Consider the following 56,932-nt stretch of genomic DNA (forward strand, 5'->3'; position numbering starts at 1 on the left):
CAATTCACTCTAGCGGCACCATTCCTCATTCCAGACTGTCAGACCAGCAGAGCTGTCAGAGTTCGACGCGGGCCCATACCCGCCTTGAGCGCGTATGTGATTGCCCTACACTTGACCGGCGAGTCGCAACACAGTCGGCTGTCCTCGAACCAGCGGCTGGACGTCTGGGGGAAGCATGCACCGCAAGAAGGTCTTCGCGACCGCTCTGGTCGGACTTGTCGCGATCTCTGCGGCCGACATCTGGGTCAGCCATCAGGTCCGCCAGGAACGCAACACCCTGCTGGACACTGTCTCCTCGGCCCGACATGAAACAGCGAAGCTCTATGACGAGCTGGGCTTCGGCGGCCTGATCCACAGCTTCAAGAACTATGTCATACGCGGTGACGAAGCGTACCGGGACAGGGTACGCACGACCGCCCACTCCATCCATATCCGGCTTGAACGCCTGGACGCCCATGGTCGCGCGCTCGGTCTCGATCCGGACCTGAGCGCCGTTCGCGACACGGTCAGCGCCTATGAGGACCGCCTGGACACCGTCCGGCTCGGTTGGGCGGATTCGCTGCCGGTATCGGACATCGACGCCCTGGTGCGAGTGGATGATGCGCCAGCGCTCGAACAGCTGGCCGCAATCGAGGCGGGATTCGAATCCGTCACCCGCCAGCGGATGGCCCGTCTCAATCGGTTGAGCGGCTTTCAGAGCGTCCTCACCCCCACGTTACAGGCCCTGATGCTGGGCTTCATCATCTTCATCTGGATGCGCATGTACAAAACGCGCATCCAGGCGGGTCGGGAAGCGCGCGCCCAGATCCGCAACCTCAATGCCTCCCTCAGGGCCCAGACCCTCACCCTAGAGCGCATGCGCGAGAGCCACGCCGCGCTGGAAAACTTCACCTCCATGGTCGCTCATGATCTCAAGGCGCCGCTGCGGCAAGCCAGCATGTTGCTGCATCTGGCCAAGCGTGCAGAGACGGAGGCCGACAGGGATGCGCACTGCGACAAGGTCAGGGAGAGCATCGAACGCGCCAACACCATTGTGGAAGGCTTCCTCAACCTGGCCCAGCTTGATGATCAGCCGCCGGAAACCTCGCTAGAGGATATCGGCGAGATTTTCAGACAGGCCGTCGATGAGCTGGCCCTTCTGCACCGCAAGGCCCCACGGCACATCCGGATTGATCCGCTCGGCGAAGCCTATTGTGATCGCGACCTGATCCGGCAGGTGGCGATCAATCTGCTGACCAACGCCTTGAAATACGCCCGCCCCGAGAAGACGCTCGACATCAGGGTCCGCGCCGTCCGCGGCGACACCATGCTGACCGTCTATGTCGAGGATAATGGCGTGGGGATTCCGCAGGAGCTGGCCGAACGCATATTCAGCCCGCATGTGCGCGGGGAGAGCCCTGAGCCGTCGGGAGCGGACGGTCGCGGACTGGGGCTAGCGCTATGCCGCACGATAATTGCGGCCCATGGCGGAGACATCCGGATGGCGCCCGGACGCTCGACCGGCGCCAGCATTCGCTTCACCCTTCCGCTGGCCCAGCCTGCCGCAAACACCCTCTAGGCGCCGCTTTCAGCCACGCTGAACCAGAAGCGCGAGATCTCGGTCAGCACCATCTGATAGCCATCAGGCGAATCCGGCTTGCGAATATATGCATTGCCCGCCTTGCCGTAGAACCGGCGCACATCCGAGCGATTGTTGGATGTGGAGAGCATCAGCACAGGAATGCCGCAATAGGATTCATCTGATTTGAGGGTTTGCGTCAGCTCCACCCCATCCATGCCTGGCATGGACAGGTCCGTCACGATCAGGTCAGGGGGCTCATGGGACCTGAGATACTCGAGCGCCTGCACTCCGTCTTCACAATAGGAGGCCTCAACATCCAGATTGCTGTCATCAAGACTGAGCTTGAGAAACATCCGATCAGTCGCATCGTCTTCCACAAACAGGATGGATTGCGTCATCGTGGACCTTACACCTGTGCCCGAAACTCATTTATACATATTTTGTACGCACTTTTCAGACTAGTCGAGAGTCCCGCCCCAAGCGCCAGCAATTCAAAGCTGTGGTTAACGATAGGTCAGAACGAACGCACGCGTCTACGATAAGCGTGTTGTTTTTTCGTCGCTTGGCGCGCAACCAGAGAATCCTAGTTTCCAAGGAACGCATCCTGTTCCCGACTTTCAATACCCAAATCCGGTCTCGCCGAATGCCCTTGATGACGCCCCTGTTTCCCGCTCTTGAGCCTTATGCGAGCGCGACCTTTTTCTCGGCTGAGGGGTATCGGATCTTCTATGAATGCTCGGGCAACGCCCAGTCGCCGACGGTCCTGTTCATCCATGGCGGCCCCGGCTCCGGCGCCAGTGCGCGTCACCGCCGCTATTTCAATCCGGGCAAGTGGAACATTGTCCTCTTTGATCAACGCGGTTGCGGTCGCTCGACACCCCTGTTCGAGCTGGAAACCAATACGCTGACCGCCCAGATCGATGACATGGAGCGCCTGCGTGAGGAGCTGGGCCTAGAGCGCTGGACCCTGTTCGGTCCCTCCTGGGGGTCGACGCTGGCGCTGGCCTACGCCCAGGCCTATCCCGAACGCCTGGACACCCTTGTCGTTGAGGGCGTCCTGCTGGGCGAACGCGAAGAGATCGACTGGTTTCACGATTGCGCGGGCGCCGGCGGGATATGGCCAGACGCGCAGCACAGGCTGATGATGGACACGCCCGAGGCGTTCAGGCGCCCCCCGGCGTTTCGCCAATGGGCGCTGGAGCGCATGCGCGAAGAGTTGGCGGAGGGGCGCCCCCATCTGGAGGGGCTTGAGGACCCGGACACGCCGATTGAAAGCCTGCGCCAGTCGATGATCTATCGCTGGAGCGAGTATGAGGAAACCCTCGCCTGGCTGGACAAGTCCCCGGAAGATATCCGCGAGGATTTCGCCGAAAGGGGACGCGACTGGCTGACGGGACACTCCCTGCTCGAGGCCTGGTATTTCAGCCATGACTGTTTTCTCGAGCCTGGCCAGTTGTTGCGCGACGCCCACAGGCTGACCATGCCCATGCATGTGATCCAGAGCCGCTATGACCTGGTCTGCCCCGGCCGGGCCGCCTACAGGCTCGCCGAAGCGGCGCCCGATGCACGCCTGCACTGGGTGGAGCGCTCGGGCCATATCATGACCGCGCCGGTCCATCGTGAAGTGCGCACCTTGTTTGAAGCGCTGGCGGCCTCGCGCCGCTGACTTCGCCGCCCGGGCCATGAGGCGTGACTCACGACCTCACCAGTCGGCCAGTGCAGCGCGCCGCCATTGGTCGGGCGCAACGCAGACATAGACATGATCGGAATCCCAGCCCATCTGCCCGACCTGGCCCGGCGCGGACGCGCTCGCAGGCGTCAGGCTCCGGGTGAGCGTCAGGCGGTCGGAGCGCACGCTCAGTCCTTCAACCCGGATCTCGCCATCAAGCGGGACCACGCGCATGGCTTCGCGCCAGGTGTTACCGTCTTCAGACACTTTGACGGTCAGGGAATCCTCGCCGGCCAGTCCGATCTCGGCGCGACCGGACCAGTCGGACTGGAACAACAGGCTGGCGGTGGCCGCGCTCCCCGCCTTGTTCATCGCAAGCCGCAGATCACCCGTCCCGCTTTCTTCCGCCGTCATCAGAACGCCCGACGACTTGATCACGACGCGGTTATAGGCGTCAGAAGCCGCGCCCACACCCAGCCCCTGTTGATGGTCAAGCTGGCGAATCTGGTCGTGAAGCGGACCCCAGCCCGCCCCGTCATGGACAAGACTGACCCCTTCGTCACGAACATATACGCCCAGCCCCGCCCAGGGCGGGATCGCCGTCCAGACGCCTTCGTGAAACACCATGAGCGTTCCCAACGGACGCGTTGACCAGTCCGCCCCCGTCGCATTCGACGGCAGGATGTACCCGTCCCCTTCTGAAGGCGTATCCGGCTGGTCGCCCAGCGCCCGGCTCAGCACGGCGGCCTGGACCAGAATATCGAGCCGGGCCAGCGCTTCGTTGACGGTGACATGCTTCTGCGCCTGGGCGGGCATCAGAAACGGCAGATCCAGGCGGGGCGTGCGTTCAGACATGAGATATCCCTTGCGCGTTTTGTGACTGTCAGAGCCTAGGGGCCGCCCTGGCGCAGGCGGATAGCGCAACCGGACTTCCGCACTGGCGAAACCGAGCAAAGGGCGGGTTTTCTAATCCGCGCGGGCGGTGTACCCACTGCGCATGACAGACTCTATCCGCTCCCTGGCCGAGGGATTTGAGGCCATAAGCGACGCGCAATGGCGCGCCCTGGCTGAAACCGCCCTCAAAGGCGCCCCGCTGGACCGGCTGGTGCGCAAGACGCTCGACGGCGTTGCGCGCGGCCCCCTGTTCACCCGTTCGGACCTTGAGAAGGTCGGCCCTCTGCCCGCGCCGGGCGCTGCGCCCTATCTGCGCGGCCTTGCGGCGGAGCGCGACCCGTACCTGCCCTGGGGTATCCGTCAGATCATCGACGACCCCGACCCCAAGGTCGCGAATGAAGCGCTGCGCGCGGATCTGTCCGGCGGGGTCAGCGAAGTGGCGCTGGCGCTGGATCCGACCGGCGCCAATGGCGTCGCCGTGCGCACGCTGGATGAGCTGAAGACCGTGCTGGACGGGGTCATGCTCGATCTCGCGCCGGTCTATCTGCAACCCTCGCGCATGGCGCCCCAATACGCCGCCCTCGCCCTCACCTACATGCAGGACCAGGGCCTGGACCTCAAAGCGCTTAGAGGCGGACTGGGCCTGTCGCCCATCGGCCAGAAATCCATGGCGGGCGGCGGGGCTGTGAACCTGCCCGAGCGCCTGCAGCGCACGGCCGAGGCCGCCGCCTGGTGCGCCGAGCATGCGCCGGGGATCAAGGTCGTCTCCATCACCGCCAACGCGCCGCATGAAGCGGGGGGCTCGGCGGTGCATGAACTGGCGTTCGCTTGCGCCGGCGGGGCGAGCTATATGCGCGCCTTCATTGATCACGGGCTGACGCCCGATCAGGCCGCCAATGCGCTGGAATTCAGCTTCGCCGCCGATGCGGACGTGCATCTGACCATCGCCAAGCTGCGCGCAGCGCGGCGGGTCTGGGCGCGGGTGGCGGACGCCTTCGGCTGTTCGCCCGAAGCGCAGGGGATGCGCATCTGCGCCATCACTTCGTCGCGCATGCTGACGGCGCGAGACGCCTGGAACAACCTGATCCGCAATGCCTGCGCCGGTCTGGGCGCGGCGGCGGGCGGCGCGGATTCCATAACCGTGCGCGCCTTCAACGAACCGCTGGGCGCCGCAACGCCCTTCGCCCGGCGCCTCGGCCGCAATCTGCAGATCATGCTGATGGAAGAAAGCCATCTGGGCGTGACGGCCGATCCGGCAGGCGGCAGCTATCTTCACGAGACGCTCGGCCATCGCCTGGCCCAGGCGGGCTGGGAGCTGTTCCAGCAGATCGAACGTCGCGGCGGCCTGTTTGAAACCGTCAAGGCGGGCTGGCTGCAGAACGAGGTCGGCAAGACGCGGGACGCCTATGTGGCGCAATACGCCGAAGGCCGCGAGGCGCTGATCGGCGTCACCCAGTTCGCCAATCTCGAGGAACGTCCCGTCGAGGCCGGCAAGCGCGACTACACGCCGCCCAAGCTCGACGCCCCGACGCTGGAGCCCCAGCCCTTCACCGGCAAACTTGAAGCCGCCAGAGCCGGGCACGCCATCCGCCTGCTCGATCTGCCCGAACAGGACTGGACGCCCTTGCGCTATATGCGCCTCGCCCAGCCATTCGAAGCGCTGCGGGACGCGGCGGACGCCCATGCGAAGAAGACCGGCAAGGCGCCGATCGCCTTTCTCGCCACGCTGGGCGCGCTCGCGGACTTCAACGCCCGCGCCAGCTTCGCCTCCAACCGCCTTGCGGTTGCGGGCGTGGAGACTGATCAGGCCAGCGAATACGCCGATATCGACGCCTGCGCGGACGCCTTCGCCCGATCAGGCTCGAAACTCGCCGTGATCTGCGGCACCGACGACGCCTATTCGGACATGGCCGAAGAGCTGGCCGAAGCCCTCAAGCAGGCCGGCGCCAGCGAGGTCTGGATCGCGGGCAAGCCGGGCCTCATCACCGGCGTGGACCACTTCATCCATATGCGCAGCCATAGTCTCGAAGATGGCGAACGCGCCCATAAGATTCTGGGAGTGAGCGCATGAGCAAGCATCCTGATTTCACCCAGATCGGCCTCGGCCAGCCCGACATCCAGCCCGGCCCCAAGGCCGAGCGTCCGCCCTTCATGACAGCCGAAGAGCTGCCGATCCAACCCGCCTATACCGCCGAGGATGTGGCCGGGCTCGATTTCATCGACGGCTATCCCGGCGCCGCGCCCTATCATCGCGGCCCCTACCCCACCATGTTCGTCCAGCGTCCCTGGACGATCCGGCAATATGCGGGCTTCTCCACGGCGGCGGAATCCAACGCCTTCTATCGCCGCAATCTCAAGGCCGGCCAGAAAGGCCTGTCGGTGGCGTTCGATCTGGCCACCCACCGCGGCTATGACAGCGACAATCCGCGCGTGATTGGCGATGTGGGCATGGCGGGCGTCGCCATCGATTCCATCCTGGACATGCGTCAGCTCTTTGATGGCATTCCGCTTGATCAGATGAGCGTGTCCATGACCATGAACGGCGCCGTGCTGCCGGTTCTGGCGCTCTATATCGTCGCCGCCGAGGAACAGGGCGTTTCCCACCAACAGCTTTCAGGAACGATCCAGAACGACATCCTGAAAGAGTTCATGGTGCGCAACACCTATATCTACCCGCCGCGCCCCTCCATGCGGATCATCTCCGACATTTTCGCGTTTACCGCCAGCGAGATGCCGCGTTTCAACTCGATCTCGATCTCCGGCTATCACATGCAGGAGGCGGGCGCCCCCGCCGATCTCGAACTCGCCTACACCATCGCCGACGGCCTCGAATACATCCGCTCGGGCGTCGAGGCGGGGCTGGATGTGGACGCCTTTGCGCCGCGTCTGAGCTTCTTCTGGGGCGTGTCCATGAACTACTTCATGGAAGTGGCGAAGATGCGGGCCGCGCGCCTGATCTGGGCCAGCCTCGTCAAGGCGCGGTTCAATCCCAAGAATGCCAAATCCCTCGCCCTGCGCACGCACAGCCAGACCTCGGGCTGGTCCCTGACGGCTCAGGACGTGTTCAACAATGTGGGCCGCACGGCGGTCGAGGCGATGGCGGCGGTGGATGGCCACACCCAGTCGCTGCACACCAACTCGCTTGATGAAGCGCTGGCCTTGCCGACCGACTTCTCGGCCCGCATTGCGCGGAACACCCAGCTGGTGCTCGAGACCGAGGCGCATCTGACCGACACCATCGATCCGTGGGGCGGCAGCTATTATGTCGAGCGGCTGACCCATGATCTGGCGGCCCGCGCGCTCGATCACATCGCCGAGGTGGACGAGCTGGGCGGCATGGCGAAAGCCATCGAGGAAGGCCTGCCCAAGCTGCGCATCGAGGAAGCGGCCGCCAAGACCCAGGCCAAGATCGATTCCGGCCTGCAGACGATTGTCGGCGTGAACAAGTTCCGCCTCAACGAGCCCGAAGACATTCCGGTTCTGAAGGTGGACAACTCAAAAGTCCGCGCCGAACAGCTCGCCAAGCTCGAAACCCTGCGCAAAAATCGCGATCCCAAGGCGGTGGAAAGCGCGCTTGAAGCGCTGACCAACGCCGCCGAGCGCGGCGGCAACCTTCTGGAGCTGTCGGTGAAGGCCGCCCGTGCGCAGGCGACGGTCGGGGAAATCTCGGACGCCATGGAAAAGGTGTTCGGCCGTCACAAGGCGGAAATCAAATCGGTTCAGGGGGTGTTCTTGAAAGCCTCAGGAGATGACGCCAAGGTCAAGAAGGCGCTTCAAGCCTCTGACGCCTTTGCCGAAAACGAAGGGCGCCGCCCGCGCATCCTGATCGCGAAAATGGGCCAGGACGGTCATGATCGCGGTCAGAAGGTCGTCGCGTCCGCCTTCGCCGATCTGGGTTGGGACGTGGATATCGGCCCGCTCTTCCAGACGCCCGAGGAAGCCGCACGTCAGGCGGTGGAGAACGACGTCCATGTCGTCGCCGCGTCATCGCTCGCCGCCGGTCACCTCACCCTGGTGCCCGAGCTCAAGAAACAGCTCGCCGAAATGGGCCGCCCCGACATCACCATCATTGTTGGCGGCGTCATCCCGCCGGAGGACGTCCCTATCCTGAAGGATATGGGCGCGGCGGCCGTCTACCCGCCCGGCACGGTGATTGCGGACAGCGCGGTGGAGCTGATTAGGATTATTGAGAGGGAAAATGGAAATTGAAGCTGATTGGGGAGCAATCATTTCCATCCTTGACGGGAATTATTCTCTCAAACCACCAATAGAACAAAACGTATATTTCGAATTACTAAAAAATCAACGACCAGCGGTGGAGAAATTGATCTCTGCCGATGGATGGAAGAACTACTATTTTCAATTTGACTGCGGGATAGGAACGTCCCCATCGCCTAGCCTATTAGCTGATTACTTATTTAAAGCCTCTATACTAGGCGAAGATGCGTTATTAACCCTGATTGATCACCTTAAGAAAAAAGAGGGTGATTACGAGCTAAGCCTACAGGCAACTTTGGGATCAATAATAGATAAAACAAACCTAAACTCAGATTCAAGATTAATCCCCATCACCGGATTAAAAGATCACAACATTGATAAAAGCACAATTTACACCCCTTCGGAACTAATGGCGCATGCCCAATTAAACACTGTCATAGAGACAAAAGTTAAAAGACAATGGAAAATAATTGAAAAAGGTGAAAATCACGAATTTTATCGCGATGAAATCATCAAACCCTTACAAATAACCTTCACTTCTCTATTGCTTTCTTTCGAAAATCCACCAGCTCTACGTTTCGACATGCCTACAATAAAACCTTCTGGGTGGGCCGAGGGGATGAGCACCGCAACCAGCACATCAGCAAGGTCTCAAGTCTCAAGGACTTCAATTTCTGAAGATCAAATCAAAATTTTGAACGATATGGCAATGAAGCTGAACGATTTAAGCGATACTGATTTTCACAAAATCTGGACAGCAATAACACGAGTTTGCTCATCATGCGTTTCCGGCCACCCTGTTGATCAGCTCATAGAACTTAGGATTGCCTTAGAAGCAATATATACAAATACGAATACCAACATTCGCAACAGTTTATCATCGAGAATAGCTAAAATAAATGCTGAAAATATTGAAGATCGAGTCACTCTATCTAAAAAGGTGAAATTAGTATATGATATTTGCTCAACAGCAGTCCACTCTGGGACCCTTCACAAAAAATATGATTTTGAAACTATAAAAAATGTTCGCCAAATAGCTTTTGAGAACATAAAGCTCTTTATCTCAAACAGTATGCCTGACTGGGCAACTTTCGACCTTGAATAACCCTACTGACAGGACCGTAAGGTGACATCCATGGTGTGAGGCTTCACGCTTGTCGTCAAAGACAAGAGCAAAGGAGCCTCCCCATGATCGTCACCACCACCCCGTCTGTCGAAGGCCGCCATATCCACGACTACAAGGGCGTCGTCACCGGCGAGGCCATTCTGGGCGCACACCTGTTCCGCGATCTGTTCGCGGGTATTCGCGACATTGTCGGCGGCCGGTCGGGCTCCTACGAGAAATCCCTGCGCGAGGCGCGCCAGATCGCCCTGTCCGAACTGGAAGACGAAGCGCGCAAGCTCGGCGCAAACGCCGTGGTGGGCGTCGATCTCGATTATGAAGTGATCGGCGAGCAAGGCTCCATGCTGATGGTGTCAGCGTCCGGCACGGCGGTGGTTCTGGGCTGATCGCTTTCTGAAGCCCTGGAACAGCATCACCCGACCGGCATGGGTTCGCCGGACAAACCGTCGAATGACAATCTTGAACCCAAACACTTGTCATCCCCCGCTTTATGCGGGGGACCCATGCCGTGACATTGCCGAAAAACCCATCGGCGGCCATGCTGGCGACATGTACTTCGTCTATCTCATGGCCAGTCAGAGAAACGGTACGCTCTATAGCGGCGTCACCAACGATCTGCTGCGCCGGGCGTATGAGCACCGCGAAGGACTGGTTGAGGGCTTCACAGAGCGCCATGGCGTCAAACGGCTCGTCTGGTTCGAGCCTCATGACAGTATTGAACACGCCATTCAGCGCGAGAAACGCATCAAGAATTATCCACGTCAGTGGAAGGTCAATCTGATTGAGGCTTAAAATCCTGAATGGGCGGATCTCTGGAACTGTCTCTCCCTCTGAAAGCGACCGGCATGGATCCCCCGCATAAAGCGGGGGATGACAGGTTGAGAAGAACACACTTCGCCCAACCCCCTATGATTAACGTGAAATTTTCGCTGATTGCCGGAAATGCTCACCTTGCGTTCATGTTTGATGCCCCATGGTGCCCGGGCTGGGCGCATCCCCAATTCCAGGGATGTTCACGCAAACAGAACCGTTCTACTGAACCGTCTGCAACATCCTTTGGGGGACATCATGATCCGCACTCTTCTTGCCGCTTCCGCGATCGCTGCGATCGCCAGCACCGCTTCTTTCGCTCAGGACTATTCCCTGAACCCGACCTACGGCACTTATTCGCTGAACGCCGGCTTCCTGCCGGACCCGTCCGAGCTGCAGATCACCGCAGGCGGCTCGCTTGACGCCTCCAGCGTCGGCTGCGCCGGCGCCATCGCCAACGCACCGGACGCGCGTCTGATGTGGGGCGGCGGCCGGATGACCATTGGCGCCACCTCCAACTCCGACACCACCCTGGTGGTGAACGGTCCGGACGGCCAGTGGTACTGCTCTGACGACGTGAACGGTCTGAACCCGGCCCTCGTCTTCAACCAGGCCGGTCAATACGACATCTGGGTCGGCGTCTATGCGGGCAGCACCGCCCCGGCGACCCTGTACGTCACCGAATACTAGAGTCCGGCCTCAGGCCTGACGGTAGAGCGGCGTCTTCGGGCGCCGCTTTTTTGTTGGCGCGATGAGACCGCCCCTGTTTCGCCACGCGTTTCGGGTTACCTTGTGCTGAAGCAGCTATTGGAGGCCTCCCACATGCGACGCGCCCTTCTTCTCAGCCTGACCGCCCTGAGCCTCGCAGCCTGCGCCTCCGGTCCGGGACCCGTCTACGGTCCGGCGAGCAGCTATTCGAACGGGACGGGCTATTCCGACTACCGGATCGAGAATGACCGCTGGCGCGTGCGCTATACCGGCGCCAACGGTCAGGATGAGGACGATGTGGAGCGGTTCGCCCTGCGTCGGGCGGGCGAGATCGCCCTGACCCACGGCTTTGACTGGTTCACGGTGGTCCACCGCCAGGTCGACACCGAAGGCGATGCGAACGAACGCCCGGTGCGTGTTGGCGGCTCGCTGGGCCAGACCTTCGGCTCGGGCGGTTTCCGCGGCTCCAGCGTCGGGGTCGGCATTGCGATCAATCCGGGCGCCGGCAAGACCCGGACCGAGATCAGCCTCGAAGTCATCGCGGGACGCGGAGAGCCGCGCCCCGATGGCGCCTATGACGCCGCCCGCATGGCCAACCCCGCAGGGGCTTACGCCGGCGGCACGCTCTAGTCCGGCTTGCAGCGCAGCGCGAACGGGGCGAGTCTCAGGGCTGTGGTATTCAGCAACGAGGCGGGCATGCGCGCGCACCTACTCACCGGATCAATGGCGCTCACCCTGCTCGCGGGCTGCGGGATCTCGACAACGACCTCCTTTGTCAGCCCGCCCCTGAGCGCCTATGGCCCCGCCAGCGCCAGCATGAGCGGCATGGGGTATGACGCGCTGCAGGTCGGTCCGCAGCAATGGCGCGTCTAGTATACCGGTCATGCCGGCGCCAGCGAACTACTGGTGGAGCAATACGCCTTGCGCCATGCCGCCGAAGTGGCCGCGACTGCAGGCTATGACTGGTTCCGCGTCACCTATGATGACAACACCCGGCATGCCAACGGCTATCGCCCCGTCAGCCGGACGGGTGAAATCACCCCCGCCTATATGGAGGAGGTCGAGCGCACCGGTCCGATGGGGATCGTTCGCAACTGGGTGTTCCGGGAAGGCCCGCAGGGGCAAATCACCGCCATTCTCGATATTGAAGCCGGACGGGGATCCCGTCCGGGCGGCGCCTATGATCCCGTCGCCATCCTCAGCTCCTACCCCTGATCTGATGATCGGGAACAAATCCGCTTGCCCCGCGCGCCGGCTCGCGTTTGAACACTGCCATGACTGATGCGCTCGCAGACAAGCTGATCGACGGGGACCGCGCCGCGCTCGCCCGCGGAATCACCCTGGTGGAGTCCACCCGCGCCGACCATCAGGCCCGGGCGCGCGAGCTGTTGACCGCGGTGATGGACCGGACCGGAAAGGCCTGGCGCATCGGGCTGACGGGCGTGCCGGGCGTGGGCAAGTCCACCCTGATCGAGCGCTTGGGCGGGCATCTGACCGATGCAGGCCGCAAGGTCGCCGTGCTGGCGGTAGACCCCTCATCCTCGCGCACCAAGGGGTCGATCCTCGGAGACAAGACCCGCATGGGCGCCCTGGCGGTGGACCGCAACGCCTTCATCCGCCCCTCCCCCAGCGCCGGTTCGCTGGGCGGCGTCGCGCGCAAGACCCGCGAATCCATGCTGCTGTGTGAAGCGGCGGGCTATGACGTGGTGATCGTGGAGACCGTGGGCGTGGGCCAGTCCGAAACCGTGGTCGCGGACATGGTGGACGTGTTTGTCGCGCTGATGCTGCCCGGCGCCGGGGACGAGCTGCAGGGCATCAAGAAGGGCCTTCTGGAGCTGGCCGAGATCCTGTTCGTGAACAAGGCCGATGGCGAGAACGAGACCCGCGCACGCCGCGCCCAGCGCGATCTGGAAGCCGCGCTGCATCTGTTCGCGCCCGTCAGTCCGCACTGGAACCCGGCTGTCCTGCGCGGTTCCGGCCTCACTGGTGAGGGCATCGAAGCGTTGTGGGATACGGTGATGAAACACCGCAAGGCGCTGGAGAGCGCGGGCGCGCTCGAGCAGAAGCGCTCCGGCCAGCAGGTGCGCTGGTTGTGGTCCATGGTGGAAGAGCGCGTCCTGCAGAGCTTCCACGCCGATCCCGAGATCCGGAAACTGGCGCCAGAGCTCGAACGCGCCGTGTCAGACGGGCGGCTGCCCGCCAGTGAAGCCGCAGAGCGGCTCTGGCGGGCCAATCGCCCGGCCAAGACCGACTAGTTCGACAGGGCTTTCGCCTGCTTCACCCACTCATCGCGCTCGATGCGGCCGCGGCCATTGATGGCCGCGTCCATGCGCGCCACGTCTTCATCACTCCAGTTGGCGATCTGCGCCAGAGACGTCACGCCCAGCTCGGCCAGGCTGGCCGCAGCCTTCGGGCCCAGCCCCTTGATCTTGGTCAGATCATCACTGACCGGCGCCGTCTCAGTTTCAGGCTCGGCCAAAGGCTCCTTGGGAGCCGCACTCGCCTTGGGCTTTGGCGCGGCTTTCTTCTCGACCTTCTCGGCCTTTGCAGGCGCCTCTGCCGGAGTCACAAGTTCCGGCGCCGCTTCCTGCAACAGATCCGCCGCACGCTTTTTCGGCGCAGCCGATTCCGCCTTGGGCTCAGCCTCGGCATCGACATCCAGGGTCGTGGTGGCGTGCGAGTGCGGCCCCTTGGCCGGCTCCAACAGCCCCTTGGGCCCGGATTTGGGCGCCTCGTCGGACTTGCCGTGCAGAATCCAGCCCGTCACGACGCCGCCAATGAAGGCCAGCAGCAACAGGATCCACATATTCCAGATCAGCCACATCATCAGCCTTGTTCCTCTTCAGTATCGGTCGTCGCAAGGTCCGGGACAGAGACCGGCGTCAGGGTGAATTGGATCGCCTCGGGCGCGCCCAGCGGCGCCGCCTGGGCCAGAAAACGCGCGCGTTCAACGCCGGCTTCCGCCATGGCGCCGGCGGCGGCCTCGCCACGCATCAGGGCCAGGCTGGCGCCTTCATCGCCGGGCTCGTCCGCCCGCACCGCGATGATCAGGTCTCCCGCCTCGACACAGGCGGCGTAGACTTCGCCCGCACGGCGCAACGCCGCCCGACTCTCCCCGGTCAGAATGCTGCGCCCCGGAGCAAAGGCGATCGGACGGCGTCCCAACGCGCCCTTGATCAGAAGTTCGCACAGGCGCGGATCGGAGAGGCTCGCCTCATAGCTTTCGCCATCCGCCCGCACCAGCGCCGCCGCCGCGAAGCCGTCCGGCGCGGTTTCAAACATGCGGCGCACATCCCGCGCCGCCGCCGAGCTGGGCGCCAGTCCGGTCAGAGCCGCCCGGTCGCGGGTCACAAGGCCTGCGCCCGCATCCAGCTCGCCCAGCGCACGGATGGTTTCGGTCACCATGACCCCCCAGCCTGCGGGGGCGGCGCCAGGCGCCAGTCGGAAATCCGTATCCACGCGCCCCGAGCTGACATCCCCCGCCAGCCCGGCCAGGCGCTCACCGGTTTCCGCATCCGGAACAAGCCCACTCAGGCGCATCCGTCCGCCCGTCAGGTCCAGACGCAAGGCGAAGCTTTCCGCCTCGCCCGGCAAGCGGGTCTGATCGATCACCCGGGTCACCCCGCCGGCCACGACGCCGCCCGCCCAGCTGGCGGTGGACACGGCCTGAAGCGCGCTTTGTCGCGCTTGCCGCGACGGGGCGAGCCCGCTCAGCGTCGCGGTCTGACCATTCATCTCCACACGAGCCCACTCATCCGCCCGGAGCGCGTAAAGCGCATCATCCGCCGCGCCCTGCAGCCGATCCTCCAGAACGCTGGCGGACATGGGGCTGGCGTGAATCGCGACGCCCCCCAGCACCAGGAAGACGGCGCCCGCTATGAGAGCGGTTTTTCGGCGTGGAGACAGCATGATCTGATCCCGTGAATCGGCGAATTCATCCGCCTCATCATACGCAATCGCGCGAAGCGGTCGAACTGGAAACTGCGCAGTTGCACAATCAGTTCCATACAGGGAGAGGATCATGGCGCTTTTATGCGCCACGATGGCGCCCCGCCCTCAATCGCTGAACGGACGCCCTGTCCTCTGCATCAGCGCACTGCGCTCATCATAGGCCTGGCGCGCCGCATCCTGATCGTCAAAGGCGTACAGCTCGAACCGGTCATCCAGATCACAGCTCAGCCCCAGAACATAGAAGTCGGGCCATCGCTTGAGCGCCACCGCAGACTGGGTCGCGTCCCATTCGGCCTTGGCAAGCAGCGGCGGCTCTTCATCCCCCGCCGTAGTCCAGGCTTCGTCTTCACTGATCCTGCGCATCTGACGCCCCCGTCATTTCACTCATCCCCAAAGCTGAAGGGGGCCGCGCCCCGCAAGTGCGGATCGACCCGCAGGCTGCGCTGCATGGGCGGGAAAGCCCGCACGGGACAGTCATTGCGGTCACACAGGCGGCATGACAAGCCGATCGGCGTGAAACGCTCGCCCGGATCATAGACAATGCGCTCCTGCGCGCTCACCTCGCATCCGACGGCCACGGCGTTGAGCGCCGCCGAACCATCCGCCAGGGGCCGCGTGACGGCGCGAGAGATGGAAATGAAGCGGCTGCCATCGGTCAGCTCCAGCCCCTGCACATGCAGGGTTTCGGGCGCGCGGAACACGTCATAGAGCCGCCAGCGGGCGCAACCGCCGCCCGAACGGGCGAACGCCAGCACCCCGCCCCCGAAGCGCTTGGTCACATTGCCCGCCTGGTCCGTGCGGATCATGAAGAAGGGCACGCCGCGGGCGCCGGGGCGATGCAGCGTGGTCAGCCTGTGGCAGACCTGCTCAAAACTCACCTCGAACTTCCGGCGCAGGGCGTCGATATCGTATTTCGACCGCTCCGCCGCCTCGAAGAAGGGCTGATAGGGCATCATCAGCGCCGCAGCGGCGTAACTGGCGAGCGTGGAGCGCAGCATTGCCCGGGCGTCCTCACTCAATCCCGCCGCACGGTGGGCTTCCTGATCGAGCACATCGCCGAGTTCGAGATTGACCAGGGTCACCGCCAGATGAAAGACCCGGCCCGAGGGCTCGAGCAGATCGGACAGCAAGAGCTTGCGCGCGTGAAAGTCAAAGCGCCGCAAGGCCCCGCCCATCACGGCGTCATCATAGATCCGGACCGCCGCCCCGTGTGAGGATTTCAGGCGCGCGGTCAGCGCCGCGCCCAGATCGCCATGATCCTCAAGCCCGGCGCGGAACCGGTCGCAGGCGTCTTCGATCGACGGGAAATAGTTGGAGGCCGCATCCAGGGCGTCACGCACCTCTTCGAGCGGACTGAGGATCGCCCCGCCCTCTTCCCCCGTTGCCCGCAGGGCGAGGTCGGCGGCAGCGGCATTGCTCTCGCGATAGGCCTGGTGAAGCTTGGCCAGCGCCTCGGCGGCGCGGGGATGGGCGTCGGCCAGCTCCTGCACGTCGCGGGCATCGAGATCCGTGCTCTTGAGCACCGGGTCGGCGGCGGCCTCTTTGAGGTCGGCAAGCAATTGACGGTCGCTTTCCGCCGCAAAGGCGCGCACATCCACATCAAAGGCTTCCGCCAGCGACAGCAGCACCCGCGCCGTCACCGGGCGCTGATTGCGCTCAAGCAGATTCAGATAGCTTGGCGAGACATTGAGGCTCTCGGCGAACTGGGCCTGGGTCTGCCCGAGCTCCTTGCGCAGGCGACGCAGGCGCGCTCCCGCGAAGAGCTTTTCCTGATTGGCGCTCATTTGTAAATCTATTTACATCCATACAGGCTTACAAGTATGTATCGTATACCTCGTATCCTCTTTTTATGCAATGGGGCGCTAGCCTCGCTGCAGCTGCGTTGTAAGGTCATTGACAACCAAGTTTGCAATTAAAGGGGCAACCCCGATGACCACGTTCTATGATCTGGTTCCCGCCGCCGCCAAAGGCCGCTTTGACGGCATCGAGCGCAACTACACGCCCGAAGACGTCCTGAAGCTGCGCGGTTCCGTGCAGATCCAGCACACCCTCGCCGAGCGCGGCGCAGCCAAGCTGTGGGAGCTGATCACCACCGAGCCCTATATCAACGCGCTGGGCGCGCTGTCCGGCAACCAGGCCATGCAGATGGTCCGCGCGGGCCTGAAAGCCATCTACCTGTCCGGTTGGCAGGTCGCCGCCGACGCCAACACCGCCGGCGCCATGTATCCCGACCAGTCGCTCTACCCGGCGAACTCGGCTCCGGAACTGGCCAAGAAGATCAACCGCACCCTGCAGCGCGCCGACCAGATCGAAGTCGCTGAAAAGGGCAAGGCCGAGCGCGACTGGTTCGCTCCGATCGTGGCGGACGCCGAAGCCGGCTTTGGCGGCACGCTGAACTGCTATGAGATCATGCGCGCCTTCATCGAGGCCGGCGCTTCGGGCGTTCACTTCGAAGACCAGGTCGCAGCTGAGAAGAAATGCGGACACCTGGGCGGCAAGGTTCTGATCCCGACCAGCCAGCACGAGCGCAACCTGAACGCTGCGCGCCTCGCCGCCGACGTCATGGGCGTCCCGACCCTGACCGTGGCCCGCACCGACGCGGAATCGGCGACCCTGATCAACTCTGACGTTGATGAGCGCGACCACGAATTCATCGATTATGACGCGGGCCGCACCGCGGAAGGCTTCTACCGTCTCAAGCCGGGCATGGGCGTGGATCACTGCATCAAGCGCGGTCTCGCCTACGCCAAGGTCGCCGACCTGCTGTGGTGGGAAACCTCCAAGCCGAACCTTGAAGAAGCCAAACGCTTCGCCGAGGCGATCCAGAAAGCCTATCCGGGCAAGATGATGGCGTACAACTGCTCGCCGTCCTTCAACTGGGAAGCCAATCTGGACAAGGCCACCATCGAGACCTACCAGCGTGAGCTGGGCGCGATGGGCTACAAGTTCCAGTTCGTGACGCTGGCGGGCTTCCACCAGCTCAACCACGGCATGTTCCAGCTGGCCTCGGGCTACCGCGATCGCGGCATGGGCGCCTATTCCGAACTGCAACAGGCCGAGTTCGCTTCGGAGAAAGATGGCTACACCGCCACCCGTCACCAGCGCGAAGTGGGCACCGGCTATTTCGATCTCGTGAACATGACCCTGTCGGGCGGCCAGGCCTCCACGACCGCCATGGGCGCGTCCACCGAGACCGACCAGTTCAAGACCGACGCAGCGGAGTAATCCGCTCGACCGAGCTCAGGGCTTGCGTTGGTGGACACGCGAGCCCTGACTGAGGGCGCTGAGGCGGACCGCTGGATGTCCGCCCGGCGCTCTCAAGCGTTTCCAGACCCCACTCTCCCGCCTGATCCCGACTGACCGACCAGGAGGCCTTCATGACCCCCGTTTGCGATTTGTGCGACGCGTTCCCCGAGCAGGTTCAAGTGCTCGAGCCCGTGCTGAAATCGTATGGCGGCGAGGCTGCCTTCTACGGACAGGTGGAAACCATCCGCACTCATGAAGACAATTCGCGGGTGCGCGAAGCGGTGTCCGAACCCGGTTCGGGCCGCGTGCTGGTCGTTGACGGTGGCGGATCGCTCAAGCGATCACTCCTGGGAGGAGACCTCGCCGGCAAGGCCGCCGCAAATGGCTGGGCCGGCGTGATCGTCAACGGCGCCGTGCGCGATGTGGCCGAACTGGAAGCCGAAGCGCTGGGCGTGCTCGCCCTGGCGCTGATCCCGATGAAAACCGAAAAGCGCGACCTTGGCGTCCGCGGCGTTCCCGTCACCCTCGCAGGCGCTGTCGTGCGCCGCGGCGACTGGATCTATGCGGACCGGGACGGCGTCATCGTCTCCGCCGAGCCGCTGCACCTGCAAATCTGAACAAAGAAGGAGCGCCCCATGAGCGACGCCCCCAAAGGCCTAGTCATCCATGGCCCGATGAAGCCCGGTTTCGAGGAAATTCTCTCTTCCGAAGCCCTGAGCCTTCTGGCCGATGTGCACCGCCGCTTTGATGGCGAGCGCAAGCGCCTTCTGCAAGAGCGTCTCGACCGGCAAGCGCGCCTGGATGCGGGCGAGGAAATCCTGGACTTCCCCAGTGAGACCCAGGCCATCCGCAATGGCGAATGGACCGTACCGCCCGCCCCGGCCGACCTTCAGGACCGCCGCGTGGAGATCACCGGCCCGGTGGATCGCAAGATGGTCATCAATGCGCTCAATTCCGGCGCGAAATGCTTCATGGCCGACTTCGAGGACGCCTCCACCCCGTCCTGGGAGAACATGGTCGAGGGACAGATCAATCTGCGTGACGCCAATGCCCGCACGATCAACTTCACCGATGAGAAATCGGGCAAGTCCTACACACTCAGCGACACGCCCGCGACCCTGATCGCACGCGCCCGCGGCCTGCATCTGGATGAAGCCCATGTCACGGTCGATGGCGCGCCGGTGTCCGGCGGTTTCTTCGACTTCGTGCTCTACCTCTTCCACAATCACGCCAGCACGGCGAAGAACGGCTCCGGTCCGTATTTCTACATCCCGAAGCTCGAGACCCGGTTTGAAGCGCGGCTCTGGTCGCTGGTGATCCGTCATTGCGAAGAGGCGCTCGGCCTGAAACGGGGCACGGTGCGCATCACCGTGCTGATCGAGACCCTGCCCGCCACATTCGAGCTCGATGAAATGCTCTACGAGCTGCGTGAGAACATCACGGCGTTCAACGCGGGCCGCTGGGACTATATTTTCAGCTTCATCAAGCGGCAGAAGACCGACGGCTCCAAAGTCCTGCCCGACCGCGCCCAGGTGACCATGACCGCCCCGTTCATGGCGGCCTATGCCGAGCGCGTGATTGCGGTCTGCCATCGTCGCGGAGCGCACGCCATGGGCGGCATGTCCGCCTTCATCCCGGTCAAGGGCGATGACGCGGCGAACGAAGCGGCTGTCGAGAAGGTGAAAGCGGACAAGACCCGCGAAGCCAGCATCGGCCATGACGGCGCCTGGGTTGCGCACCCTGCCCTGGTCCCGGTGGCGATCGAGGCGTTTGACAAGGTCATGCCGGGCCCGAACCAGCTCGACAAGAAGCCCGCCGTCAAGGAAGACCGCGAGGTGCTCACCTCGGCCTGTGAGGGCACGATCACCGAGGGCGGTCTGTACGGCAACGCCGATGTGGCGATCCGCTATATCGCGAGCTGGCTGCAAGGCCGCGGCGCCGCGCCGATCCACAATCTGATGGAGGACGCGGCCACCGCCGAGATCTCCCGCGCCCAGCTCTGGCAATGGCGCACCCATGGCGCGAAGACCGATGATGGCCAGCTCATCGATGCGGATCGCGTGAAAGCGGTCATCGCCAAGGCGGCGGGCGCCATAAAGGCGGAAGTCGGCGACAATGCCTGGGCGGGCGGACGCTTCTCCGAAGCCGCCGACATCCTGACCGAGCTGGCGCTCAGCGAGAGCTTCGAGGAATTCCTGACCCTGCCCGCCTACGGCAAAATCCAGTCCCGATAGGGCAGATCGATTCTGATCAGGGGGCGGCCTTCGGGCCGCCCTTTTTATTGTCGGCTGAAGCAAGCAGTTGAAAAGACAAGGGCCGGAGCTTTCGCTCCGGCCCTCGCCATCCTCCCTGACTGGTCGTAGCGCCAATCAGTTTTTTGTAGTCTACCACTCCGTGCGCAAAGTGATACCCCAGGTCCTCGGAGCCGCCATGAAGGCGCCGAAGCCGCCCGACTGCGCGAACTGGTCAAAGGCGACCTGCGCATAGGCTTCATCGGTCAGGTTGCGGCCCCAGGCCTCGATCGACCACTGGCCATCAGCCTGGTTCAGGCCCACCCGGGCGTTGAGCAGGGTGAAGGCTTCCTGCAGCTTTTCCGGATCCAGGTCAGAGCCGGTGTTGTAATCGCTGACATAGCGGGCATCGAGGCTCGCCAGGCCCCAGATGTCACCCCAGAGCGGACGCTCATAGATGATCTGGGCCGTCAGGAAGTTCTCCGGCGAGAGCGAGATCTGCTTGCCGCGCAGATTCGGCGCTGTTGAGGCCTCATCACCATACTCGGCGTTCACATATGCATAGCCGCCGGTGATATCGAGACCATCGATCGGGGTGGCGTAGGCGAAGTCCACTTCAAGACCATAGCTCGTCACGCTCTCGATCGAGTTCACCACGAAGGAGATGCCGGTGAAGGTGTTGAGCTGGAAGTCCTCGACCTCCTGATAGAAGGCGTTGGCGTTCAGCTGCAGCACATTGCCGAAGAGCTGGGATTTGAAGCCCACTTCATAGGCGTCGATGATTTCCGGTGCGAAGCCGGAGTCCACATCGGTGTAGCCCAGCGCGCCATCGACCGGGCCGTTGAAGGAACGGTCAAGGTTGAAGCCGCCCGCCTTGAAGCCGCGCGAATAGCCGACATAACCCATCATGTCGTCGCTGAAGTCATAGGTCAGGCGGATGGTGCCCGAGACCTGCTCGTCCGTGCGCTCACGCTGGTAACCGGTCTGGTCCAGACCCGTCCGGGCATAGGGCAGACACATATTGCCGGCTGCCGTGGCCAGGCCGGAAATCGACGCCGCCGGCAGACCCGCAGCGGTCGCCGCTGCAATCAGGCCGGACACCGGATCGGGGCCGAACGCGGTTTCAAGCGCGCCGCAACCGGCCGGACTGTTGGTGTCGAACGTCGCGAAGACATTCTTGGTTTCGTGCGTATAGCGCAGACCCGCGGTCAGGCTGAGATTGTCGGTCAGGCGATAGGTGTTGTGCGTGAACAGAGCCCAGCTCTGCGCCGTCTGGTCATACACGTCCTGCGCCACGCCCGTCCCTTCGGGGAAAGCGGTGCCCGGAGCCGGAACCGGCAGGAAGCCCTGCGCGCCCGGAACGCCGATCAGCGCCGCGACCGGCGCCAGGGGCGCAATCTGCGACAGAACAGCGGAGACGCCGGCCGGCGTGCCCAGCGGCGGCACGGAGCCCGCCGTCAGAAGACGGCCCAGATAGGCTTCCCAGTCGTCGCCATAGCGGATGGCGTCGCCCAATTCGAGCTCCTCATGAGAGAGGAATCCGCCCACCAGCCAGTCCAGATCGCCCCAGATGCCCGTCAGGCGGACTTCCTGGGAGAAACGGTCAAGGCGGGTGTAGTTGCCGCTGCCGCGATAGGCGATGTCGGCGGTGGAATAGTCGATGTCCTGGGTGCGGTCATTGTCCCAGCGACGCAGGGCGGTGACCGAGGTCAGGGTGCCGATCGGCAGCTCGATGTCGAACTCTGCAGACACGCCCTGGTCTTCGACTTCCTGCATGTATTCGCGGTTGGCGAAGGCGATGCGCGCTTCCGGGTCCGCCGGTGCGATCACCTGGCCGCCCACGGCATTCACGAAGAATTCCGGCGTCGCGGCGTAATCCCACTGGACCGCCGAGCAGCACAGCTCGTCACGGCTGGAATAGTCATAGATCAGGCGCCCCTCGACGGAGTCGCTCGGCGTCCACAGCGCCTGGGCGCGGAAGGTGTAATAGTCCTGCGTTTCGGAATCACGCACTTCAGCCGGGCCATTGCCGTCATCAAGGACCAGCTGGGTGAAGCCGTCGCGTTCGCCCTTGGCAGCGAACAGACGGAAGGCCAGCACATCCTCAACGATGGGCCCCGTCAGCGAGCCGCTGTAACGATTGTAGCCATAATCGCCGAAGGTGGCTTCCAGAGAGCCGCCATACTCGTATTCGGGCGCAGCCGTCACCACGTTCAGAACGCCAGCGGAGGTGTTCTTGCCGAACAGCGTGCCTTGCGGGCCGCGCAGAACCTCGATGCGCTCGATCTCGCCAAGATCGCCGAAACCGACCCCGTTGCGCGAGCGGAAGACGCCGTCGATGTAAACGCCAACGGAGCTTTCAAGTCCATAGTTATCGCCGACGGTGCCGATGCCGCGAATACGCGCAGTGGTGATGGTCTCGGACTGGGTCGAGGTCACCATCAGGCCCGGCGCGATCGAGATCAGGTCCTTGATATCCTTGACGCCCGCATTCTGAAGCGCAGCGGCGTCATAGGCGCCGATGGAGATCGGCACATCCTGCGCGCTCTCCTCGCGCTGCTGCGCGGTGACGGTGATCACGTCAATGGTGCGACGCTCACCGCCGCCGACCTGTTCGAACACCTGGGCCTGGGCCGCAGCGCCCAGCACAAGGCTGGATGCAGCCGCATAAAGAGCCGTACGCGTGAATCTCGACATCATGAATTGGTCTCCTCCCTACTCAGCGTTTCCGGTTGTCCCGGTGACCGTTGCGGAGCCGCAGCCCCATGCATCGCTGACTAATGTCCATACAAAGGTGACTTATTTTGCGGTCGCGTAAAGCACCCAATAGCGCTTAAGCATTCCCGGAATGCCGGTTTCGGGGGATTTTCAGAATTTTCGTATACAACTGTTGCGAAGCGGTCACGATTACGTGCGTGTCAATCTATACTGCAGCAGCACAATAAAATATCGCCATTCCAAGTATTCACGCGCCGCAATCGCGGCATAATCTCGCAGCAATCCGGCCCCGGATCGACTGCAAGCCCATAAAAGAAAAGGCCCCTTCCTTTCGGAAGGGGCCTTTCGCAACTGCAGCTAAGCTGGATGGATCAGCCTTACCACTCCGTACGCAGGGTCACGCCCCAGGTGCGCGGGGCGCCCAGGAAGGCCGTATAGCTGGCCGTGCCGCGCGCGTCGAGCGAAGTGCCAGCACCGCCGCGACGTCCTTGAGCGAAGGCGTCGATGGCGACCTGGGCGTAAGTCTCGTCGGTGAGGTTGCGGCCCCACAGCTCGACCGTCCAGGAGCCATCCTCACGGCCGAGCCCGATACGGGCGTTCAGCGTGGTGAAGGCGTCTTGAACTTTCTCCGGATCGAGGTCGGAGCCGGTGTTGTATTCAGACACCCAGCGCGCATCCAGGCTGGCGGACGCCAGCAGGTTGGTGAAGACCGGGCGCGAATAGATCACCTGGGCGGTCAGAGTCTGATCCGGAACCAGCGAGAAGTCCTGGCCCTGCAGCGCATCCACGAGCGGGTCGCCCGTGTTCACTTCCGTGTACTCGGTATTGATGTAGGCATAGCCCGCCGACAGGTCGAGGCCATCGATCGGCGTGGCGTAGTAGAAGTCCAGCTCGGCGCCATAGCTTTCGGCTTCTTCAATGCTTTCCACCACAAAGGCGATGCCGTTGAAGGTGTTGAGCTGGAAGTCGCCAACCTGCTGGTAGAAGACAGAGCCGTTCAGCTGCATCACGTTGCCGAACAGCTGGGACTTGAAGCCCAGCTCATAGGAATCCACCGTTTCCGGCGCAAATGAGTTGTCCGAATTAGTGTAGCCGTCCGGGCCGATCGGGCCGTTCAGCTGGCGGTCGAGGTTGAAACCGCCCGCCTTGAAGCCGCGCGAATAGCCGCCATAGACCATAACGTCATCGCTGACATCATAGGTCAGACGGATCGTGCCGGACACTTCTTCATCGGTGCGCTCATTGTCGTAGCCGTTCGCATCCAGACCCGAGCGGTGATACGGCAGACAGATATTGCCGATCGCGGTCGCGCCGCCCTGGATCGTCGCCAGCGGCAGGTTCTGAGCCATTGCAGCCGCGATGAAGCCGTTGATCGGATCAAAGCCGAACGCCTGTTCGACAGCCGCGCAGGCCAGCGGCTGGTTGGTGTCGAAGGTCGCGTAGACGTCCTTGTTCTCACGGGTGTAGCGCAGACCCGCGGTCACCATCAGATTGTCGGTGATGCGGTAGGAGTTGTGCGTGAACACAGCCCAGCTGTCAGCCGTCTGGTTGTAGACGTCCTGATTGACGCCCTGGCCGTCGAGATAAGCGAAGCCCGGCGGAATGTTGATCAGACCACCAGTGAGCTGGGCCAGAACCGCGCTGACGCCAGCCGGAGTGCCCAGCGGCGGGACAGTGCCGGCGGTCAGAGAGCGACCCAGGAACGCTTCCCAGTCAGAGCCGACGCGAATACCGTCGCCAAGCACCAGATCCTCGTGGGAGTAGAAGGCGCCCACGAGCCAGTCCAGATCGCCCCACTGGCCGTTCAGACGGACTTCCTGGGACAGACGCTCGATGTCGGTGTAGTTGTTTTCCTTGTCGCGGAAAGCGAGGTCAGCGCTGGTATAGTCCACGTCCTGGCTGCGCGCGTTCTGCCAGTTGCGGAAGGACGTGACCGTGGTCAGCGTGCCGACCGGCAGCTCGATATCGAACTCGGCGGAGACGCCCCAATCCTCAACGATCTGATCGTATTCACGGTTTGCGAAAGCCACGCGCTCGGACGGATCAGCCGGAGTATAGGTCTGGCCGCCAACGGAATTCACAAGCGCAATGCCAGCCGGGGTGTAATCCCAAGCCGCCGCAGAGCAGCACACTTCGTCCCGCTCGGTGTAGTCGGCGATAATGCGGCCGCTCACGGACTCGCTCGGGGTCCATTCCAGCTGACCGCGGACGGACCAGAAGTCCTGGTTGTCAGAATCGGTCTGATACAGCTGGCCGTTATCGTCCTCGACGAAGAGGTCCATATAGCCATCGCGCTGACCGCGCACGGCGAACAGACGGCCCGCCAGCGTGTCCTCGATGATCGGCCCGGTGACATAGCCGCTCAGACGCGAATAGTTGTAATCGCCGATGGTGGCTTCCAGACCGGCGCCCGGTTCGAATTCCGGACCGGCGGTGATGATGTTGAGAACGCCCGCGGAGGTGTTCTTGCCGAACAGCGTGCCTTGCGGGCCGCGCAGCACCTCGATGCGCTCCAGCTCGCCCAGATCGTTGAAGCCGACGCCGTTACGGGCGCGGAACACGCCGTCGATGTAAACGCCGACCGAGCTTTCCAGACCAAAGTTATCGCCGACGGTGCCGATGCCGCGAATACGCGCGGTGGTGATGGTCTCGGACTGGGTCGAGGTGACGATCAGGCCCGGCGCGATCGCCTGCAGGTCCTTGATGTCGCGCACGCCAGCATTCTGAAGCGCGGTTGCGTCATAGGCGCCGATGGAGATCGGCACATCCTGCGAGCTTTCTTCGCGCTGCTGTGCGGTGACGGTGATCACGTCGATGGTGCGGCGTTCGCGGCCGCCAACCTGGTCAAACACCTGAGCCTGGGCTGCCGCGCCGATCGTCAGGCTGGACGCTGCAGCAAGCAAGGCGATCCGCTTGAAGGATGATGCCATGGAAACTCTCCCTGAAAAACGCAGCCTTGTGAGGCTGCTTGTCGTTTGGGTCCGCCCGGGGCGGGGTGCGCGGACCATGACCGATTTGCGATGCAATATAAAGATGATGCATGCGCGACATTCATCTGAGAATGCGTGAAAAGCATTCATCTGAGAATGCGCGAAAAGCTCATTTTATTTGAATATTTTATAACAGATGCGGCGCAGCAACACCGCGCAATACGCAATAGCGTTGGACCTTATCCGCTTCTTGCGTTCCGTCGCAGGTGCGGAATCGAGTTAGGGTTACGCTCTGACAACGCCTTCAGGTCTAGGCTGGGCCGGATGCTGCAACAGAAGAGACCCGCGTGAACGACGATGTGATGATCCAGCTCAAGCGCCATTTGGCGAGCGCCGAGCAGATTGACGTCAGCCGCTACCAGTTCGTGAACATGGAGCGGGTGCGCGAAGCCGCGGGCCATCTCTGGCCGGAGCTGCGCCAGCGCGCCTTCATCGCCTCGCGCTCCATCCTGGAGCGCCGGATCGCCGAGGATGATCTGATTATCCAGTGCGAGAGCGGTTATCTGGTGATCTTCAAGGCGCTCTCCGGACGGCAGGCGCAAGCCCTGACCAACAAGGTCCGGGCCGAGCTCGAGGAATTCTTCCTTGGCGAAGCCTTCATCAACCAGCTAGGCGTCGAGGCCAAGAGCGAGCAGCTCAGCGTGGAGGAGTTCGCCGCCACCCTTGCCTCCGCCGATGTGGACGAACCGCGCCAGGCCAGAAGCGTTCAGACCGAGCCAGATCAGAACAAGGCCTTTTCTTTGTTCTTCCAGCCGGTCTGGGATCAGAAGCGTGAAGCCGTCGCGAGCTATTTCGTGCGCGCTGTCAGCGCCGAGATAGACCGCCCCTTTCAGGCGCGCGCTACGGACCTGATGCTCAGCGATCTCAAGCCGGACGCACGCTGCGCAGTGGATATGGCCGTCCTTGAAGAGTCCGTCGAGGCGCTGGACGAGCTTCTCCGGTCAGGCAGCCGCTGCGCCCTGATCGTACCGGCGGGCTATACGTCGCTGAGCAATCCGCGCACGCGATCGCAATATGTGACGGCCCTCGCCGCCCTGCCCACACAGCTGCGACAGCTGATCTGGGTGCAGATCAAGGACGCGCCGGCGGACCCGCCCTCCAACATTCTCGACGAGACCCTGCGCATCCTTCGCGCGCAATCGCCCAAGCTCTTCGTGCATGTCCGCACCGACTGGCCCTATTGGAGCCGATTTGAGCATGCCTTCGTGGACGCCATCGGCGCGGACTTTCCTGAGCGCCTTTCAGAATCGGACCGGCTCGATATCGAGCGATTGATGGCCAGCGCGCGGCGCGGCGACAGCCTCGTCTACTTCAACAGGATTGAGAGCTGGGAAAGCTTCCGCGCGGCCACACAGACCAACGCCCATCTGTTCTCCGGGCGCGCCGTGGGGCAATTGCCCCATCCAGCGCCGCCCTACCGGCTCTCGCGAGCGCGGCTGCTGAACGCGGCGCTCTAGCCTCGCACTTGCTCTTAAGCGGTTCAGGGCCTTACGCTGACGGATCTGAGATCTGGAGCGTTATTGATGAAAACTGCCCTTCTGGCTTCGCTCGCCCTGACGCTGGCGACGCCTGGCGCCTTCGCTGTCTCCCAGGCGGAAGGCGGCCCCTTGCAAGCGATCGACATTTTCAGCCTGGAGATGGCGAACGATCCGCAGATCAGCCCCGACGGCCGCTGGGTGGCCTATCAGCGGCGGTCCAACGACATCATGACGGACCAGACCCGGTCCGCCATCTGGACCGCGCCCTATGAGGGCGGCGCCAATCGCCCGCTGGTGACAGGCACGGGCGATTACAGCGCCCCGCGCTGGTCGCCGGACTCCAGCCAGATTGTCTTCGTCGCGAACGAGGATGGCGAAACCCAGCTGCGCAAGGTGTGGGTGGATAGCGGACGCAGCGCTACCCTGACCCAGCTGCCCGGCGGCGCCGGCAATCTCAGCTGGTCGCCGGACGGGCGGTGGATCGCCTTCACCATGTTCATGCCCGCCGCCGAGCCGCAGGTGGACATCGGCATGCCCGACAAGCCGCGCGGCGCCGAGTGGGCGGCGCCCGCCCTGGTCGATGAGACCACGCGCTATGAATTCGATGGCGCGGGCGAACTGCCGTCGGGCTATTCTCAGATCTTCGTGGCGCCCGCTGATGGCGGCGCTCCGCGTCAACTGACCCATGTGACCGACGGCTCGATTTCAGGCGTCAGCTGGGGGCCGGACTCCCAGCGCCTCTATTACTCGCTCGGCGGGCGTGAGGCCGATGATTTCGATTTCCGCGAGGCGGATATCTACGCCATTGCGCTGGACGCCTCCGACCCGGTCCAGATCACGGACTTTCCGGGCGGAGAATCGAGCCCTCGCATTTCGCCTGATGGCGACATGCTCGCCTACCTCTCCACCCCGCGTCGCGAAGAATCCAATGTGGACACCGACCTGAAGGTCATGAGCCTGTCCGGCGGCGAGCCGCGCGAATTGCTGGCGGATCTGGATCGCGGCTTCAATCAGGCCGAATGGGACGAACGCGGACGCGGCCTGTGGGTCAGTTTTGATGATCGCGGCCACACCGTGCTGGGCTATGCCGGCCTCAATGGCGGACTCGACCGGATTCGCGACGATCTGGGCGGCATGACCTTTGGCCGTCCCTACACGTCCGGCGCCTTCTCCGTGTCCGGCAATGACCGCTGGGCCGCAACACTGGCCAGCGCCTATGATCTGGCCAATGTCGGCGTCGGCACGCGCCGGGGTCTGGCCAATCGCCTGACTGATGTGAATGCGGACGTTCTGGGCCTGCGTGATCTTGCGGAAGTTGAACGCTTTACCTGGGCCAGCTCGGCGGACGGTCAGGAGATCGAAGGCTGGATCGCCTATCCGCCCGGTTTTGATCCGAACCAGTCCTATCCGATGATCCTTGAAATCCATGGCGGCCCGCACACCGCCTATGGTCCGCAATTCTCCGCTGAGGTTCAGCTCTATGCCGCCGCCGGCTATGTGGTGCTCTACACCAATCCGCGCGGCTCGACCTCTTATGGCGAGGCCTTCTCCAACGAGATCGACAAGGATTACCCCGGTCAGGACGTGGACGACCTTCTGTCGGGCGTCGATGCCCTGATCGCGCGCGGCTTTGTGGACGAGGATCGACTGTTCGTCACTGGCGGCTCGGGCGGCGGCGTGCTGACCGCCCAGCTCATCGGGGTGACCGACCGCTTTGCGGCGGCCGCCGTGGGCAAGCCGGTCATCAACTGGGTCAGCTTCGCCCTCGCCGCCGATATCGGGCCGAGCATCTATCGCTACTGGTTCGGCGTGACGCCCTGGGATGACCCTGAGACCTACTGGCGCCGCAGCCCGCTCTCTCTGGTGGGCAATGTGGAAACGCCGGCCCTGGTCTTTGTCGGCGGCGAAGACCGCCGCACCCCTGTCTTCGAGGCCGAGCAATACTACAACGCCCTGCAGATCCGCGGCATTGAAAGCCGGCTGGTGCGCATTCCGGGCGCCTATCACGGCATCGCCGACAGCCGGCCCTCGCGCCTGCTGCAGAAAACCGGTCATGTGCTCGCCTGGTTCGAACAATACGATCCGGCGAACGCCGCCGACGCTGAATGACCGATCGGGATCCCGAGGCGGAGGCGCGCGGCGCCTCCGCCATCGCGGACATTTATGAGCGTCACGCCGGGCGATTTGACGCCCGAAGACGCTCGGCCAAGACCTTCATGGAAGCGGGCTGGATGGCCCGCTTTCTGGCATTGGCGCCCTCTCAGGGGCGCATTCTTGATCTTGGCTGCGGATCGGGATTTCCCATTGCCGCGCATCTGATCGATCAGGGGCGACAGGTCGAAGGCGTGGATGTGGCCGGGGCCATGATCGCGCTCGCCCGCAAGGCCTGGCCTGATCAGCGCTGGCGTGTGGGCGACATGCGGACAATCGATCTCTCAGGACCCTATGCCGGCGCCCTCGCCTGGCATTCGAGCTTTCACCTGCCGGGCCTGGATCAGGCGCAGCTGATCGCCCGAATAGGATCGGTGCTGGCGCCAGGCGCCCCGTTCATGTTCACCAGCGGGGATGGCGAGGGCGTCGCCTGGGGCGACATGTTCGGGGATCGCCTCTTTCATGCGAGCCTCGCCCCGACACAGTTTGAAACTGCGCTGGAAGACGCCGGCCTTGAGCTGGTCGATCAATGCTTCAATGATGAGACCTGCGGCGGCGCCGGCGTCTGGCTCGCGCGCAAGCGTCAGACCTGACCGCTGGGACGCGCCTTGCAGGCGTCCCGCCATTTGGCCAGCGCCTCAAGCTCATCCCCCGGGATCATCTTCACCCAGGCCGCAAACTCGACAAACACGAAGGCGGTGATGTCGGCGAAGCTGAACGCATCCCCCGCCAGCCAGGGCGTCTCGGACAGGCGCGTATCCAGCGTCTTGAAGAAGCGCTGCCCCCGCATCATGCCGCGCTCGGCCAGCTCGGGGATCTGCGGCACCGGGTCCGGCCCCGGCAGCGCCCGGTCCTTCATGGCCTTGGACGTATTGCGCAGCACTTCCATGACGCTGATCAGCCCGTCGAACTCGGCCCGCCACACCCATTCGGCGACGCGCGCCTGCTCGATCGGACTTGTGCCCAGAAGCGGCGGATCGGGATAGAGCGCCTCGAGATACCGCACGATGGACGCGTTCTCGCACAGGCTCTCCCCGTCATCGGTGAGCAGGGCCGGCACGGTGCAGCCGGGATTGACCGTCCTGAAGTCCTCGCTGAACTGCTGGCCCGATCGCAGATCGATCTCGATGGTCTCCACATCGATCCGCTTTTCCGCAATCACCATGCGAGCGCGGCGCGGGCTGGGCGCAGTGGCGCAATCATAGAACTTCATGGACGGTCCTCCCGGTTTGACTGGCGTTACTCGGCGAACGCTTGCGGGCGAGTATCGGCCACGCCCAGACGCGCTTCAATCTGGGCGCCCAGCGCCAGGATCACGCCTTCGTCAAAGAGCGGCGCCCAGAGCGAGGTCGCATACGGCACCGAGAAGGTGTCACCGCTCTCATCCGCCGGAGCGCCGAAGATCGTCCGCGTGGGCTGATCGACAAAGCCCGAGCGGAAGGCGAGCTGGGGATGACCGGTATAGTTAGTGATCAGCAGCATGCCGCCTGCGAAGTTCGGGCCGATCATCGCGTCGATGCCCTCGAAGGTCTCCGCCATCATGGTCATGGCCTTGCGACGCAGGCGATCGGCATTGACCATGTCCACCGCACTCGCAAAGCGCGCCCGGCGGAAGGTGTTCGGCCAGGCCGCATCCACCTGCCAGCGCAGCTGATCGTCGAGATCCTCGAGCGTCATGGTCTCGAACGCCGCCGCCGCTTCGCATTCCAGCTGGATGAGCATGGCGTCCCAGGGCTGCTCCTCGAACTCCACGGGGACGAGCTCGACTCCCAGCGCCCGGGCGGCCTCGAGCGCCGCGCGATCCGGATCGGCCGCCTCCTCGAACCAGGTCGGGTTATAGCCCAGTCGAAGCCCGGACAGATCGCGGGAGAAGTCCGCCTCGAAGCCATGATCGAAAGAGGAGGCGTCTCCCGCATCCCCGCCATTGATCACGCCGAGCACCAGCGCCGCATCAGGCGTTGAGCGCACGATGGGACCGATCTTGTCGAGCGACCAGCACAGCGCCATGGCGCCGGTCCTGGCCACGCGCCCGAAGGTCGGGCGAAGGCCCGTCGTACCGCACCGGTGGGAGGGCGAGACGATGGAGCCCAGCGTTTCGGTGCCGATGGCGAAGCTGCACAGCGCCGCAGCCGTCGCGGACGCGGGACCGGCCGAGCTGCCCGAGCTGCCCTCGTTGGGGTTGAACGGATTGCGGGTCACCCCGTCAAACCAGATATCGCCATACGCCAGAGCGCCGGACGTGGCCTTGCCCAGCAGCACGGCGCCCGCCTCTTCGAGACGCTTGGCGACCACGGCCGTCTCCTCGGCGACGCGGTCCTGATAGAGGGTCGCACCCCAGGTCGCCCGGATATCGGCCACATCGATGATGTCCTTGAGAGCGTAAGGCACGCCGTGAAGCGGCCCGCGCACCTGTCCGCGCGCGCGTTCGGCATCCATCTGCGCCGCCTGACGCCGGGCCAGGTCGGCCGTGACGGTCACAAAGCACTCCAGCGCCTCGCCATGGCGGGCGATGCGATCAAGATAGATGTCGGTCAGCTGGACGCTGGTCAGCTCGCCGGACGCCATCCAGGCGGCGTGCTTCCAGCTAGGAGCGAAGGCGATGTCGGCGGGATCGGACGGCGCCGGTCCGGCGTTGATGGGCAGGCCGGTGACAAAATTGTCCTGGGCGCGATAGGTCTTGCCCGGCAGGCGCGGATCAAAGGTCAGGGCCGGCGCCAGCTCGTTGGGCTTCTCCACCGCGCGCAGACGCTCCGCGCGGGACATCCAGGCCTCGATACCGTTCAGCATCTGCTCGCGCTCGGACGGCGTGTAGCTCACGCCCATGAGCCGTTCAGCCCCGGAAAGCATCTCCGAGTTGACCGGCGTTTGCTGACGGGCGCCGGCGGCGGAGGCGGCGATGCCGCCCACTCCCGCTCCGGCCAGAAGCCCCAGCACCGTACGACGCGTATTGTTTGATCCCGTCATGATATCCCCTCGAACGTTCAGCTCCGGTTCAGGCCCGGATTGTTCATGTATGTTAACGGCGCAGCAGGCGCCTGACTCGTCCAAGTGGGAAACTAGGCCGAAGACCGCGCCGAAAAAAGCCGAATTTCGCCACGTTTCCGCCTTGTTTTGTTTGATTTCGCCCAACTTAAGCTCGATTATCGGGACATGGTTAATGCTTGGGCGTTGTGAACAGTGAGCATAAGGGGCCGGACCATGCGTGATGCGATTGAGACCCAAGATCGGCCGATCTCGAACAATCTCCTGGGCTTGAACCGGGGCCGTTCAGAGGATTCGGACGACGCCATGGATACTGAAATCGACCGCAAGACCCACCAGATGTTTGATCGTCTGACCGATGCGTATTATCGCGCCTCGGCCTCTTTCGACGCCTATCTGCATTTCCGCCAGACGCGGGGCCGCATGTTCGAGGAGGCCCTGCCGCGCGACAAGTGGATCAACCGCTCGGCCACCTATCCGGACAGCCACATCATGCACTTCTCCATCCTCGCCGGGATGGTTCTGGTGGAAGGGCTGATCAACGCCTACTTCTTTTCCAAAAGCTCCGACCTGGGCCTTCTGGGCGGCTGGATCCAGGCCATCACCGTGGCCTTCACCAACGTCATCACCTCCTTCTTCCTGATCGGTTTTCTGGGGCTGCGCCTGCTGCAGAACCCGGACAGGCCCTTCTCCTTCGCCGCGGCCATTATCGGCACGCCCATGGCGGTCGGCTTCGTGGTGTTCCTGAACTATACCGCCGCTCTTTATCGCGACCTTCTTGAGCTGAACGCCGCCACACTGGCCCTGGGCGATCTGGCCGAACCCACAGGCGCCATCCTGGCCCCGGTCAGCTCGGCTTTCAGCCTGACCGGAATCCAGACGCTGGAAGGCCTTCTGCTGTTCGGGCTCGGCATCACGTTCGCCGCCATCGCCGCCTTCAAGGGCGCAACCTTTGACGACCGGCTGATCGGCTATGGCACCGCCCAGCGCCGCGCCATCAATGCAGCCGCCCATCTCTCCGCCGTGCTCAAGCAATTGCCGCACACCCATCGCGAACATGCCCAGGACCCCGATGACATCGAGGCGAGCCTGAGCGCGCCGACACGCCGTGAGGCGATTGCGCTCAAGCGCAAGATCGACAAGTTCTTCGCGGCGGACAATTCGCGCTCCATCCAGCTCTACGAGCAGGCGCCGGACACCGATCTGACCGATAGCCGGGATGAGGCCAGCGCGGACAAACCGCCCTTCCCGGGCCGATAACGTCTAGCCATATGGCGGAGGGCGCCCCATGATGCGCTCCGCGAGCGGCTGGCAGAGGGGGCGTCAGACATATGCGCAGCAAGGATGTTCTCGGCATCGTCAACATTCTGATCGTGGCCGGGGTGCTCGGCGCGATCAGTTACGCTGCGCTTGTTCTTCAGCCGCCCGAATACGATCCCAACACGCTCTGCCTGAGCGGCGAGCAACCCGCTCACATGGCGCTGGTGATCGACAAGACCGATCTGTATTCCCCTGAACAGGCCCGGCGCATCGAAACGCTTGTGCTGGACAGCCGTGACCGGCTCGATATCGGCGAGCGCCTGTCGCTCTACGAACTCGACGCGCGCGGCGAGCTGATCAACACCAACAGCTTCTCACTGTGCAATCCCGGGCGCGGCGACCAGATCAATCCGCTCTATCGCAATCCCGCCCGTGTCGAAGCGCGCTATCAGGCGCTGTTTGAAGGTCCGCTGCAGAGCGCCCTCGCCGATCTTGTCGAACCCAAGGAAAGCCCGGCCAGCCCCATCATCGAGGCTCTGGCCGATCTGGCGCTGGAAGAGGAATTTGATCCCCGCACGCCGCGCCGCACCGTGGTTCTGGTCTCTGACATGCTGCAGAATTCGCGGCTATTCAGCGTGTATGGCCGGGCCCGGTCCGATCTTGCGAACCGCCTGCCCCCGCCCGCCCGCGTCGCGGCGCTGGTCGAGGACGAGTATGGCGATGTGCTAGCGGGCGTACGGATCGAGATCTACCTGATCGAACGCCGGGGCTGGAGCGCGGAAGACCGCGCCATCCTGCAGGCCTACTGGTCGGAAGTGTTCCGCCAGCTGGGCGTGCGCGAGGAGTGGCGGGCGCTCTAGCGCCGTCTGTCAAACTCAGGCGCTGGCCGCCAGCGCTTTCAGCTCCTCACGCAGAGCGTCCTTGCGGGCGTCATCGAACTCACGCCAGCCCGCGGCGTCGATGAAGCGCACATCCTTCATGCCCATGAAGCCGAGCACGAATTTCAGATAGCCCGTGGCGTAGTCGATCTCGGAACCCAGCGCCGTACCGCCGGTGGGCATGACGACCCAAACCGTCTTGTTCTTCACAAGGCCTTCCACATACGGATCGCCATCATCAAAGACATAGCGGAAGGTCTCGTTTGCACGCGCAACCAGATCAATCCACGCCTTGAGCGCCGCCGGGATGGAATAATTGTACATCGGCGTCGCGATGACGACGTGATCCACGGCCATCAACTCATCCATGACTTCGGTCGAGACGCGCAACGCCTCGATCTGAGCCTCAGTGCGCGTGGATGGCGGCGTGAAGGCGGCGTCGACAAAGGCCTCGTCCACAAAGGGCAGCGGGTTCGCCACCAGATCACGGGTCACGATGGCGTCCGCATCGCCGGCCAGCCCCCTGGACAATCGATCCGCCAGCTCACGGCTGGCGGACTGGGTGGTGCGACCGCTGGAATACAGGGTCAGGATGCGAGGCGCGGTCATGAAAACTCCTTGGGCCATCTGCAACGGAGGGCTCAAGACATGCCGACCGCGCCTCGCAAGCGCCAATCAAACGCCCACCACAATCTTGTGAGCGAGGCGGCTATTCCGCCGCCATCAGAGTCTCGGCGGTCGCCGTGCGCGCCAACTCGCGCACGGCGTCCTTCTGGTCGTCTTCCAGGAAGGGCCAGCCCATGCCGTCGATCACGCGCACATCGGTGATGCCCAGGAAGCCCAGGATGAAGCGCAGGTACGGGGTGGCGAAATCGGCTTCGGAATCCAGGCGCGCGCCGCCGGACGCCATGACAAGCCAGGCAGTCTTGCCCTTCAGCAGGCCCTCCGGGCCCGCTTCGCTATAACGGAAGGTTTCCCGCGCCCGGGCGACCTGATCGATCCAGGCCTTCAGCGAAGACGGAATGGAGAAATTGTACATCGCGACGCCGATGACGATGTGATCGGCGGCATGAAGCTCGGAGATCAGGGCATCAGAGCCTTTCAGCGTCTCGCGTTGCGCATCGGAGCGCTCGGACGGGTCGGTGAAATTGGCGCCGACCCAGTCCGCATCCACTTGCGGGACGGGACGGTCCGCCAGATCGCGAACCACAACATTGCCGGTCTCTCCGGCCAGCGCATCAGCCAGCAGGGACGACAGCTCACGGCTCAGGGAGCCGTCCTTGCGGGCGCTGGAATTGATGCGAAGGATATTGGGCGCAGACATAAGCCTCTCCATCAGTTTTGCGGCGGCGCCGCATCAGATGTCAGGGGATATGCCTACGCCCGAATTACCTGTGTAGACCGTGTTCTGGAAGCTTATTGCTTCCAGAACGGAAACTACTGGCTGGCCTCCGCCTGCTGCGCTTGCGGACGGAAATCCGTCTCGCTGTCCGCCAGCAGCCAGATCATCATGGTCCAGGCCGCCACGTTCTGCGCCATTTCCTCGGGCACGATCTTGTCGAACGTGTCGTTCGGCGTGTGATGGAACTCGAAATAGTCCTCGCCATTCTGCTCCAGCCGCACCATGGGAACGCCCATGTATTGCAGCGGGATCATGTCGGGGCCGCCGCCGCCTTCATTATCGCCGGGCACCACGCCAAGCGCCTGAAGTTCGCGATGGATGGCCGCGATTTCGGGCAGAGCGTGCTCGCCCACATTCGATCCCATGCGCCAGACTTCCCGGGCGCCGAAATCGGATTCAGACCCGATGATGTGATCACCGATCGTCCCGTCCTCCATGCGGGCGTTGGCGTAGGCGCGCGCGCCCACCAGCCCCACTTCCTCGGCGCCGAACAGCACCACGCGAATGGTGCGGCGCGGGCGGTGACCGCTGTCAGCGATCAGCTTGGCGGCCGCCGTGACAATGCCCACCCCGGCGCCATCGTCGAGCGCGCCGGTGCCAGTATCCCAGCTATCAAGGTGCGCGCCGATGATGACGATCTCCTCGGGCGCTTCAGAGCCCTCGATCTCGGCGATGACATTGCCGCTCATCGCCTGACCGCGCCAACCGGCGTAGGTGCGCATGGTGATGCGGATCGTCTCACCCATCTCGTGCAGGCGCTGGATCTGGTCCGCATCGGGCGCGGAGACCGCCAGCACCGGGATTTCCGGCTGACGTCCGTCAGGGAAGCTCATCATGCCGGTATGGGCGAAACGATTGGTGCTGGTGCCCACCGAGCGGATCAGAAGACCCGCCGCGCCCCGGTCCTCGGCCAGCACCCAGCCGTCGCGACGCTTGCGGTTGGCCCAGCCATAACCCTCGCCCGTCCGGCTGGCGACCATGCGGTCATTGACGAAGACCAGCTTGCCTTCAAGCGCATCTTCGGACGCGTCAGACGCCAGAAACGCGTCATAGCTTTCAAAGAAGACCACTTCAGCCTCGAGCCCGCCCTCGGGCGTGGCGGCCGCGCCGCCCAGAGAGATGGCGTAGACCGGCTGGGGATAGGGCGCGGTGATCGCCACTTCCTCATAGACCGAGCGTCCCCGGGTCCACAGATCGAGTTCGAACTCCTCCACACGGACATTCTGGAAATCGAGGCGTTCGAACATCTCCACCGCCCAGTCCCGCGCGCGGGCTTCCTGCGGCGTGCCCGCCAGACGCGGACCGATCTCGGTGCTCAGCGATTCCGTGATCTCATAGGCAAGATCGCTCTCAAGCGCGGTCCGCCCCAGGCTCTGGGCGATCTCGCGCGTTTCCGCATCAAGCTCGTAAATGTTGGTCTGGGCCTGGGCCAGACCGGCGGTCGACGCCAGGGCGGCGACCATGACAGTGCGCAGCATTCTGTCTCTCCTCCTCCGATTTGCCGTGACCTTATAGGCCTCGGCGCGAAAGTGGAAACCTGATCTGATGGTATGCGGAGCCCGGCAAATCCGTTTATAAGAACTCCCATGACAGAGACGTCCTCCAATCCCGACCAAGCCGCGCTTGAAACTGACGAAACCCTGGCGATTCCGCCGGCTTCGGATGGCCTTGTCCGCTCCCGCGGCGGACCGGTCGCCCATGAGCCGCCCGCGCCGGACTATGGCGCCTATGCGCCCGGATTCGTCAGCCGGATCGGTCTCGCGATCGGCCGGGCGCTGCCCGCCTCGCGCGCCGGACTGCGCCTCGCAGGCGCGGCGCGCCCCCTCGCGCTGAATGGCGTGAAGGCCGGGGTCGCGGATGTGGAGGCGCTCGGGCTGAAACTGCGCCTGCACCCCACCGACAATCTGTCGGAAAAGCGCCTGTTCATGACGCCGCAATGCTTTGATCCAGCGGAACTGGCCGCCCTGCGCGGCACGATGGGACCGGGCAGGACCTTCATGGATATCGGCGCGAATGCCGGCGCCTATTCTCTGGTCGCCGCCAAGGCCGGCGGTGCGAAATCGCGCGTCATTGCCGTCGAACCCCAACGCGAAATGCGCCGCCGTCTCAGCTTCAACGCCCGTCAGAACGGGCTGGGCAATATCGAGATGGCCGGCGTCGCCCTGGCCGATTACGAGGGCGAGGAGGTCATGCGCATGATCTCGGGCAATCACGGGCAGGCGCGGCTCGGCGGATCGGAGGGCGAAGCGGTGCGCGTCACCACGCTCCTGACCCTGATGGACGAGTTGAAGCTGAAGAAAGCCCACGCCATGAAAGTGGATGTGGAGGGCGGCGAAGCGGCGATCCTGTCGCATTTCTTCGCCAAGGCGGACAAGGACCGCTGGCCGGACCTGCTCATTCTCGAGCGGGCGGACATGGCCGATGGGCGCGAGACGCAAGACGCGGCCGCCCTCGCCCTGCGCAAGGGCTATGCCGTGCGACAAAGCACACGGATGAACGTCATTCTCGACCTCAAGGCGCCCTGAGCGCTCGATACAAGGACACGCCCATGAGCTCGCTGGAACGCATTCTCGAAGGCAAGAGCAGGGATCTGGGCGGGTTTTCCGTCGCCCGCATCCTGCCGGTCGCACACCGCCGCCATGTAGGCCCCTTTGTGTTCTATGACCAGATGGGCCCGGCGCGCTTCAAGCCGGGCCAGGGCATTGATGTGCGCCCGCACCCGCATATCGGTCTCGCGACCGTCACCTATCTGTTTGACGGCGAGATGGATCACCGCGACTGCCTGGGCGTGCACGAGACGATCCGGCCCGGCGATGTGAACTGGATGACGGCCGGCAAGGGCGTGACCCATTCCGAGCGCACCGGCGAGGACGCCCGCGCCAGCGGCATGTTCATGCACGGCATCCAGGTCTGGGTCGCCCTGCCCGACGACAAGCAGGAGATCGACGCCGAGTTCCATCACCACGGCGCAGATGAACTCCCCGCCTTCGAGAAGGGCGGCGCGCAGTTTCGTCTGATCCTGGGCGAGGCCTATGGCCACACTTCGCCGGTCAAGGTCTATTCCCCGATCGTCTACGCCCATATCGAGGCGAAGGCCGGCGCCGAATTCGACCTGCCCGAAGGCCACGAAGAGTTGGCGATCCATGTGGTGTCCGGGACCATCACCACCGGCGCCGAAACCATCGCGGGCGGCCAGATGGCGATCTTCACGCCGGGCGCGGTGACCGGACGGGTCAGCGTCAGCGAGGACGCCCGCCTGATGCTTCTGGGCGGCCAGTCCCTGGGCGAACGCTTCATGGAATGGAATTTCGTCTCCACTACGCGCGAACGGATCGAGCAGGCCAAGAACGACTGGCGCGCCTCGATCGCAGCCGGGTTCAAGGACACCCCGTTCCGCATGCCTGTGGATGAAAACGAATACATTCCCCTGCCCGGCGATCCGGAACCGGGCGAACCGCCCGCCTGCACCGAAGACCATCCCACCAGCTAGTCATGGGGGAGGACGCGCTCACGCCGCAACTGGTGGCGCAGATCATCGAGCGCGGCCCGCTGGAGGATCTGCAAACCCTGCCCATCGCCCTGTCGCTGGGCCTGCCCGACGGCGTGGATGTTCAGGCGGTCTGCCTTGAGCTTGCCGAGCACGAGGATGAGTATGTGCGCGGCAACGCCGTGCTGGCTCTGGGGCATCTGGCTCGGCTGACGGGCGATCTGCATGAGAGCCGGGTGCGCAAGGTGCTGAGCGAAGCCCTTGAGGATGAGAGCGAGTTTGTTCGCGGCCAGGCCGACAGCGCGCGCAGCGATCTGCACATGTTCATGGGCTGGGACTTTGACGGCTATGCGCAGTCCCAGGCCGACATCGCACCGGTTTTTCCCGAAGCGCGCTATCAGCTTTACATCATCGTGGACGCCGAGAGCCGCGTTCTGATCGAACGCGATCATCAGCCCGGCGAGATCGCGCCGTCCAACCGCTTCGCCCCGGATCCGCGCGGCCTCAGCCACGGCCATGACTGGCGCCTGCCGGGCTTTGCGATGGACGCCCCCCTGTCTACGCGCGCAAAAGCCCTCAACGCCGCCTGGGATGCCCGCAAGGGCACGGCCTTCGTCAATGAAAGCAATGTCTTTGATGAGGCTGTTCTGGTTCAGGCCGGCCAGGACAGCCCCATCGGCGCCCACGCCCGCGGCGACTGGGTCTGGCTGAAGCTGCGGACCTATTATTGCGACGGTCCATCCTCAGGCCTCTGGCCCGCCGCTCCCGGCATCGAGCAGCAATGGGTCGAGCCCGCCAAGGTGATGGCGGACCTGCCCGTGGGCGCCCATGACCGCTACGCGATCGCCTGTCTGGATGCGTTCTGGATGCAGCAAACGGGTGGGGCGTTCCTTTAAGCCCTATTGCAATCCCACCTGCCCTTCGAGCCCTTCCAGAAGCGCTGCCGGGTCAAACGCCCGACCGTTCAGAAAGACCAGCACCGGGCGCGTGATGGCGTCAGGATCGGTGAGCAAATCTCCCTCAAGCAGGACAAGATCCGCGCGTTTGCCCGTCTCCACCGAGCCCAGCTCATCCTCGCGCCCGATGACCCGGGCGCCGTTGAGCGTCATCACCTGCAGGGCCTCGGTCGGGGAAAAGCCTGCTTCCAGAAACAATGCGTAATTTCTCTGATCACCAAAGCCGGGAAGGTTGTGGCGACCCGGATCAAGCCCCGCCGCCAGAAGCCCGCCTGCCTCGAAAAAGGCGCGCTCGAACGCCAGTGCATTCGCAAAGGACGCATCCGGTTCGTTATCGCTCGCCTGAAGCTGCGCCTGACGCGCTTCATATCCCTCGCGAAAGGCGGGGGCGAGATACCGCACGATGCGGGCCTCGCCCTGATAGCGATAGGCGAACCGGCTTTCCACAATGGCGAGCGTGGAGACCAGCGCCGTTCCGTTCTCCACCAGTGTTGCGAAGACGCGCTGCGCGGCTTCACTGTCGGCCTCCACATGGGCCATGTTCGGCACGCTGCCGCCCACGCATTCCCCAGCAGGCTTGTCCGCGAGAAAGTCGCTCGCCGAGACAAGGCCGTGCTCGATCGTGTCGATGCCGAGCTCGGAAGCCTCTTCAAAGGTCAGGGAACACAAATGCCCGGCCACGCGCAGGCCCTGAGCATGGGCCTCGTCAATGATGGCGGCGGCGATATGGGGTTCGACCCGGCGATAGAGCTTGATCCAGCCCACGCCCGTCTCCGCCCAGCGACGCACGAAGGCCCTTGCCTCGTCTTCACTGGCGGGCTGCACCATGACCGGCGCATCCCCGGGACCGCTGACATAGGGCGCTGACGTGGCCACCCGCGGCGACAGGGCGCTGCCGGTTTCCGCCGCACGCGCCATGGCGAGATCGGCCATGGGCGAGGCCGCGCCCACCGTGCGGATCGTGGTGACGCCGCCCGCGAGATAGAGCCGGCTGGCCGCGCGCTGCAACATGGGCGCGCCGGGCATGTGGGTGTGATCATGGGCCCCGACGAGTCCCGGGATGAGCGTATACCCGGTTCCGTCAATGACCTGAACGCCCGCCGTCGCCTCGATCGCGCCTGATGGCGCCAGCCGGGCAATGCGCCCGTCTTCAAGCAGAACGCTCATGCCTGATTGCGCAGGACCGCCTGCCCCATCCAGAACGAGTACATTGTCGATCAGGACCGGGCCGTCCTCGAAGGCGAGGTAAGGCTCGACCGGGTCGAGCCCGTCCGGCGCCGGCTGGACAGCCAGAGCGGTCCCGGCAGAGCCGAGACCGATGACACTGAGAACAACCGCAAACACAAGCTGATGCATCTCATCTCCCCTGAAGCTGGAGCTCAGGGTGATGAGACTCGCGCGTCTGGCAAGTTACGGTCTGGTTACGAGCCTATTCTGCTGCGCGCGGGGCGCCGGAACGGCGCTGGCCGCCGCCCCCGCCGCCTCGACGATGACGCTGGGGCTTGCCGCCGCGCGGTCCGCCCTTTGAGCCTTCACCGCTCCGAGGGGCGCTCGCCTGAGCCTGACCACCGCCGTCACCCTGCCCCTGGCCCTGACCACGACGCCCGCCGCGACGGCGACGCTTGGATTTCGCCGCTTCGCCCTTGGGCATGGGGGGCGCATCATTGAGGCCCTGAATGGCGACGCCCATGGTCTTCTCGATGTCCTTGAGCATCACGCGCTCATCGGGCGCACACAGCGCCACGGCCCGGCCGCTGGCGCCGGCGCGCGCGGTCCGGCCGATACGGTGGACATAGTTCTCCGCCACATTGGGCAGCTCGTAATTGACCACCAGATCCACGCCGTCCACATCAATGCCGCGGGCGGCGATATCGGTCGCCACCAGCACCGGCGCCTCGCCGGACTTGAAGGCGTCGAGCGCGCGCGTGCGCTGGTTCTGGCTCTTGTCGCCATGAATGGCGTTGGCCTTGTGGCCGTATTTCACCAGACGCTTGGCCACCCGGTCCGCGCCATATTTGGTGCGGGTGAAGATGATCGCGCGCTTGCCGGCCTCGGGCGCCATCAGATCGATCAGCGCATCGGGCTTGGCCGAGGCTTCGGTGTAGAACACCTTCTGATCGATCCGCTCCACAGGCTTGGAGGGCGGGGTCACCGCCACGGTTTCGGGATGATCGAGGAAGTCATCGGCCAGCTGGCGGATCGCCGGCGCCATGGTGGCGGAGAACATCAGCGTCTGACGCTCCTCGCCCACCATGCGCAAGAGCTTGCGGATCGCCGGGATGAAACCGAGATCCAGCATCTGGTCGGCCTCATCCAGAATGACGAACCGGGTGAGATCGAGCCGCGCCTTGCGCTCGCCCAGATGGTCCAGAAGACGGCCCGGCGTCGCGACAAGAATGTCCACGCCGCGCGCCAGCGCCTTGATCTGCGGGCCGGCCTTCACGCCGCCGAACACAACCGTGCTCGTCAGTTTCGTATGGGCGGTATAGGCCTTCACCTGCTCTTCGATCTGGGCGGCGAGCTCGCGCGTTGGCGCGAGAATCAGCGCCCGGCAGGAGCGGCCCGGGGCCTGCTTGTTCTCGGCCAGCAACTGGTGAACCAGCGGCAGCACGAAAGCGGCGGTCTTGCCGGTGCCGGTCTGCGCCAGACCGATCAGATCATGGCCTTTCATGACAGCGGGAATGGCGCGCGCCTGGATCGGCGTCGGCGTCTCATAGCCCTGTTCGGAAATGGCGGTGAGAATGGATGGATTGAGACCGAAGTCGGTAAATTTGGTCAAGATAACCTCAAAGGAGCGCTCGCGGACGATCTCCGGGCGCTGGATATTCATCAATGGGACAACTGGATCGTTCAGCCGCCGTACAAGGGCGAAACCCGCCCACGCCCGGACCTTCAAACGGGAGTGCTCTCACTCCGGCTGATCCGTCGCCGCGCAACCCGTCTTGTCCGGGGCGCGTGCTTGCGTAGCGCCTCCTTGCGCCCAATCGGACGGAAAGGCAAGGGCGCAGAACGGCTGTGACTTCGTTTATACTTGAGAGGGACTGAAGGCGCGACGCCTGACGCAGGTCCCAAACAGCAAAAAGCCCCGGCCAATGGCGCGGGGCTTTTGAACTTTGGGTGCGGGGGCGTGCAACCAACGATACTTGCGATTGGTCGAGCGTCAAATCCCGAAGCTTGCCGCTTAGCATAACCTGTTCTGCCGGCTTTGAAAACCGCTTTGGCGGCCCGCTGACTTGCTTACGGATACGAGTCGGAACTGACCAGGTAGCCTCCAACCTTCAGCCCCGCGCCCGCCCAACCAACCTGTAGCTGGTGCTGCGGCCACCAGCATCCTCCTTCTCAAGCACACCCCGGTCAACCAGGTCCGTGATGTCGCGGAGCGCAGTGTCGGAGGAAACCTTGGTCAGCTTTGCCCATTTCGAGGATGTCAGCTTTCCCTCAAATCCATCGAGCAGCCGGTTGATCACGGCGCGCTGACGCTCGCTGAAGATCTCGCCTGCCATGGCCTCCCAGAAGCGTGCCTTGTGCAGAACGTGGCCCAGAACCTCTTCAGTGCCGTCGAAAGCCCGGTCCAGGCATCCGAGGAACCAGTCGAGCCAGCCGGTGATGTCTAACCCGCCCTTCTGCGTTCTTTCCAGCATGGCGTAGTATTCTCCTCGCTCACGCCGGATCCGGGCCGACATGCTGTAGAAGCGCTGCGCACTCCCCTCGGATCGGGCCAGAGCCATATCGGCGATGGCGCGGGCGATACGCCCATTCCCGTCCTCGAACGGATGGATCGTCACGAACCAGAGATGGGCGATGGCCGCGCGGATGACCGGATCCGTGGCATCGCGCGTCTCGAACCAGTCCAGGAACGCCGCCATCTCGTCCGGCAGGCGTTCTGCCTTCGGCGCTTCGAAATGCACGCGCTCACGCCCGTAGGGGCCGGAGACGACTTGCATCGGTCCGGTCTCCGGGGGGCGCCATGCGCCGACGGCGATCCGGGCCATGCCGCTGCGCCCGGTCGGGAACAGTGCGGCATGCCAGGCGAAGAGCCGTTCCGCGGTGAGGGGGGACGCATAGTTCTGCGTCGCATCCAGCATCATCTCGACCACACCCTCGACGTCACGATCGACCGGGGCAAGCGCACCGATCTCCATCCCGAGGCGCCGGGCAATGGAGGAGCGCACTTGTGTGAACCGGCATGCAAAATTGACCCCGTAGCGGGGTGATCGGCGTCCAAAAATGACCCCCTTACACTGATGTGGATGATGCCCCCGAGGTCATCGGGGAGCACAGTGTGGGATGTTGGTCGTGGAGACGATAGCGAAGATCCGGCGGGCGTATTTTCAGGACAAGAAGTCGATCAAGCAGATCTGCCGGGAGCTGCGAGTATCGCGGAACACGGTGCGCAAGGTGATCCGGTCCGGTGCGACGGAGCTCACCTATGAGCGAACCATTCAGCCGTTGCCGAAGATCGGGCCTTGGCAAGACATGCTCGACGAGATGCTGGCGGTGAACGCGCGGAAGCCCAAGCGCGAGCGACTGACTCGCATCCGCATTTTTGAGGAACTCCGGGCTCAAGGATATGACGGTGGCTATGATGCGGTCCGGCGATACGCGGCCTCCTGGTCGAAGGAGGAAGCGGTGGCATCTGCGGCCGCCCATGTCCCGCTAACCTTCGATCCAGGCGAGGCCTACCAGTTCGACTGGAGCCACGAGATCGTGGTGATCGACGGCGCGACGACCACGGTGAAGGTGGCACATGTCCGCCTGTGTCACAGCCGGATGCTGTTCGTGCGTGCCTATCCCCGCGAGACGCAGGAGATGGTCTTCGACGCCCATGACAAGGCCTTCGCCTTCTTCGGGGGCACCTGCACGCGGGGCATCTACGACAACATGAAGACCGCGGTCGACACGATCTTCGTCGGCCGCGACCGAGCCTACAACCGCCGGTTCCAGCAGATGTGCAGCCATTACCTCGTCGATCCCGTCGCTTGCACCCCGGCATCCGGCTGGGAGAAGGGGCAGGTCGAGAACCAGGTCGGCGTTGTCCGACGGCGGTTCCCCGACCGGGCCAGTAGGAGACCGAGCATCAGGCCCGCCGGTCCCGCACCGACCACGATGCAGTTCTGGCTCCTTTTCACATGGGAATAGTATCTCAACTTCGCAGGTCCTTGGGATGAGGCTAGTGAATCGATCCTCGGCCTCTGCTTGAAGCTTTCACCTCAGCATCGCCATCGCGGTCGCTGTCATTAGAGGGCAAAATATCGAGCGGGATCAGATCCCCGTCATTCTCGCTTTCAGCAACGAGCTGGATCACCTTTTCGAGTGTTTCCAGTTGAGCGATCTTTTCCTCGACCGCAGCGAGTTGCTCCTTTGCGATGCGGAGCGCCTCGGCCGGGCTTGAGAACGAGGCGTCGGCAAGTCGAAACAGGTCCTTGATCGCCTCGATGCTGAACCCGAGATCGCGGGCGCGGCGAATGAAGAGAAGGCGATGGACCGCCCCGTGGTCGTAGCGTCTTTGGTTTCCCTTGCTCCGCGAGCGCTCGCGCAGCAACCCGATCTGCTCGTAGTAGCGGATCGTCGGAATTTTGACGCCGGTGAGCTGAGAGAGTTCGCCGATGCCGATATCCATGTTTGAAGTTCCTTCCGGATAGCCGCGTGTTGATGATTTGCTGCGTGTTCTATCGCTGAGGCCCTCAAGGCCCGACCGCGCCGGGGTGCGGCGACGGCCCATGGGCCGCCCCGGCGCGGAATCGTGTGTCGACCTGCTCAGGCATGGGCTTTGGTCGCCTGTTGGGGCGACGGGTCCCGCCTGATCGCAAGCCGGCGCACAACCACATAGAAGATCGGCGTCAGAAGCAGGCCGAACAGCGTCACGCCGAGCATGCCGGCAAAGACGGCGATGCCCATGGCGTGCCGCATTTCGGCGCCCGCTCCGGTGGCGATGACGAGCGGAACCACGCCGGCAATGAAGGCGAGCGACGTCATCAGGATCGGCCGCAGACGCAGGCGAGCCGCTTCGAGGACGGCAGCCAACGGATCGACCCCTTCGTCCTCCTTCGCTCGGGCGAACTCAACGATCAGGATTGCGTTCTTCGCGGCAAGACCGACCAGAACGACAAATCCGATCTGCGTGAAGATGTTGTTGTCGCCGCCGGTGAACCACACCCCGGCGATCGCCGAGAGGAGCGCCATTGGAGCGATCAGCAGCACCGCGAAAGGAAGCGACCAACTGTTGTACTGCGCCGCGAGGATCAGGAACGCGAGCAGGACGGACAGCGGGAAGACAAACATGGCGGTGTTGCCGGCCTGCTTCTCCTGATAGGCGAGATCGGTCCATTCAAAGGCCATGCCGGGCGGCAGGGTCTCCGATGCGATGCGCTCCATCGCTGCCGTCGCCTGCCCGAACGAATATCCGGGCGCGGGACTTCCGCTGATATCGGCAGACGGAAAGCCGTTGTAGTGCATAACCCGATCGGGGCCAGAGCTGTGCTTGATGGTGAGCAAGGCCGAGAGGGGGATCATGTCGCCGGCTGAATTGCGCACCTTAAGGCGGCCGATGTCCTCGGGCTGCATGCGGAACGGTGCGTCCGCCTGCACCATCACCCGGTAGGTGCGACCGAAGCGATTGAAGTCGTTCGCATAGAGCGAGCCGAGATTGACCTGCAATGTCTCGAAGATCGTGTTGAGCGGAACGCCTTGCGACTTCGCTTTCACCCTGTCGATATCGACCTGCACCTGCGGCGCGTTCACCTGGAAGCTCGCCAGCATTCCCGCCAGTTCGGGCGTTTGCATCGCCCGACCCATGATCGCACCCTGAGCCTGGGCGAGTGCCTCGAAGCCCAGGCCCGCTCGGTCCTCGATCTGGATCTTGAAGCCGCCGGTGGAACCGAGACCCGGAACGGGCGGCGGCGGGAACATACCGGCGAAGCCATCGGGGATCTGGCTGAACTTGCCCATCAGCTTGCCGGCGATGGCAAAGGCGGAAAGCGACGGGTCCTTTCGTTCGTCAAACGGCTTCAGCATCGTGAACATGACCGCTGCGTTGGGGATATTGACCATCCCGTTGACCGAGAGCCCCGGGAAAGCAACGACACTCTCAACGCCCGGCTCGGCCAGTGCGATCTCCGACATTTTCTTGACGACGGCCTCGGTCCGGTCGAGCGAAGCGCCGGTCGGGAGCTGGGCGATGCCGACGAGATAGTATTTGTCCTGGGCCGGCACGAAGCCGTTGGGCACCGTCTGGAAGCCGACCCACGTCATGCCGACCAGGCCGGCATAGACCAGCAGGACGAGAACGCTGAGCCTCGCGGCACGGCGCACCGACCAGACATAGGCGTTCGAGGCGCCGTCGAAGAAGCGATTGAACAGCCGGAAGAACCAGCCAAACAGAAAGTCGATCACGCGTGTAGGAAGGTCCCGCTTCACGTCACCGTGGTGCGGCTTCAGCAGCACGCCAGCAAGCGCGGGAGAGAGCGTAAGAGAGTTGATCGCCGACAGGATGGTCGAGATCGCAATCGTCAGCGCAAACTGGCGGTAGAACTCGCCCTGCAAGCCAGACAGGAACGCGGATGGAATGAAGACGGCCGACAGGACGGAGGTGATGGCGACGATCGGTCCTGTCACCTCATCCATGGCTTTGCGCGCCGCCTCTTTCGGCGTTTCTCCAAGCGCGATGTGGCGCTCGACGTTCTCGACCACGACGATCGCGTCGTCGACCACGATGCCGATCGAGAGAACGAGGCCGAAGAGGGACAAGGTGTTCAGCGAGAAGCCGAACATATACATGAGCGCAAACGTGCCGACCAAGGAGACGGGAACGGCGACGAGGGGGATGATCGACGCCCGCCAGGTCTGGAGAAACAGCACGACGACGATGACCACCAGCACGACGGCTTCTAGCAGCGTCATGACCACGGCCTCGAGAGACGCCTTCACGAACACCGTGGGATCGTAGGCGATCCGATATTCGATGCCTTCCGGAAAGCCCTTTTGAAACTCGGCCATGGTGGTGCGGACGGCGCTCGACACGTCGAGCGCATTTGCGCCAGGACTTTGGATGATTTGCATCGCGAGTGCCGGCTTGCCGTCCAGCAGGCTGCGAAGGGCGTAGGAATCTGCGCCAAGTTCGATACGGGCGACGTCGCGCAAACGGGTAACCTGGCCGTCCGTACCAGCCTTTATGACGATCTCGCCGAACTGCTCCTCACTAGAAAGCCTCCCAAGCGTGTTGACGGTGACCTGAAAGGCAGCCGAGGCTTCCGGTTGCTGACCGACCGAGCCGGCTGCTACCTGCACGTTCTGTTCCTGAATCGCCGCGACGATGTCGCTGGCAGTCAACCCCCTCGCGGCCACCTTGGCAGGGTCGAGCCAGATCCGCATTGAATACTCGCCAGCGCCCCCGAGGATGACGTCGCCCACGCCCGGCAAGCGGGCCAGTTGGTCGCGCACCTGAAGGATCGCGAAGTTCGACAGATAGAGCGGATCATAGCGGTCATCAGGTGAGACGAGATGGACAACCATAAGGATGTCGGGGGAGGTTTTCTGCGTCACGACACCGATGCGTTGCACTTCCAGCGGAAGCCTGGGCAAGGCGCGAGAAACCCGATTCTGCACCTGAATCTGCGCCATGTCGGGGTCAGTGCCCTGTTTGAACGCAATTGTCAGGGTCATGCGTCCGTCGGTCGCTGCCTGCGAACTCATGTAGAGCATGTTTTCGACGCCGTTGATCGCCTGCTCCAGCGGAGCGGCGACTGTTTCGGCAATCACTTCGGGATTGGCGCCCGGATAGCTCGCAGTGACCTGGACTGTCGGCGGCGTCACCTGCGGGTACTCACTGAGCGGGAGCTTCAGCAGCGTCAGGCCGCCGGCGATCAGCATCAAGACGGAGAGAACGACCGCGAAGATCGGGCGGTCGACAAAGAAGCGCGGAATGTTCATCGACGCGCCTCCTGCGCTTGCCCGGAGGCCCGCTCGCCGTCAGCAGCCTGCCCTGGAAGCATTGAGACCATCTGCGGGACAACCTGCATACCGGGGCGCACAAGGCCCTTTATGATGATCTTGTCAGTCGGAGTGAGACCTTTGGAGACGACGCGCAGTCCGTCGACCATAGGTCCGATTTCGACGGGGCGGTATTCCGCCTTGTTCTCGGGGCCAAGCGCCAGGACGTAGCGCCGTCCCTGATCGATGCCGATCGCCTGATCGTCGATAAGAACGGTTTGAGCCGGTTGCGCGGTAACGAGTTTGACCCGTGCGAAGAGGCCGGGAGTCAGCCTGCCGTCGGAATTCCTGACGATGGCCCGGGCGCGGATCGTGCCCGTACTCCGGTCGACACGATTGCCAAGGAAGTCGAGTTGGCCGGTATGCGGAAAGCCTGTATCGGTCATCAGACCGAGCTGGACAACAAGCTTTTCCGCGACCTTGCCCGTTTCGGGCGCGCGCGCATTACCGACGAAGCCGAGATAGGTGGCCTCGTCAATATCGAAATAAACATAGAGTGGATCGACCGAGACGATCGTGGTGAGCAACGTAGCCGCACCGGCATTGCCGCCTGCAACAAGATTGCCTTCCGTGACAAGAACCCGGTCAACGCGTCCGGCAATTGGGGCAGTGACCCTTGTGTAGGAAAGGTCGAGCTCGGCAGCCGCGACAGCCGCCTTGGCAATCTCTACCTGGGCTTGGCGCTGACCGAGCAGCGCTTGCGCGTCATCGAGTGTTTTGCGTGATACCGTACCATTGGGAGACAGCGATTCTGTACGCCTGAAGTCGGTCTCGGCTTGTTCAAGCAGGACATTGGCCTGCTGCAACTGAGCCTTTGCTGCATTCAATGCAACCTCGAAAGGTCTGGGATCTATCTGGAAGAGAAGGTCTCCAGGTTGCACCATACCGCCTTCGGGGACACTCACGGTATCGATTGCACCGCCAACACGCGAACGCAGTTCGATGGTCTTCATCGCTTCGAGATGGCCAGTGAATTCCGTAGAAGCCGCAACTTGGCGAATGATGACTCAGCCACGGGAACTTGCGGGACGGGCATCTGCGCCGGCTGTGCCTCAGCTTCCGATGCCGATGTCGAAGAGACCAGCGACATCAGGCCCTTTGTATACGGGCCAATGTCCTCTCGATATATGATTGCAAGAGTACCGACCGCGATAGCAGCACCGACCAATCGCAGAGCGGCGGCTTTTTTACTCATTCTCGTTCACCTTCATAGGGCGCGCGTACCCAGCGACCAGGGCGCGGCGAGTGCATTTTCGACGAAGGTGCGGTTTCCAACGATAGGAAGGTCAAGACCTTTGGAAAACGATTTCCGTATAGGCCCTTGACGCGATCATCAGTTCATGCCGCGGACTGCCGCATTCCGTACTTCGCCGACATCTTCGAGCCGGCGCCGTTCCCAAATTTAGATCGGTGAACCAGCAGGCCCGGTTGGCCGACGCCGCCAGTCTTGATGACTGGCGACGTCTTTAGTGCAGGGAATTAGTGACTTTCGGCCGCGATAAGCTGGCGTGAAGGCATTCCTTCGTCACGGCCGCTATCCTCTGGGGATTTGGCACCCTTGAACCGCAGGAGCCGCAGAGCGTTCAGTGTGACAATGGCGGTCGCGCCCGTATCTGCGAGTACCGCGATCCAGAGGCCAGTAAGCCCAAGGACGCTGGTGACGAGAAACACTCCCTTCAGCGCAAGAGCGAAGATCACGTTCTGGTGGATGTTGGCCATGGTGGCGCGCGAAAGCGCGACGAGATGGGCAACGTCCGTGACACGGCTCTTGAGCAGGGCGGCGTCCGCGGTCTCGATCGCCACATCGGTTCCGCCGCCCATGGCGATCCCGACGTCCGCCGTCGCCAGCGCCGGAGCATCGTTGATGCCGTCGCCGACCATGGCCACCTTGGTCTTCCGCTTCATCTCGTTGACGAGATCGAGCTTGTCCTGCGGAAGCAGCTCGGCGCTCCACTCGATACCGAGACCCTTGGCGATCGCCTGGGCGGTGCGCTGGTTGTCTCCGGTCAGCATGACGGAGCGAACGCCCATCGCCTTGAGCTGGGCAACGCCCTCGCGCGCGTCACGGCGCGGTTCGTCGCGCAGGGCTATGAGACCGAGGACTTCCCTTGCCTGCTCGTCGAAAAGAACGGCAACCGTATTGCCGAGATCCTCGAGCTTCTCGATGGCGCTGCGTTCCAGCGCGCCGAGCGTTGCCGCCTTGGCGGCATGGGTCGGGGAACTGACTGCGAGGCGACGCCCGGCTACAGTCGCATGCACGGCCTTGCCGGCGGTCGCCGATGCGTCCCGAGCGAGCGGAACGGCGATACCGTCGGTTTCGGCGCGTCCGATGATTGCTTTGGCAAGCGGATGGCTTGAACCTGTTTCAACCGCCGCTGCCAGAGCAATGACATCGCTTTCTTCATTGTTTCCGAGCGCGAGAACCTCGGTGACACGCGGCTTGCCTTCGGTCAGCGTTCCCGTCTTGTCGAAAGCAATGGCGCGAACCTTGCCAATCGTTTCGAGCGCATTGCCGCCCTTGATCAGCAGACCGCGGCGCGTACCCACGGCGAGGCCCGAGGCGATCGCTGCAGGCGTCGAAAGAACGAGCGCGCAGGGGCATGCGATGAGTAGAAGGGCGAGACCACGGTAGATCCACGTGTCCCAATCGCCGTTCATCGCCAGCGGCGGGACGGTGATGATCAGCGCGGCGATCAGCATCACCGCCGGAGTATAATACCGGCTGAAGTTCTCGATGAACCGAGCGGTCGGGGCCTTGGCCGACTGCGCCTGCTCAACTAGCTGGATGATGCGCGAGATGGTATTGTCAGAGGCAGTCTTCTCGACACTGACCTGGAGGACACCATCAACATTGATCGAACCGGCGAACACACTTTCGCCAGTGGTCTTCGAGCGCGGCACCGACTCGCCGGTAATGGGCGACTCGTCCAGACTGGAGGTTCCCTGTAGGATCTGTCCGTCGGCCGGCACGCGGTCGCCCGGCCGCACGAGAACGAGATCATTCACTCGCAACGCCGATGCCGGCACGGTGCGCTGGCCGCCATTCGAGTCGAGGAGAACAGCCGTTTTTGGCACCAGCGACGCGAGAGCCTTTATGCCGGCACGCGCTCTCCCGGCCGCGACGCTTTCGAGCAGCTCGCCGACAGCAAACAGGAACACGACCGCCGCCGCCTCCTCAGCCTCGCCGATCACGAGGGCGCCGATCGAGGCGACGACCATCAGCGTTTCGATGGAGAAGGGAGAACCCGAGGTCGCGAGCGCGAACGCCTTGCGAGCAAAGGGAATGACACCGGCAATGACGGCAGCAGCGAAAATCCATTCCGCATAAAGCGGGATGAACTGGGCAACGACGTAGGCCGAGCCCATCAGCAGGCCGAGGCCGATGACGTGCTTGCCCTTGCGGGTCTGCCACCAGCGCTGATTGCGCATCGCTGGCGCGGGTTCGACGTCGATGGCCGCATCGGACGAAGCCGAAAGCTCGCGTGTGTTGGACACCCCGAAGCCGAGGCTCTTGATCGTCTTTTCGATGTCCGCGACCTTGGTGAGCGCGCCGGCGCCGAGCGTCAGTTCGAGCGTTTCGGTCGTGAAGTTTACGCGCACGTCGGAAACGTCTGGCATCCGCGCCAGCGCGACCTCGATCTTGCCGACGCAGCTTGCGCAATCCATCCCCTCGACGCGCATCGAGACATTGGGCGGAGAGACCGGTGCGGCGCGCGGAGTTGGCGCATGGCCCGCATGATCATGTCCAGAGCAGCCACCGTGGCCGTGATCATGATCGTGGTGAGCGTGGTCGTGATCGCCACCGCAAGCACCGTGATCGCCGGCGCAGCCGTTGTGATCATGACCGGCATGGGCGTCGGAGCGCTGCACAGGCGCGGCGGGAATCGCAGAAGCCGGCAGTTCCGTCACGTCGAACCCGAGCGAGCGAATCTTTTTGGCGATATCCTTCGAGGTCGTTTTGCTCGTCGCATCGCGGGATAGCAAGAGTGTCTCGGTAGCGAAGTTGACGGCTACCTCGGAGATACCTCCCAGACGGCCCAAGGCCGTCTCGATCTTGCCGACGCAGCTTGCGCAATCCATGCCGTCGACGCGAAAGCCGAGCCGCTCATCAGCGCCCGGCGTTGAAAGTCCAGTTGTCATTCCGATCTCCTTTCCGGCCGCCGCAGCGGGCGCGCGTGCTCAGACGCCATGCGCGGCTTCGGAAGGAGTAAATAACACACTTGAACAGCTATTCAAGTGTTCATTTGAAAATAGTGCTGTTTTCCCGGCAGATCAGTCGTCCGCATGGTCCTCCGAAATATGCGTCGCCATGTCCTGAAGAACATGGCTGACGTGATGATCGGCGATCTCGTAGAAGATCTGCTTGCCCTGGCGATCGCCCTTGACGAGACGCGCCCCGCGCAGCAGGCGCAGATGGTGGCTGACGAGGGTCACGGACAGGTCGAGCCGCTCGGCGATGTCGCCCACCGAGATCGGCGCCGGGACGCAACTCAACAGGATTTTCAACCGTGAGGGATCGCCAAGCAGCCGAAACGTTTCCGCCAGGATCGTGACCTCGTTCTGTGAGAGCGAAGGAAGCAGGAGATGGCCTTCAGCCTCCGCATGTGCGGAGATCGCACGTTCGTCCGGCTTTTTGATGTTTGTCTTCTTGAGAGCAGTCATCTGCTAGATTTACCTGAGTTTTGGGACGGAACCTGCCGGCATTTGACCGCCAAGAGCTGTCCGCGTTGTTTGGTCCCGCCCAATCTACCGGATGGGCGCGCAATTACAATGCGAAACACGGTCGCTGTCGATCGGCGGGACAGTTGGCGCTGCCCTTCTCTGCCCCTGCGTCACATCTCGAATTTTCCTTTTCCGCGCAAGAACAGTCTTGACCTTACAAGCGCTGGAAGCCGCACGCTGACGACAATCCTGCCAAATCCGCCCGCCGTTACGCGGCTAGGCAGCGGGGCAACCATGTCGAATTCAGAGAAAGGCAAGACCGATGACGGAGAGCAGCACCCCCCAGATTCTCATCTACACCACACCGACCTGTCCGGACTGCCACACGCTCAAACGCTGGCTCGACCAACAGGGCCTCGCCTACGAGGAACGCGACCTCACCGACCCGAAGATCGCCGAGGAGGCAAAGGCCCGGACCGGCGTCCGGGTCGCTCCGATCACCATCATCGGATCGGACGTCTTCTACGGGACCTTCCCGAGCCAGAAGCCGGGCCTCGTCAAGGCGCTCGGGCTCGCCGGGAGCCTGTGAGGAGACGCAGATGACGAGCAAGTTTGTTGACATCCGGCAGGCGCGGACCAGCCTTGAGGTCCATGAGGGCCAAACAATTCTCGACGCCGCGCTCGCCGCCGGCATCCCCTATCCTCACGGTTGCCGGTCCGGCCGCTGCGGCTCCTGCAAGTCCCGCCTGATCGAGGGTAAGGTGGAGCTGCTCCAGCATTCTCGCTTCGCCCTCAGCGAGGAAGAGAAGGCCGATTGCCTGATCCTGGCATGCCGTGCGGTGCCGAAGACCGATGCGGCAGTCGCCTGGCTGGGCAGCGATTACGATGATGCCGTTACGGCTCCTCGACGGCTGGATGCCATCGTGATCGGCCTCGATGACCTCACTCACGACATCAAGCTGGTTCGGATCGCGCCTGCCGACGGCTCTCCCCTGCTCTTCACGGCCGGTCAGTATGCCCAGGTCGGATTCGATGGTGTGCCTGCGCGCAGCTACTCCATGGCCAATCGTCACGGCGACGACAGCCTCGAATTCCACATTCGCAAGGTTCCGGGGGGCATCACGTCACAGCACGTCCATGACGCGCTGAAAGCCGGCGACAAGGTGACGCTCGAATTTCCGCTAGACTCCTCCTACCTCCGTCAGCATCATTCCGGCCCGATCCTGTGCATCGCTGGCGGTTCCGGTCTGGCGCCGATCAAGTCGATCGTGGAAACGGCCCTTGCTCACGGCATGAAGCAGCCGATCCATGTCTACTTTGGCGCACGCGGCGCGCGCGACCTCTATCTCGTCGAGCATTTCGAGGCACTGGCGGACCGTCATAATAACCTCAGCTTTACGGCTGTCCTGTCGGATATGCAGGCAGCACTCCATCGGCACGGCTTCGTGACCGATGCGGTGGTCGAGGATCTCGCCGACTTCGACGGGTGGAAAGCCTATGTTGCAGGTCCGCCCCCGATGGTCGATGCGGCGATGGACGTGGTTTTCGCGCGGGGCCTGCGTCCCGAAGACATGCACGCCGATGTCTTCTTCACGCCGGAAGAGCAAGTGGCGGCAGCGACGGTAGAGTGATCTGCCGCGGTCCGAGTCCGCCAGTGACAAAAGCCAGCCGCGAACGACTTCGCTGCTGGCTTTTCATGTGCCGTTTCAAACTGGACAGCCCGGCCCGGTATGGGCGATCTCGCAGAATGCCCCCAAATTTGTGGATCTGCGAGGCGTTGCCGCGGGTGCGATTCTTATTGCCCGCGTGCGGTGAGCCATTCCCGCATCATGGCGATCTCGCCTTCTTGGGCCGAGATCACGTCCTCGGCCAGCTTACGAACCTCAGGATCGGTACCGTATTGCAGAACGACCCGCGCCATGTCGATCGCGCCCTGGTGGTGCGGGATCATTCCGCGCATGAAGTCGATGTCGGCATCGCCGGTGAACTCGACCATCATGTCCTTGTGCATGCGATCATTGGCTTCGATATAAGCCTGCGTGGATGGGTTGTCGGAGGCCGGCATCGAATGCCCCGGCATTTCGTGGCCTTGCATGGTGGTATCCGTGTTCAGTTGGCTTTGTGCGATGGCGAGGCCGGCGCTGATGGCGAGTGCGCCGCCAATGAAAATCGGGGTCAGCTTGTGCATGATCTTGCTCCTGTTCAATTCACGGTCGCCGGATACCCAGCCTCTTCGAGAACCTGCTGAAGGACAGCGGGGGTTGCGGTCGTCTCGACCTTGACTGTCCGCTGGGCTGGGTTGGTGTCGATCTTGGCGGTCGGATCGACCGACTGGATCGCCTTGGTGACGGACTTGGCGCAACCGCCGCAGGTCATGCCTTCGATCTTGAGTTCCATGAGCTTTCTCCTTTGGGTTCGGTTCTCATGGTCCTTAAGTTGGGGTTTCCAAAGATGGTAAGGTCAAGAGGAATCGAAAAGTAATTTTTACCCTTGACCTTCCCATCGTTGGAAGGAGCATATCAGTGTCCGAACTCGAATTCTGACTTAGAAAGGAGGCGGCAATGGATGC

At 63.3% G+C, this 56,932-nt stretch carries 47 protein-coding genes and 4 pseudogenes (1 of these 51 cut by a window edge); 27 read left to right on the top strand and 24 right to left on the bottom strand.

All coding sequences use genetic code 11. From position 1 onward, the window contains the following. Positions 1 to 175: 175 nt before the first annotated feature. Positions 176 to 1,558: a sensor histidine kinase gene (locus B2Z70_RS08200; protein WP_292982392.1), complete on the top strand. Its 1,383-nt coding sequence runs from the start codon at positions 176 to 178 to the stop codon at positions 1,556 to 1,558. On the opposite strand, the gene B2Z70_RS08205 is transcribed toward B2Z70_RS08200, so the two are convergent. After that, the gene (locus tag B2Z70_RS08205) at positions 1,555 to 1,959 is read right to left on the bottom strand and encodes a response regulator (RefSeq protein ID WP_292982394.1); all 405 of its coding nucleotides are present in this window, start codon (positions 1,957 to 1,959) and stop codon (positions 1,555 to 1,557) included. The genes B2Z70_RS08200 and B2Z70_RS08205 overlap by 4 nt on opposite strands. 254 nt (positions 1,960 to 2,213) lie before the next feature. On the opposite strand from B2Z70_RS08205, the gene B2Z70_RS08210 reads away from it, so the two are divergent. Next, positions 2,214 to 3,227: an alpha/beta fold hydrolase gene (locus B2Z70_RS08210; RefSeq protein ID WP_292982396.1), complete on the top strand. Its 1,014-nt coding sequence runs from the start codon at positions 2,214 to 2,216 to the stop codon at positions 3,225 to 3,227. Positions 3,228 to 3,263: 36 nt separating this feature from the next. Here the strand turns inward: B2Z70_RS08210 and B2Z70_RS08215 are convergent, their stop codons facing one another. Further along, positions 3,264 to 4,085, bottom strand: coding sequence for a DUF2793 domain-containing protein (locus B2Z70_RS08215; RefSeq protein WP_292982398.1), 822 nt, complete (start codon positions 4,083 to 4,085; stop codon positions 3,264 to 3,266). 142 nt (positions 4,086 to 4,227) lie between these two features. On the opposite strand from B2Z70_RS08215, the gene B2Z70_RS08220 reads away from it, so the two are divergent. From B2Z70_RS08220 to meaB, 10 genes and pseudogenes are all read left to right on the top strand, one after another. Further along, entirely contained in the window at positions 4,228 to 6,195 is a 1,968-nt protein-coding gene (locus tag B2Z70_RS08220) for a methylmalonyl-CoA mutase family protein (RefSeq protein ID WP_292982400.1), read from the top strand. Further along, positions 6,192 to 8,333 carry a methylmalonyl-CoA mutase gene (gene scpA, locus B2Z70_RS08225; protein WP_292982402.1) on the top strand — a complete coding sequence of 714 codons (2,142 nt, stop codon included), beginning with the start codon at positions 6,192 to 6,194 and terminating at the stop codon, positions 8,331 to 8,333. Before B2Z70_RS08220 ends, scpA begins: the two co-directional genes overlap by 4 nt. Further along, a complete protein-coding gene (locus tag B2Z70_RS08230) occupies positions 8,323 to 9,447 on the top strand; it encodes a HEPN domain-containing protein (RefSeq protein ID WP_292982403.1) in 1,125 nt (374 codons plus the stop codon). Before scpA ends, B2Z70_RS08230 begins: the two co-directional genes overlap by 11 nt. 83 nt (positions 9,448 to 9,530) lie before the next feature. Next, positions 9,531 to 9,851, top strand: a complete 321-nt coding sequence (locus B2Z70_RS08235; RefSeq protein ID WP_009800528.1) for a heavy metal-binding domain-containing protein — start codon at positions 9,531 to 9,533, stop codon at positions 9,849 to 9,851. A gap of 163 nt (positions 9,852 to 10,014) precedes the next feature. After that, complete coding sequence (locus tag B2Z70_RS08240) at positions 10,015 to 10,257, top strand: GIY-YIG nuclease family protein (protein WP_348764670.1); 243 nt, start codon at positions 10,015 to 10,017, stop codon at positions 10,255 to 10,257. A 276-nt stretch (positions 10,258 to 10,533) separates the two neighbouring features. Beyond that, a complete protein-coding gene (locus B2Z70_RS08245; protein WP_292982405.1) occupies positions 10,534 to 10,965 on the top strand; it encodes a peptidase S1 in 432 nt (143 codons plus the stop codon). Positions 10,966 to 11,097: 132 nt separating this feature from the next. After that, the gene (locus B2Z70_RS08250; protein WP_292982407.1) at positions 11,098 to 11,613 is read left to right on the top strand and encodes a CC0125/CC1285 family lipoprotein; all 516 of its coding nucleotides are present in this window, start codon (positions 11,098 to 11,100) and stop codon (positions 11,611 to 11,613) included. Between the two features lie 66 nt (positions 11,614 to 11,679). Further along, positions 11,680 to 11,856: a hypothetical protein gene (locus B2Z70_RS08255; RefSeq protein ID WP_292982409.1), complete on the top strand. Its 177-nt coding sequence runs from the start codon at positions 11,680 to 11,682 to the stop codon at positions 11,854 to 11,856. A 12-nt stretch (positions 11,857 to 11,868) separates the two neighbouring features. Next, a pseudogene (locus B2Z70_RS08260) lies at positions 11,869 to 12,198 on the top strand (CC0125/CC1285 family lipoprotein); the annotation flags it as partial. Positions 12,199 to 12,257: 59 nt separating this feature from the next. Then, a complete protein-coding gene (gene meaB, locus B2Z70_RS08265; RefSeq protein ID WP_009800533.1) occupies positions 12,258 to 13,238 on the top strand; it encodes a methylmalonyl Co-A mutase-associated GTPase MeaB in 981 nt (326 codons plus the stop codon). Here the strand turns inward: meaB and B2Z70_RS08270 are convergent. The 4 genes from B2Z70_RS08270 to B2Z70_RS08285 all read right to left on the bottom strand — a co-directional run bounded on the left by B2Z70_RS08270 (position 13,235) and on the right by B2Z70_RS08285 (position 16,718). Next, a complete protein-coding gene (locus tag B2Z70_RS08270; protein ID WP_009800534.1) occupies positions 13,235 to 13,810 on the bottom strand; it encodes a helix-hairpin-helix domain-containing protein in 576 nt (191 codons plus the stop codon). The two genes, meaB and B2Z70_RS08270, sit on opposite strands and share 4 nt — an antisense overlap. Then, the gene (locus tag B2Z70_RS08275; protein ID WP_292982414.1) at positions 13,810 to 14,892 is read right to left on the bottom strand and encodes a hypothetical protein; all 1,083 of its coding nucleotides are present in this window, start codon (positions 14,890 to 14,892) and stop codon (positions 13,810 to 13,812) included. The genes B2Z70_RS08270 and B2Z70_RS08275 overlap by 1 nt, the downstream gene beginning before the upstream one ends. Positions 14,893 to 15,039: 147 nt before the next feature. After that, positions 15,040 to 15,297: a hypothetical protein gene (locus B2Z70_RS08280; protein WP_292982416.1), complete on the bottom strand. Its 258-nt coding sequence runs from the start codon at positions 15,295 to 15,297 to the stop codon at positions 15,040 to 15,042. A 17-nt stretch (positions 15,298 to 15,314) separates the two neighbouring features. Next, positions 15,315 to 16,718 carry a helix-turn-helix domain-containing protein gene (locus B2Z70_RS08285; protein ID WP_009800537.1) on the bottom strand — a complete coding sequence of 468 codons (1,404 nt, stop codon included), beginning with the start codon at positions 16,716 to 16,718 and terminating at the stop codon, positions 15,315 to 15,317. Between the two features lie 145 nt (positions 16,719 to 16,863). Here B2Z70_RS08285 and aceA point away from each other — a divergent pair, with 145 nt between their 5' ends. The 3 genes from aceA to aceB all read left to right on the top strand — a co-directional run bounded on the left by aceA (position 16,864) and on the right by aceB (position 20,414). After that, positions 16,864 to 18,159 (top strand): isocitrate lyase, encoded by a 1,296-nt coding sequence (gene aceA, locus B2Z70_RS08290; protein ID WP_009800538.1) that lies wholly within the window; start codon positions 16,864 to 16,866, stop codon positions 18,157 to 18,159. Positions 18,160 to 18,311: 152 nt separating this feature from the next. After that, the gene (gene rraA / locus B2Z70_RS08295; protein WP_009800539.1) at positions 18,312 to 18,797 is read left to right on the top strand and encodes a ribonuclease E activity regulator RraA; all 486 of its coding nucleotides are present in this window, start codon (positions 18,312 to 18,314) and stop codon (positions 18,795 to 18,797) included. Positions 18,798 to 18,815: 18 nt separating this feature from the next. Next, entirely contained in the window at positions 18,816 to 20,414 is a 1,599-nt protein-coding gene (gene aceB, locus B2Z70_RS08300) for a malate synthase A (RefSeq protein ID WP_292982419.1), read from the top strand. A 150-nt stretch (positions 20,415 to 20,564) separates the two neighbouring features. Here the strand turns inward: aceB and B2Z70_RS08305 are convergent, their stop codons facing one another. After that, on the bottom strand, positions 20,565 to 23,111 hold the full coding sequence (locus tag B2Z70_RS08305) for a TonB-dependent receptor (RefSeq protein WP_292982421.1): 2,547 nt from the start codon (positions 23,109 to 23,111) through the stop codon (positions 20,565 to 20,567). A 395-nt stretch (positions 23,112 to 23,506) separates the two neighbouring features. Then, positions 23,507 to 26,059 carry a TonB-dependent receptor gene (locus B2Z70_RS08310; RefSeq protein ID WP_292982423.1) on the bottom strand — a complete coding sequence of 851 codons (2,553 nt, stop codon included), beginning with the start codon at positions 26,057 to 26,059 and terminating at the stop codon, positions 23,507 to 23,509. Between the two features lie 347 nt (positions 26,060 to 26,406). Here B2Z70_RS08310 and B2Z70_RS08315 point away from each other — a divergent pair, with 347 nt between their 5' ends. The 3 genes from B2Z70_RS08315 to B2Z70_RS08325 all read left to right on the top strand — a co-directional run bounded on the left by B2Z70_RS08315 (position 26,407) and on the right by B2Z70_RS08325 (position 30,341). Then, entirely contained in the window at positions 26,407 to 27,576 is a 1,170-nt protein-coding gene (locus tag B2Z70_RS08315) for a hypothetical protein (protein WP_292982425.1), read from the top strand. 66 nt (positions 27,577 to 27,642) lie between these two features. Further along, positions 27,643 to 29,706, top strand: a complete 2,064-nt coding sequence (locus tag B2Z70_RS08320; RefSeq protein WP_292982427.1) for a S9 family peptidase — start codon at positions 27,643 to 27,645, stop codon at positions 29,704 to 29,706. Further along, positions 29,703 to 30,341, top strand: coding sequence for a class I SAM-dependent DNA methyltransferase (locus B2Z70_RS08325; RefSeq protein ID WP_292982429.1), 639 nt, complete (start codon positions 29,703 to 29,705; stop codon positions 30,339 to 30,341). The genes B2Z70_RS08320 and B2Z70_RS08325 overlap by 4 nt, the downstream gene beginning before the upstream one ends. On the opposite strand, the gene B2Z70_RS08330 is transcribed toward B2Z70_RS08325, so the two are convergent. Together B2Z70_RS08330 and B2Z70_RS08335 are read right to left on the bottom strand one after the other, a co-directional pair. Further along, positions 30,332 to 30,961 carry a glutathione S-transferase family protein gene (locus tag B2Z70_RS08330; RefSeq protein WP_292982431.1) on the bottom strand — a complete coding sequence of 210 codons (630 nt, stop codon included), beginning with the start codon at positions 30,959 to 30,961 and terminating at the stop codon, positions 30,332 to 30,334. The two genes, B2Z70_RS08325 and B2Z70_RS08330, sit on opposite strands and share 10 nt — an antisense overlap. Before the next feature lie 26 nt (positions 30,962 to 30,987). Further along, a complete protein-coding gene (locus B2Z70_RS08335; protein ID WP_009800547.1) occupies positions 30,988 to 32,712 on the bottom strand; it encodes an amidase in 1,725 nt (574 codons plus the stop codon). A gap of 234 nt (positions 32,713 to 32,946) precedes the next feature. Here B2Z70_RS08335 and B2Z70_RS08340 point away from each other — a divergent pair, with 234 nt between their 5' ends. Beyond that, complete coding sequence (locus B2Z70_RS08340) at positions 32,947 to 33,990, top strand: hypothetical protein (RefSeq protein ID WP_009800548.1); 1,044 nt, start codon at positions 32,947 to 32,949, stop codon at positions 33,988 to 33,990. A 71-nt stretch (positions 33,991 to 34,061) separates the two neighbouring features. Next, positions 34,062 to 34,850, top strand: coding sequence for a hypothetical protein (locus B2Z70_RS08345; RefSeq protein WP_292982434.1), 789 nt, complete (start codon positions 34,062 to 34,064; stop codon positions 34,848 to 34,850). A gap of 15 nt (positions 34,851 to 34,865) precedes the next feature. Here B2Z70_RS08345 and B2Z70_RS08350 read toward each other — a convergent pair whose 3' ends face one another. From B2Z70_RS08350 to B2Z70_RS08360, 3 genes are all read right to left on the bottom strand, one after another. After that, on the bottom strand, positions 34,866 to 35,477 hold the full coding sequence (locus tag B2Z70_RS08350; protein WP_292982436.1) for an FMN-dependent NADH-azoreductase: 612 nt from the start codon (positions 35,475 to 35,477) through the stop codon (positions 34,866 to 34,868). A 100-nt stretch (positions 35,478 to 35,577) separates the two neighbouring features. Next, positions 35,578 to 36,192: an FMN-dependent NADH-azoreductase gene (locus B2Z70_RS08355; RefSeq protein ID WP_292982438.1), complete on the bottom strand. Its 615-nt coding sequence runs from the start codon at positions 36,190 to 36,192 to the stop codon at positions 35,578 to 35,580. Positions 36,193 to 36,305: 113 nt separating this feature from the next. Beyond that, the gene (locus tag B2Z70_RS08360) at positions 36,306 to 37,748 is read right to left on the bottom strand and encodes a M20/M25/M40 family metallo-hydrolase (protein WP_292982439.1); all 1,443 of its coding nucleotides are present in this window, start codon (positions 37,746 to 37,748) and stop codon (positions 36,306 to 36,308) included. 108 nt (positions 37,749 to 37,856) lie between these two features. Here B2Z70_RS08360 and B2Z70_RS08365 point away from each other — a divergent pair, with 108 nt between their 5' ends. The 3 genes from B2Z70_RS08365 to B2Z70_RS08375 are packed head-to-tail and all read left to right on the top strand — an operon-like array spanning position 37,857 to position 40,653. Next, a complete protein-coding gene (locus B2Z70_RS08365; RefSeq protein ID WP_292982440.1) occupies positions 37,857 to 38,795 on the top strand; it encodes an FkbM family methyltransferase in 939 nt (312 codons plus the stop codon). Positions 38,796 to 38,818: 23 nt separating this feature from the next. Then, positions 38,819 to 39,760 (top strand): pirin family protein, encoded by a 942-nt coding sequence (locus tag B2Z70_RS08370; RefSeq protein WP_292982441.1) that lies wholly within the window; start codon positions 38,819 to 38,821, stop codon positions 39,758 to 39,760. Positions 39,761 to 39,762: 2 nt separating this feature from the next. Beyond that, on the top strand, positions 39,763 to 40,653 hold the full coding sequence (locus B2Z70_RS08375) for a HEAT repeat domain-containing protein (protein ID WP_292982443.1): 891 nt from the start codon (positions 39,763 to 39,765) through the stop codon (positions 40,651 to 40,653). 3 nt (positions 40,654 to 40,656) lie between these two features. Here the strand turns inward: B2Z70_RS08375 and B2Z70_RS08380 are convergent, their stop codons facing one another. The 3 genes and pseudogenes from B2Z70_RS08380 to B2Z70_RS08390 all read right to left on the bottom strand — a co-directional run. Continuing rightward, on the bottom strand, positions 40,657 to 42,069 hold the full coding sequence (locus B2Z70_RS08380) for an amidohydrolase family protein (RefSeq protein WP_292982445.1): 1,413 nt from the start codon (positions 42,067 to 42,069) through the stop codon (positions 40,657 to 40,659). Between the two features lie 73 nt (positions 42,070 to 42,142). Next, a complete protein-coding gene (locus B2Z70_RS08385) occupies positions 42,143 to 43,492 on the bottom strand; it encodes a DEAD/DEAH box helicase (RefSeq protein WP_292982447.1) in 1,350 nt (449 codons plus the stop codon). A gap of 499 nt (positions 43,493 to 43,991) precedes the next feature. Then, a pseudogene (locus B2Z70_RS08390) lies at positions 43,992 to 44,888 on the bottom strand (Fic family protein); the annotation flags it as partial. Between the two features lie 112 nt (positions 44,889 to 45,000). Here B2Z70_RS08390 and istA point away from each other — a divergent pair. Then, a pseudogene (gene istA / locus B2Z70_RS08395) lies at positions 45,001 to 45,759 on the top strand (IS21 family transposase); the annotation flags it as partial. 26 nt (positions 45,760 to 45,785) lie between these two features. Here the strand turns inward: istA and B2Z70_RS15460 are convergent. From B2Z70_RS15460 to B2Z70_RS08420, 6 genes and pseudogenes are all read right to left on the bottom strand, one after another. After that, positions 45,786 to 45,842, bottom strand: a pseudogene (locus tag B2Z70_RS15460) (hypothetical protein); the annotation flags it as partial. Positions 45,843 to 45,883: 41 nt separating this feature from the next. Further along, positions 45,884 to 46,333, bottom strand: a complete 450-nt coding sequence (locus B2Z70_RS08400) for a MerR family transcriptional regulator (RefSeq protein ID WP_064788633.1) — start codon at positions 46,331 to 46,333, stop codon at positions 45,884 to 45,886. Between the two features lie 137 nt (positions 46,334 to 46,470). Further along, positions 46,471 to 49,641, bottom strand: coding sequence for an efflux RND transporter permease subunit (locus B2Z70_RS08405; protein ID WP_064788632.1), 3,171 nt, complete (start codon positions 49,639 to 49,641; stop codon positions 46,471 to 46,473). Next, the gene (locus B2Z70_RS08410) at positions 49,638 to 50,654 is read right to left on the bottom strand and encodes an efflux RND transporter periplasmic adaptor subunit (RefSeq protein ID WP_292982452.1); all 1,017 of its coding nucleotides are present in this window, start codon (positions 50,652 to 50,654) and stop codon (positions 49,638 to 49,640) included. Before B2Z70_RS08410 ends, B2Z70_RS08405 begins: the two co-directional genes overlap by 4 nt. Before the next feature lie 526 nt (positions 50,655 to 51,180). Further along, positions 51,181 to 53,841, bottom strand: a complete 2,661-nt coding sequence (locus B2Z70_RS08415) for a heavy metal translocating P-type ATPase (protein WP_082923643.1) — start codon at positions 53,839 to 53,841, stop codon at positions 51,181 to 51,183. A 132-nt stretch (positions 53,842 to 53,973) separates the two neighbouring features. Continuing rightward, a complete protein-coding gene (locus tag B2Z70_RS08420; protein WP_197482613.1) occupies positions 53,974 to 54,363 on the bottom strand; it encodes an ArsR/SmtB family transcription factor in 390 nt (129 codons plus the stop codon). A gap of 322 nt (positions 54,364 to 54,685) precedes the next feature. Between B2Z70_RS08420 and B2Z70_RS08425 the strand changes: the two genes are divergently transcribed. Both B2Z70_RS08425 and B2Z70_RS08430 read left to right on the top strand, forming a co-directional pair. Beyond that, the gene (locus B2Z70_RS08425) at positions 54,686 to 54,952 is read left to right on the top strand and encodes a glutaredoxin family protein (RefSeq protein WP_064790828.1); all 267 of its coding nucleotides are present in this window, start codon (positions 54,686 to 54,688) and stop codon (positions 54,950 to 54,952) included. A gap of 10 nt (positions 54,953 to 54,962) precedes the next feature. Beyond that, entirely contained in the window at positions 54,963 to 55,994 is a 1,032-nt protein-coding gene (locus B2Z70_RS08430) for a 2Fe-2S iron-sulfur cluster-binding protein (protein WP_292982461.1), read from the top strand. Between the two features lie 164 nt (positions 55,995 to 56,158). On the opposite strand, the gene copM is transcribed toward B2Z70_RS08430, so the two are convergent. Next, entirely contained in the window at positions 56,159 to 56,551 is a 393-nt protein-coding gene (gene copM, locus B2Z70_RS08435; protein ID WP_064790830.1) for a CopM family metallochaperone, read from the bottom strand. Positions 56,552 to 56,565: 14 nt separating this feature from the next. Further along, complete coding sequence (locus tag B2Z70_RS08440) at positions 56,566 to 56,760, bottom strand: heavy-metal-associated domain-containing protein (protein ID WP_064790831.1); 195 nt, start codon at positions 56,758 to 56,760, stop codon at positions 56,566 to 56,568. 164 nt (positions 56,761 to 56,924) lie between these two features. Between B2Z70_RS08440 and B2Z70_RS08445 the strand changes: the two genes are divergently transcribed. After that, positions 56,925 to 56,932, top strand: partial view of a heavy metal translocating P-type ATPase gene (locus B2Z70_RS08445; protein WP_082923644.1) — the start only. The gene runs 2,722 nt beyond the window's last position; the window shows 8 of its 2,730 coding nt (coding positions 1-8); it begins with the start codon at positions 56,925 to 56,927; its stop codon lies beyond the right edge, outside the window.

Origin of the sequence: Oceanicaulis sp. UBA6590 (assembly GCF_002433705.1) — a bacterium.
Taxonomy (GTDB): Bacteria; Pseudomonadota; Alphaproteobacteria; order Caulobacterales; family Maricaulaceae; genus Oceanicaulis.

What these genes read in the sequence shown, in the direction of transcription:
- B2Z70_RS08280 (WP_292982416.1), bottom strand. Translation starts at nt 15,297, where the DNA reads ATGCGCAGGATCAGTGAAGACGAAGCCTGGACTACGGCGGGGGATGAA.
- B2Z70_RS08245 (WP_292982405.1), top strand. Translation starts at nt 10,534, where the DNA reads ATGATCCGCACTCTTCTTGCCGCTTCCGCGATCGCTGCGATCGCCAGC.
- B2Z70_RS08305 (WP_292982421.1), bottom strand. Translation starts at nt 23,111, where the DNA reads ATGATGTCGAGATTCACGCGTACGGCTCTTTATGCGGCTGCATCCAGC.
- B2Z70_RS08215 (WP_292982398.1), bottom strand. Translation starts at nt 4,085, where the DNA reads ATGTCTGAACGCACGCCCCGCCTGGATCTGCCGTTTCTGATGCCCGCC.
- B2Z70_RS08285 (WP_009800537.1), bottom strand. Translation starts at nt 16,718, where the DNA reads ATGAGCGCCAATCAGGAAAAGCTCTTCGCGGGAGCGCGCCTGCGTCGC.
- B2Z70_RS08220 (WP_292982400.1), top strand. Translation starts at nt 4,228, where the DNA reads ATGACAGACTCTATCCGCTCCCTGGCCGAGGGATTTGAGGCCATAAGC.
- copM (WP_064790830.1), bottom strand. Translation starts at nt 56,551, where the DNA reads ATGCACAAGCTGACCCCGATTTTCATTGGCGGCGCACTCGCCATCAGC.
- B2Z70_RS08355 (WP_292982438.1), bottom strand. Translation starts at nt 36,192, where the DNA reads ATGTCTGCGCCCAATATCCTTCGCATCAATTCCAGCGCCCGCAAGGAC.
- B2Z70_RS08380 (WP_292982445.1), bottom strand. Translation starts at nt 42,069, where the DNA reads ATGCATCAGCTTGTGTTTGCGGTTGTTCTCAGTGTCATCGGTCTCGGC.
- B2Z70_RS08430 (WP_292982461.1), top strand. Translation starts at nt 54,963, where the DNA reads ATGACGAGCAAGTTTGTTGACATCCGGCAGGCGCGGACCAGCCTTGAG.
- B2Z70_RS08370 (WP_292982441.1), top strand. Translation starts at nt 38,819, where the DNA reads ATGAGCTCGCTGGAACGCATTCTCGAAGGCAAGAGCAGGGATCTGGGC.
- B2Z70_RS08230 (WP_292982403.1), top strand. Translation starts at nt 8,323, where the DNA reads ATGGAAATTGAAGCTGATTGGGGAGCAATCATTTCCATCCTTGACGGG.
- B2Z70_RS08240 (WP_348764670.1), top strand. Translation starts at nt 10,015, where the DNA reads ATGTACTTCGTCTATCTCATGGCCAGTCAGAGAAACGGTACGCTCTAT.
- B2Z70_RS08200 (WP_292982392.1), top strand. Translation starts at nt 176, where the DNA reads ATGCACCGCAAGAAGGTCTTCGCGACCGCTCTGGTCGGACTTGTCGCG.
- B2Z70_RS08340 (WP_009800548.1), top strand. Translation starts at nt 32,947, where the DNA reads ATGCGTGATGCGATTGAGACCCAAGATCGGCCGATCTCGAACAATCTC.
- B2Z70_RS08440 (WP_064790831.1), bottom strand. Translation starts at nt 56,760, where the DNA reads ATGGAACTCAAGATCGAAGGCATGACCTGCGGCGGTTGCGCCAAGTCC.
- B2Z70_RS08345 (WP_292982434.1), top strand. Translation starts at nt 34,062, where the DNA reads ATGCGCAGCAAGGATGTTCTCGGCATCGTCAACATTCTGATCGTGGCC.
- B2Z70_RS08270 (WP_009800534.1), bottom strand. Translation starts at nt 13,810, where the DNA reads ATGATGTGGCTGATCTGGAATATGTGGATCCTGTTGCTGCTGGCCTTC.
- B2Z70_RS08400 (WP_064788633.1), bottom strand. Translation starts at nt 46,333, where the DNA reads ATGGATATCGGCATCGGCGAACTCTCTCAGCTCACCGGCGTCAAAATT.
- B2Z70_RS08255 (WP_292982409.1), top strand. Translation starts at nt 11,680, where the DNA reads ATGCGCGCGCACCTACTCACCGGATCAATGGCGCTCACCCTGCTCGCG.
- B2Z70_RS08320 (WP_292982427.1), top strand. Translation starts at nt 27,643, where the DNA reads ATGAAAACTGCCCTTCTGGCTTCGCTCGCCCTGACGCTGGCGACGCCT.
- B2Z70_RS08410 (WP_292982452.1), bottom strand. Translation starts at nt 50,654, where the DNA reads ATGAAGACCATCGAACTGCGTTCGCGTGTTGGCGGTGCAATCGATACC.
- aceB (WP_292982419.1), top strand. Translation starts at nt 18,816, where the DNA reads ATGAGCGACGCCCCCAAAGGCCTAGTCATCCATGGCCCGATGAAGCCC.
- B2Z70_RS08365 (WP_292982440.1), top strand. Translation starts at nt 37,857, where the DNA reads ATGACAGAGACGTCCTCCAATCCCGACCAAGCCGCGCTTGAAACTGAC.
- B2Z70_RS08325 (WP_292982429.1), top strand. Translation starts at nt 29,703, where the DNA reads ATGACCGATCGGGATCCCGAGGCGGAGGCGCGCGGCGCCTCCGCCATC.
- B2Z70_RS08310 (WP_292982423.1), bottom strand. Translation starts at nt 26,059, where the DNA reads ATGGCATCATCCTTCAAGCGGATCGCCTTGCTTGCTGCAGCGTCCAGC.
- rraA (WP_009800539.1), top strand. Translation starts at nt 18,312, where the DNA reads ATGACCCCCGTTTGCGATTTGTGCGACGCGTTCCCCGAGCAGGTTCAA.
- B2Z70_RS08425 (WP_064790828.1), top strand. Translation starts at nt 54,686, where the DNA reads ATGACGGAGAGCAGCACCCCCCAGATTCTCATCTACACCACACCGACC.
- B2Z70_RS08210 (WP_292982396.1), top strand. Translation starts at nt 2,214, where the DNA reads ATGACGCCCCTGTTTCCCGCTCTTGAGCCTTATGCGAGCGCGACCTTT.
- B2Z70_RS08275 (WP_292982414.1), bottom strand. Translation starts at nt 14,892, where the DNA reads ATGCTGTCTCCACGCCGAAAAACCGCTCTCATAGCGGGCGCCGTCTTC.
- B2Z70_RS08420 (WP_197482613.1), bottom strand. Translation starts at nt 54,363, where the DNA reads ATGACTGCTCTCAAGAAGACAAACATCAAAAAGCCGGACGAACGTGCG.
- B2Z70_RS08375 (WP_292982443.1), top strand. Translation starts at nt 39,763, where the DNA reads ATGGGGGAGGACGCGCTCACGCCGCAACTGGTGGCGCAGATCATCGAG.
- meaB (WP_009800533.1), top strand. Translation starts at nt 12,258, where the DNA reads ATGACTGATGCGCTCGCAGACAAGCTGATCGACGGGGACCGCGCCGCG.
- B2Z70_RS08335 (WP_009800547.1), bottom strand. Translation starts at nt 32,712, where the DNA reads ATGACGGGATCAAACAATACGCGTCGTACGGTGCTGGGGCTTCTGGCC.
- B2Z70_RS08405 (WP_064788632.1), bottom strand. Translation starts at nt 49,641, where the DNA reads ATGAACATTCCGCGCTTCTTTGTCGACCGCCCGATCTTCGCGGTCGTT.
- B2Z70_RS08235 (WP_009800528.1), top strand. Translation starts at nt 9,531, where the DNA reads ATGATCGTCACCACCACCCCGTCTGTCGAAGGCCGCCATATCCACGAC.
- scpA (WP_292982402.1), top strand. Translation starts at nt 6,192, where the DNA reads ATGAGCAAGCATCCTGATTTCACCCAGATCGGCCTCGGCCAGCCCGAC.
- B2Z70_RS08250 (WP_292982407.1), top strand. Translation starts at nt 11,098, where the DNA reads ATGCGACGCGCCCTTCTTCTCAGCCTGACCGCCCTGAGCCTCGCAGCC.
- aceA (WP_009800538.1), top strand. Translation starts at nt 16,864, where the DNA reads ATGACCACGTTCTATGATCTGGTTCCCGCCGCCGCCAAAGGCCGCTTT.
- B2Z70_RS08350 (WP_292982436.1), bottom strand. Translation starts at nt 35,477, where the DNA reads ATGACCGCGCCTCGCATCCTGACCCTGTATTCCAGCGGTCGCACCACC.
- B2Z70_RS08415 (WP_082923643.1), bottom strand. Translation starts at nt 53,841, where the DNA reads ATGACAACTGGACTTTCAACGCCGGGCGCTGATGAGCGGCTCGGCTTT.
- B2Z70_RS08360 (WP_292982439.1), bottom strand. Translation starts at nt 37,748, where the DNA reads ATGCTGCGCACTGTCATGGTCGCCGCCCTGGCGTCGACCGCCGGTCTG.
- B2Z70_RS08205 (WP_292982394.1), bottom strand. Translation starts at nt 1,959, where the DNA reads ATGACGCAATCCATCCTGTTTGTGGAAGACGATGCGACTGATCGGATG.
- B2Z70_RS08330 (WP_292982431.1), bottom strand. Translation starts at nt 30,961, where the DNA reads ATGAAGTTCTATGATTGCGCCACTGCGCCCAGCCCGCGCCGCGCTCGC.